46 protein-coding genes (2 of these 46 only partly in view) are annotated in these 57,671 nt (G+C 66.6%); 17 read left to right on the forward strand and 29 right to left on the reverse strand.

Going from position 1 to position 57,671, the window contains the following annotated elements:
• The 6 genes from DES47_RS10395 to argS form a co-directional block, all read right to left on the reverse strand.
• Window positions 1-577, reverse strand: partial view of an RNA polymerase factor sigma-54 gene (locus DES47_RS10395; RefSeq protein ID WP_133700580.1) — the 5' portion only. 944 nt of this gene lie to the left of the window's left edge; only the first 577 of its 1,521 coding nucleotides appear in the window; it begins with the start codon at window positions 575-577; its stop codon lies beyond the left edge, outside the window.
• 16 nt (window positions 578-593) lie between these two features.
• Complete coding sequence (gene lptB / locus DES47_RS10400; RefSeq protein WP_133700581.1) at window positions 594-1,370, reverse strand: LPS export ABC transporter ATP-binding protein; 777 nt, start codon at window positions 1,368-1,370, stop codon at window positions 594-596.
• A gap of 8 nt (window positions 1,371-1,378) precedes the next feature.
• Entirely contained in the window at window positions 1,379-1,963 is a 585-nt protein-coding gene (lptA, locus tag DES47_RS10405; RefSeq protein ID WP_133700582.1) for a lipopolysaccharide transport periplasmic protein LptA, read from the reverse strand.
• A 115-nt stretch (window positions 1,964-2,078) separates the two neighbouring features.
• The gene (locus DES47_RS10410; protein ID WP_133700583.1) at window positions 2,079-2,741 is read right to left on the reverse strand and encodes a thiol:disulfide interchange protein DsbA/DsbL; all 663 of its coding nucleotides are present in this window, start codon (window positions 2,739-2,741) and stop codon (window positions 2,079-2,081) included.
• A 72-nt stretch (window positions 2,742-2,813) separates the two neighbouring features.
• Window positions 2,814-3,488 (reverse strand): SPOR domain-containing protein, encoded by a 675-nt coding sequence (locus DES47_RS10415; RefSeq protein WP_133700584.1) that lies wholly within the window; start codon window positions 3,486-3,488, stop codon window positions 2,814-2,816.
• Window positions 3,485-5,191 carry an arginine--tRNA ligase gene (gene argS, locus DES47_RS10420; RefSeq protein WP_133700585.1) on the reverse strand — a complete coding sequence of 569 codons (1,707 nt, stop codon included), beginning with the start codon at window positions 5,189-5,191 and terminating at the stop codon, window positions 3,485-3,487. The genes DES47_RS10415 and argS overlap by 4 nt, the downstream gene beginning before the upstream one ends.
• 133 nt (window positions 5,192-5,324) lie before the next feature.
• Here argS and DES47_RS10425 point away from each other — a divergent pair, with 133 nt between their 5' ends.
• Window positions 5,325-6,713: a serine/threonine-protein kinase gene (locus tag DES47_RS10425; RefSeq protein ID WP_133700586.1), complete on the forward strand. Its 1,389-nt coding sequence runs from the start codon at window positions 5,325-5,327 to the stop codon at window positions 6,711-6,713.
• Between the two features lie 71 nt (window positions 6,714-6,784).
• Window positions 6,785-7,144 carry a PsiF family protein gene (locus DES47_RS10430; protein ID WP_133700587.1) on the forward strand — a complete coding sequence of 120 codons (360 nt, stop codon included), beginning with the start codon at window positions 6,785-6,787 and terminating at the stop codon, window positions 7,142-7,144.
• Between the two features lie 116 nt (window positions 7,145-7,260).
• Here DES47_RS10430 and DES47_RS10435 read toward each other — a convergent pair whose 3' ends face one another.
• Window positions 7,261-8,163, reverse strand: coding sequence for a LysR family transcriptional regulator (locus tag DES47_RS10435; RefSeq protein WP_133700588.1), 903 nt, complete (start codon window positions 8,161-8,163; stop codon window positions 7,261-7,263).
• A 180-nt stretch (window positions 8,164-8,343) separates the two neighbouring features.
• Here DES47_RS10435 and DES47_RS10440 point away from each other — a divergent pair, with 180 nt between their 5' ends.
• Window positions 8,344-10,548 carry a malate synthase G gene (locus tag DES47_RS10440; protein ID WP_243748247.1) on the forward strand — a complete coding sequence of 735 codons (2,205 nt, stop codon included), beginning with the start codon at window positions 8,344-8,346 and terminating at the stop codon, window positions 10,546-10,548.
• Window positions 10,549-10,629: 81 nt separating this feature from the next.
• Here DES47_RS10440 and DES47_RS10445 read toward each other — a convergent pair whose 3' ends face one another.
• Entirely contained in the window at window positions 10,630-13,485 is a 2,856-nt protein-coding gene (locus DES47_RS10445) for a TonB-dependent receptor domain-containing protein (RefSeq protein ID WP_133700589.1), read from the reverse strand.
• Window positions 13,486-14,010: 525 nt separating this feature from the next.
• Between DES47_RS10445 and DES47_RS10450 the strand changes: the two genes are divergently transcribed.
• The 4 genes from DES47_RS10450 (at window position 14,011) to DES47_RS10465 (ending at window position 20,814) form a co-directional block, all read left to right on the forward strand.
• Window positions 14,011-16,767, forward strand: a complete 2,757-nt coding sequence (locus DES47_RS10450; protein ID WP_133700590.1) for a TonB-dependent receptor domain-containing protein — start codon at window positions 14,011-14,013, stop codon at window positions 16,765-16,767.
• A gap of 121 nt (window positions 16,768-16,888) precedes the next feature.
• Entirely contained in the window at window positions 16,889-18,121 is a 1,233-nt protein-coding gene (locus tag DES47_RS10455; RefSeq protein ID WP_133700591.1) for an NAD(P)/FAD-dependent oxidoreductase, read from the forward strand.
• Between the two features lie 89 nt (window positions 18,122-18,210).
• Window positions 18,211-18,996, forward strand: a complete 786-nt coding sequence (locus tag DES47_RS10460; protein ID WP_133700592.1) for a class II glutamine amidotransferase — start codon at window positions 18,211-18,213, stop codon at window positions 18,994-18,996.
• 105 nt (window positions 18,997-19,101) lie between these two features.
• Complete coding sequence (locus DES47_RS10465; protein ID WP_133700593.1) at window positions 19,102-20,814, forward strand: M14 family metallopeptidase; 1,713 nt, start codon at window positions 19,102-19,104, stop codon at window positions 20,812-20,814.
• A gap of 9 nt (window positions 20,815-20,823) precedes the next feature.
• On the opposite strand, the gene DES47_RS10470 is transcribed toward DES47_RS10465, so the two are convergent.
• The 8 genes from DES47_RS10470 to DES47_RS10505 all read right to left on the reverse strand — a co-directional run bounded on the left by DES47_RS10470 (window position 20,824) and on the right by DES47_RS10505 (window position 31,661).
• Window positions 20,824-21,864: a hypothetical protein gene (locus tag DES47_RS10470; RefSeq protein ID WP_133700594.1), complete on the reverse strand. Its 1,041-nt coding sequence runs from the start codon at window positions 21,862-21,864 to the stop codon at window positions 20,824-20,826.
• 158 nt (window positions 21,865-22,022) lie between these two features.
• The gene (ypfH, locus tag DES47_RS10475) at window positions 22,023-22,748 is read right to left on the reverse strand and encodes an esterase (protein ID WP_133700595.1); all 726 of its coding nucleotides are present in this window, start codon (window positions 22,746-22,748) and stop codon (window positions 22,023-22,025) included.
• A gap of 71 nt (window positions 22,749-22,819) precedes the next feature.
• On the reverse strand, window positions 22,820-26,119 hold the full coding sequence (locus DES47_RS10480) for a PAS domain-containing hybrid sensor histidine kinase/response regulator (RefSeq protein WP_166651950.1): 3,300 nt from the start codon (window positions 26,117-26,119) through the stop codon (window positions 22,820-22,822).
• A gap of 183 nt (window positions 26,120-26,302) precedes the next feature.
• Complete coding sequence (gene pyrF / locus DES47_RS10485; RefSeq protein ID WP_208114953.1) at window positions 26,303-27,145, reverse strand: orotidine-5'-phosphate decarboxylase; 843 nt, start codon at window positions 27,143-27,145, stop codon at window positions 26,303-26,305.
• A gap of 43 nt (window positions 27,146-27,188) precedes the next feature.
• Window positions 27,189-28,559 carry an adenylosuccinate lyase gene (gene purB / locus DES47_RS10490; RefSeq protein WP_133700597.1) on the reverse strand — a complete coding sequence of 457 codons (1,371 nt, stop codon included), beginning with the start codon at window positions 28,557-28,559 and terminating at the stop codon, window positions 27,189-27,191.
• A 55-nt stretch (window positions 28,560-28,614) separates the two neighbouring features.
• Entirely contained in the window at window positions 28,615-29,475 is an 861-nt protein-coding gene (locus DES47_RS10495) for an alpha/beta hydrolase (RefSeq protein ID WP_133700598.1), read from the reverse strand.
• A gap of 63 nt (window positions 29,476-29,538) precedes the next feature.
• Entirely contained in the window at window positions 29,539-31,287 is a 1,749-nt protein-coding gene (locus tag DES47_RS29665; protein WP_133700599.1) for a M56 family metallopeptidase, read from the reverse strand.
• Window positions 31,284-31,661, reverse strand: coding sequence for a BlaI/MecI/CopY family transcriptional regulator (locus DES47_RS10505; protein ID WP_133700600.1), 378 nt, complete (start codon window positions 31,659-31,661; stop codon window positions 31,284-31,286). The genes DES47_RS29665 and DES47_RS10505 overlap by 4 nt, the downstream gene beginning before the upstream one ends.
• A 169-nt stretch (window positions 31,662-31,830) precedes the next feature.
• Here DES47_RS10505 and DES47_RS10510 point away from each other — a divergent pair, with 169 nt between their 5' ends.
• Window positions 31,831-32,457 carry a glutathione S-transferase family protein gene (locus tag DES47_RS10510; protein ID WP_133700601.1) on the forward strand — a complete coding sequence of 209 codons (627 nt, stop codon included), beginning with the start codon at window positions 31,831-31,833 and terminating at the stop codon, window positions 32,455-32,457.
• Here the strand turns inward: DES47_RS10510 and DES47_RS10515 are convergent, their stop codons facing one another.
• A complete protein-coding gene (locus DES47_RS10515) occupies window positions 32,458-33,120 on the reverse strand; it encodes a response regulator (RefSeq protein ID WP_166651951.1) in 663 nt (220 codons plus the stop codon). It abuts the gene before it with no gap.
• Between the two features lie 106 nt (window positions 33,121-33,226).
• Entirely contained in the window at window positions 33,227-34,870 is a 1,644-nt protein-coding gene (locus DES47_RS10520; RefSeq protein WP_133700603.1) for an FMN-binding glutamate synthase family protein, read from the reverse strand.
• A 138-nt stretch (window positions 34,871-35,008) separates the two neighbouring features.
• Here DES47_RS10520 and DES47_RS10525 point away from each other — a divergent pair, with 138 nt between their 5' ends.
• Window positions 35,009-36,562, forward strand: a complete 1,554-nt coding sequence (locus tag DES47_RS10525; RefSeq protein ID WP_133700604.1) for a 3-hydroxyacyl-CoA dehydrogenase — start codon at window positions 35,009-35,011, stop codon at window positions 36,560-36,562.
• Here DES47_RS10525 and DES47_RS10530 read toward each other — a convergent pair.
• Complete coding sequence (locus tag DES47_RS10530; RefSeq protein WP_166651952.1) at window positions 36,559-38,331, reverse strand: DUF885 domain-containing protein; 1,773 nt, start codon at window positions 38,329-38,331, stop codon at window positions 36,559-36,561. The two genes, DES47_RS10525 and DES47_RS10530, sit on opposite strands and share 4 nt — an antisense overlap.
• A 79-nt stretch (window positions 38,332-38,410) precedes the next feature.
• Window positions 38,411-39,022: a hypothetical protein gene (locus tag DES47_RS10535; RefSeq protein WP_133700606.1), complete on the reverse strand. Its 612-nt coding sequence runs from the start codon at window positions 39,020-39,022 to the stop codon at window positions 38,411-38,413.
• 67 nt (window positions 39,023-39,089) lie between these two features.
• On the opposite strand from DES47_RS10535, the gene DES47_RS10540 reads away from it, so the two are divergent.
• Window positions 39,090-41,156 carry an aminotransferase class V-fold PLP-dependent enzyme gene (locus DES47_RS10540; protein ID WP_133700607.1) on the forward strand — a complete coding sequence of 689 codons (2,067 nt, stop codon included), beginning with the start codon at window positions 39,090-39,092 and terminating at the stop codon, window positions 41,154-41,156.
• 49 nt (window positions 41,157-41,205) lie between these two features.
• On the opposite strand, the gene pobA is transcribed toward DES47_RS10540, so the two are convergent.
• From pobA to DES47_RS10565, 5 genes are all read right to left on the reverse strand, one after another.
• Window positions 41,206-42,387 carry a 4-hydroxybenzoate 3-monooxygenase gene (pobA, locus tag DES47_RS10545; protein ID WP_133700608.1) on the reverse strand — a complete coding sequence of 394 codons (1,182 nt, stop codon included), beginning with the start codon at window positions 42,385-42,387 and terminating at the stop codon, window positions 41,206-41,208.
• An 86-nt stretch (window positions 42,388-42,473) separates the two neighbouring features.
• Complete coding sequence (locus tag DES47_RS10550) at window positions 42,474-43,319, reverse strand: IclR family transcriptional regulator domain-containing protein (RefSeq protein ID WP_133700609.1); 846 nt, start codon at window positions 43,317-43,319, stop codon at window positions 42,474-42,476.
• A 253-nt stretch (window positions 43,320-43,572) separates the two neighbouring features.
• Complete coding sequence (gene pcaF, locus DES47_RS10555) at window positions 43,573-44,775, reverse strand: 3-oxoadipyl-CoA thiolase (protein WP_208114954.1); 1,203 nt, start codon at window positions 44,773-44,775, stop codon at window positions 43,573-43,575.
• A 25-nt stretch (window positions 44,776-44,800) separates the two neighbouring features.
• Window positions 44,801-45,448 (reverse strand): 3-oxoacid CoA-transferase subunit B, encoded by a 648-nt coding sequence (locus DES47_RS10560; RefSeq protein ID WP_133700611.1) that lies wholly within the window; start codon window positions 45,446-45,448, stop codon window positions 44,801-44,803.
• Entirely contained in the window at window positions 45,445-46,140 is a 696-nt protein-coding gene (locus tag DES47_RS10565) for a 3-oxoacid CoA-transferase subunit A (protein WP_133700612.1), read from the reverse strand. Before DES47_RS10565 ends, DES47_RS10560 begins: the two co-directional genes overlap by 4 nt.
• A 410-nt stretch (window positions 46,141-46,550) precedes the next feature.
• Between DES47_RS10565 and DES47_RS10570 the strand changes: the two genes are divergently transcribed.
• The 7 genes from DES47_RS10570 (at window position 46,551) to DES47_RS10600 (ending at window position 54,390) form a co-directional block, all read left to right on the forward strand.
• Window positions 46,551-47,867 carry a cyclic di-GMP phosphodiesterase gene (locus DES47_RS10570; RefSeq protein ID WP_133700613.1) on the forward strand — a complete coding sequence of 439 codons (1,317 nt, stop codon included), beginning with the start codon at window positions 46,551-46,553 and terminating at the stop codon, window positions 47,865-47,867.
• A complete protein-coding gene (locus tag DES47_RS10575; RefSeq protein ID WP_243748248.1) occupies window positions 47,864-50,005 on the forward strand; it encodes a putative bifunctional diguanylate cyclase/phosphodiesterase in 2,142 nt (713 codons plus the stop codon). Before DES47_RS10570 ends, DES47_RS10575 begins: the two co-directional genes overlap by 4 nt.
• Before the next feature lie 75 nt (window positions 50,006-50,080).
• The gene (locus DES47_RS10580; RefSeq protein ID WP_133700614.1) at window positions 50,081-50,404 is read left to right on the forward strand and encodes a DUF1840 domain-containing protein; all 324 of its coding nucleotides are present in this window, start codon (window positions 50,081-50,083) and stop codon (window positions 50,402-50,404) included.
• Between the two features lie 3 nt (window positions 50,405-50,407).
• Complete coding sequence (locus tag DES47_RS10585; protein WP_133700615.1) at window positions 50,408-51,079, forward strand: histidine phosphatase family protein; 672 nt, start codon at window positions 50,408-50,410, stop codon at window positions 51,077-51,079.
• Window positions 51,076-52,191, forward strand: coding sequence for a DSD1 family PLP-dependent enzyme (locus tag DES47_RS10590; protein ID WP_133700616.1), 1,116 nt, complete (start codon window positions 51,076-51,078; stop codon window positions 52,189-52,191). The genes DES47_RS10585 and DES47_RS10590 overlap by 4 nt, the downstream gene beginning before the upstream one ends.
• A gap of 33 nt (window positions 52,192-52,224) precedes the next feature.
• A complete protein-coding gene (locus DES47_RS10595) occupies window positions 52,225-53,343 on the forward strand; it encodes a sterol desaturase family protein (RefSeq protein ID WP_133700617.1) in 1,119 nt (372 codons plus the stop codon).
• Between the two features lie 132 nt (window positions 53,344-53,475).
• Window positions 53,476-54,390: a porin gene (locus DES47_RS10600; protein WP_133700618.1), complete on the forward strand. Its 915-nt coding sequence runs from the start codon at window positions 53,476-53,478 to the stop codon at window positions 54,388-54,390.
• 123 nt (window positions 54,391-54,513) lie between these two features.
• Here DES47_RS10600 and ruvB read toward each other — a convergent pair whose 3' ends face one another.
• The 4 genes from ruvB to DES47_RS10620 form a co-directional block, all read right to left on the reverse strand.
• Window positions 54,514-55,566, reverse strand: a complete 1,053-nt coding sequence (gene ruvB, locus DES47_RS10605) for a Holliday junction branch migration DNA helicase RuvB (protein ID WP_133700619.1) — start codon at window positions 55,564-55,566, stop codon at window positions 54,514-54,516.
• 47 nt (window positions 55,567-55,613) lie between these two features.
• Window positions 55,614-56,186, reverse strand: a complete 573-nt coding sequence (ruvA, locus tag DES47_RS10610; protein WP_133700620.1) for a Holliday junction branch migration protein RuvA — start codon at window positions 56,184-56,186, stop codon at window positions 55,614-55,616.
• Between the two features lie 8 nt (window positions 56,187-56,194).
• A complete protein-coding gene (locus DES47_RS10615) occupies window positions 56,195-56,854 on the reverse strand; it encodes a response regulator (protein WP_133700621.1) in 660 nt (219 codons plus the stop codon).
• Window positions 56,855-56,924: 70 nt separating this feature from the next.
• On the reverse strand, window positions 56,925-57,671 hold the end of the coding sequence (locus DES47_RS10620) for a sensor histidine kinase (protein ID WP_133700622.1). Its footprint extends 1,113 nt past the window's final position; only the last 747 of its 1,860 coding nucleotides appear in the window; its start codon lies off the right edge, out of view; the stop codon is at window positions 56,925-56,927.

Genomic DNA, 57,671 nt, shown 5'->3' on the forward strand with positions numbered 1-57,671 from the left:
AGGCCAGGGCCTGGGCCAGCTCCTCCAGCGGGTCGAGCAGATAGCCGTCCTCGGTCAGCGATTCGATCAGGTACATCAGCGCTGCACGGTCGGCTTCGCTGAGGTGCATGCCGGCCATCTGCGCGCGCAAATGCTCCTGCAGGCCGATGCCGGGGCTCTCCTGCTCGCGCTCCATGCCGTCGTCGGATTCGCCGCTGCCACTGCTGCTGCTCGGGGTCTCGCGAATGCCGTCGAAGTCTTCCCGCTCGGTGCCGTTCTCCCAGTCCTCGCGCTCGGTGCCGCCGAAGTCGCCGGCCTGCAGCTCGGCGCTGGGCTCGTCGCCGGCGCCGTCGGCGCTGTCCCGGGCGCTGGGCTCGTCGGCCTGGGCCGTGCTGTTGTGCAGCGGTTCGATGCGCTCGGGCAGGGCGCCGGGCTCGAAGCCGTCGTCCTCGGGCTCCAGCATCGGGTTCTGTTCCAGCATCTGCTCGACTTCCTGGTGCAGCTCCAGGGTCGAGAGCTGCAGCAGACGTATCGATTGCTGCAGCTGAGGCGTCAGCGCCAGATGCTGTGACAGGCGTACCTGCAGGGACTGCTTCATCTATCGTCCCCGGGGCTCACATCCGGAAATGTTCGCCGAGATAGACCTTGCGCACATCGGCGTTCTCGACGATCTCGCCCGGCGTGCCCTCGGCCAGCACCGCGCCCTCGCTGATGATGTAGGCGCGGTCGCAGATGCCCAGGGTCTCGCGCACATTGTGGTCGGTGATCAACACACCGATGCCGCGGCTCTTCAGGAAGCGGATGATGCGCTGGATCTCCAGCACGGCGATCGGATCGACGCCGGCAAAGGGCTCGTCCAGCAGGATGAAGCGCGGCTGGGTGGCGAGCGCCCGGGCGATCTCGACGCGCCGCCGTTCGCCGCCCGACAGTGCCGGTGCCGGGCTGTCGCGCAGCTTCTCTATGCTCAGATCGTGCAGCAGGCCTTCGAGCAACTCGTTGATGCGCTGGGTCGGCAGCGCCTTGCCATCGGGGCCGATCTGCAGCTCCAGCACGGCACGGATGTTCTCCTCGACATTGAGCTTGCGGAAGATCGAGGCCTCCTGCGGCAGATAGCTCAGCCCCAGGCGTGCGCGCTGGTGTATCGGCAGGCGCTGCACGCTCTGGCCGTCGATGGTGATCTCGCCGGCATCGGCCCGCACAAGACCGACGATCATGTAGAAGCTGGTGGTCTTGCCGGCGCCGTTGGGGCCCAGCAGGCCCACCACCTCGCCGCTGTTCACGGCCAGATGCGCGTTGGTCACGACCTTGCGCATGCCGTAGCTCTTCTGCAGCCCCGTCACTTCCAGGCGGCTGCGCGGAGCGCTTGCGGACTCCAGCACCTGGCTGCTCATCGGCGCCTTCAACGAGCGCTGGCCGGCTTGGCGCCGGGAACGGCCGACGCGGCGGCCTCGGCGTTGCGCGGAGCCAAGGTCATCTTGACCCGGCCGTTGGCCGCCGGTGTGGCGCCGCCCGCGGCCGAGAACACCTCGGCCAGATTGTCATAGGTGATCAGCGCGCCGGTCACCTCGTCGGCCACGGCCGTGCCGCGCAGGCGGCGCACCACAGCGCTGCCGATGAAGCGCACCGTCTCCAGCTTGCTGTCGTATTCGATGCGCTCGGCCGAGCCATCGATGAATTCGTCGACGCCATCGCGCTTCTGCCGGAAGCTGACCATCTGGCCCGCCCCTGCGGTCAGCACCGCGGTCTTGTAGCCATCGGGCGTCTCGCGCACCTCGGCCTGGTGGGCGCGCATCGTCAACGTGCCCTGGCTCATCACCACATTGCCGTTGACGACATAGTGGCGGCGTATCAGATCGAGCACGCTGCGCTGATCGGCCTCTATCGTCAGATCTTTCAGGCGGTCGGCTTTTTCCGCCTGCGTGCCCAGGGGCAGCAGGGCGGCAACGGCGATCAGGGCGAGAAGGCGTTTGGAGGGCTTTGGCATGGCGGCACAGTTCTTGCAGACCATTCTAGACCAGGGTTTGCACGCGTTGGGCGCTCAAAAACGACAAGGGACGCTCACGGCGTCCCTTTGTCATGTGGGGCGAGGCGCGCCGCGCTTACACCTTGCCGCTGCGCACGCGCTCGATCAGGAAGCTGGCCGTGACCACGGCCTGCTGCAGTGCCACGTTCTCGCCCGCGCCCTGGCCGGCCATGCTGGGCGAGGTCAGGAAGCGGCCACCGACACCGATGGCCGGCACACCGTCGATGCGATAGGCCTCGGAAAGCTTGACCGCCTGCTGGCATTTCGATTGCACGCTGAAGGAGTTGTAGACCTCCAGGAACTTCGGCGCCTCCAGCCCGTTCTTGCCCAGGAAGGCGGCCATGCTGTCGGCCGTGTCCAGCGGCTGGCGCTGCTGGTGGATGGCGTTGAAGATCTTCGGCCGAAACTCGGCCTCGCGGCCCAGGGCCTCCAGCGCAAAAAAGCTGCGCTGATGGGTCTTGGTGTTCTCGCGGAAGGCGACGTGCGAGCGGCGAAAGCCCACGTCGGCGGGCAACTGCTTGGTCCAGTTCTCGACCACCGGCTCGAAGGCATAGCAGTGCGGGCAGCCGTACCAGAAGAATTCGACCACTTCGATCTTGCCCGGCGCCACCGGCACCGGCGTGCCCAGCTTCTGATAGTGGCGGCCTTCAAGCGGGCCACCCTGGGCCATGGCCAGGCCGGGGATGGCGCCGGCCAGGGTGCTCAGCGCTAGGCGGGTGGAGAAGTCACGACGGTTCATTCGGTGTCCTGTCTGGAGGGAGTGCTTGCAGTGGAGTCGCGCCAGCCGGCTTGGTTCCGGGGCGCCGTCAATTTAGCGTTGTACGCGCACCAGCTGGGCTTCCTGACCGGAGCCCTCGATCTTCTGCTGTTGGGCCTCGGCCTCGTCCTTCTTGTCGAAGGGCCCCAAGCGTACGCGATAGACGGTGCGGCCGGCCTGTTCGCGTTCGAACACCTTGGCGCTGTAGCCCAGCATCGCCAACTTGGCACGCTGCTGTTCGGCATCTTCGGGCTTGCCATAGGCGCCGGCCTGGACGAAGTACATGAAGGGGTCCGCGCCGGCAGCGGCGGAGGCTGCGGCGGCCTTCGACGCTGCGGCCGTGGCCGGGGCAGGCCTGGAGGCTGCTGGCGCGACGGCGGGAGCCACAGGGGGCGCGACGACGGGCGCGACGGCGGGAGGCTGAGCCTCGGCCTCCGCCCTGGGTGCGCTGATCACGCCGCTGGCCGCCTTGGCCGCATTCTTGCCGGCCAGCGGCGCATTCGGATCCCAGTTCTTGTTACGCTCGGTTTCCATTGCGTCCTGCTCGGCGGTGCGCTGCGGCACCTTGTTCAGGAAGGGCACCGGCACCTTGGTGATGTACAGCGCCACGCCCAGGGCGATGGCCAGGCCGATCAGCAGGCCCACGATCATGCCCAGCACGAAGCCGCCCTTCTGGCCGCCCCCGCCACTCTTCTTGGCGGCCGGGGCCTTGTTCGCAGAATTTCTCATTCAGTCTCCATCTCGCGGGACATCACATCGGGTGCGCTGACGCCCAGCAGGGCCAGCGCATTGCGCAAGACCTGGCGCGTGGCCGTCAGCAGGGCCAGGCGCGCGCGGGTCTGGGCCGCATCATCGGTCAGGAAGCGCTCGGCCGCATAGTAGCTGTGGAACAGGCCGGCCACATCGCGCAGATAGAACGCCACATCATGCGGGGCCAGGTCTTGCGCCGCGCCACTGAGCATGCGCGGATAGTCGGCCAGCTTGAGCATCAGGGCGACCTCGGCGGGCGCGGTCAGCAGGCTCAGATCGGCCTCGCCCAGCGCGCTCTCGTCGCCGCCCCACTGTCGTATCACCGAGCAGATGCGTGCATGGGCGTACTGCACATAGAACACCGGGTTCTCGTCGTTCTGCTTCAGCGCCAGGTCCACATCGAAGGTGAACTCGGTGTCGGCCTTGCGGCTGATGAGGAAGAAGCGCACCGCGTCGCGGCTGGTCCAGTCGATCAGGTCGCGCAGGGTGACGTAGCTGCCTGAGCGCTTGGAGATCTTCACCTCCTGGCCGCCCTTCATCACCGTCACCATCTTGTGCAGCACATAGTCGGGGTAGCCCAGCGGTATGCCGACGCCGGCCGCCTGCAGGCCGCCGCGCACGCGGGCGATGGTGCCGTGGTGGTCGGTGCCCTGGACGTTGATGACCTTGCTGTAGCCGCGCTCCCATTTGTTGATGTGATAGGCCACATCGGGCACGAAGTAGGTGTAGCTGCCGTCCTGCTTGCGCATGACACGGTCCTTGTCATCGCCGTAGTCGGTGGTGCGCAGCCACAGCGCGCCGCCCTCTTCGAAGGTCTTTCCCGAAGCAATCAGCTTTGCAACGGTGGCCTCGACCAGGCCCTTGCTGTACAGGCTTGACTCGAGGAAGTAGTTGTCGAAGTGCAGACCGAAGGCCTGCAGGTCCAGGTCTTGCTCGTGGCGCAGATAGGCGACGGCGAACTGGCGGATGCTGTCCAGATCGGCCGGGTCGCCGGAGGCGGTGAACTCGCGGTCATCGGCCTTGACGGTGGCCTTGGCCATGAAGTCGTCGGCAATGTCCTGTATGTAGTCGCCGTTGTAGGCGGCCTCGGGCCAGTCGGCATCGCCGGGCTTCAGGCCCTTCAGGCGGTTCTGCGTGCTCGAGGCCAGCGTGGCGATCTGCACCCCGGCATCGTTGTAATAGAACTCGCGCAGCACCTTCCAGCCCTGGGTCTGGAACAGATGGCACAGCGAGTCGCCCAGCGCCGCCTGGCGGGCATGGCCCACATGCAGCGGGCCGGTCGGGTTGGCCGAGACGAATTCGATCATCAGCTGCTGGCCGTTGGCCGGCTGTTGGCCGAAGGTCTCGCCTGCGCTCAGCACCTCGGTCACGACGGCCTGCCGGGCGGCGTCGGTCAGGCGCAGATTGATGAAGCCGGGGCCGGCGATTTCCATGCTGGCCACCCAACGCTGCACCGCCGGGCGGCGCTGCAGCGCGTCGATCAGCGCCTGGGCCAGCTCGCGCGGGTTCTTTTTCAGCGGCCGCGCCATCTGCATGGCGGCGGTGCAGGCGAAATCGCCGTGGCTGGCCTGCTTGGGCGACTCGAAGGCGATCGGAATGGACAGCGCCGGGCCGTCGGTGGGGCTCAGTTCCCGGATCACTTCACCCAGGGCTTGGAGCAGGTCTTGCTTGGCTTGAATCATGAGCTGATTCTACGTTTGCTGCCCGAACCTCCCTCGGCTTGCTTTGCTGGTAGCAAAAGCCGAGACTGGCAGCACTTTTGCACATCTTCGCTCCCGGGCGAGCCTTCACAAGGTGGGAAGATAGCTCCTTCAGATGTCCAAATCAGACCTGACCCACTCCGAGCCCGACCATTTCGACCTGCCGCTTGACGGTGGCGGCGAGCCGCCCCTGCCTGCCTATGTGGGCAAGTACCGCATCCTTAAGCGCCTGGGCGAGGGGGCGACCAGCGAGGTGTTCCTGGCCCGGGACGAGTTCCGCGACACCGAGGTGGCGATCAAGCGCGTGCGCGGCGGCAGCGGCGAGGACGGCCCGTCGGGCCACTTCCCGAGCCGGCTGTTCGCCAACGAGGCGGCACTGGCCGGGCGGCTGCAGCACCCGAACGTGGTGCAGATACTTGACGCCTTCCCCGACCCGCACGAGCCCTATCTGGTGATGGAGTATGTGCCGGGCGTGACCTTGCGGCGCTTTTGCCGGCCCGACAACCTGTTGCCGCTGGACGTGATGGTGGAGGTGGGTTTCAAGTGCGCGATGGCCCTGTCCTATGTGTTCCGCCAGGGCGTGATACATCGCGACGTCAAGCCGGCCAATCTGCTGGCTGTGCTCGACGCCCAGGGCCAGGTCACCGACATCAAGGTCAGTGACTTCGGCAGCGCGCTGAACCTCAATTCCGACCGCACGCAGATCCACCGCGTCGGCTCGCTGGCCTATATGTCGCCCGAGCAGCTCGATGGCGGCGATCTCGATTGCCGCTCCGACATCTACTCGCTGGGTGCCGTGCTCTACCACCTGGTGGCCGGCCGGCCGCCCTTTGATGCGCCTGCTCAGGCCAGCCTGATGCACCAGATCTACAGCCAGGCGCCGGCCACCCTGCAGGGGCAGCGCGGGGGGGTGACGCCTGAGCTGGATGCGGTGATCCTGAAGGCCCTGGCCAAGCAGCCGCAGGACCGCTACGACGACTGGGAAGGCTTCGGCCGCGCCCTGTCCGACCTGGTGGCCAAGCAGCTGGTGCCGCTGGCGCAGTTCCAGGAGGTGATGGACTCGGAGCGCTTCAATCTGCTGCGCAGCCTGGACTTCTTCGTCGGCTTCGACGATGTGCAGCTGTGGGAGGTGGTGCACCGGGCGCGCTGGCGGCGCTACAGCATCGGCCACTCGCTCTACAAGAAGGGCCAGGAGGGCAATACCTTCCACATCATCGCGCACGGCGATCTGGAGGTGTTCCGCGACGGCCAGCGCGTCGCCCAGCTGGGGGCGGGCACCTCAGTGGGCGAGATGGCCTATCTGGCGCCCAACCCCGATCTGCGCCGCCACAGCACCGACGTGCTGGTAGCCTCGCCCTGCACGACGATCTCGTTCACGCCCGAGTCACTGGGCCAGCTCAGCGAGCAATGCCAGCACCGCTTTGACAGTGCCTTCATCCGCGTGCTGGTGCGCAGGCTGCATGCGGCGCATGAGGCGCTTGCCCACCCAAGACGAATCCTCTAGCGCGGCTCTTGGCCGCTGTGCTTCAATCACCAACGGCAATCATGCCCACCCTCTGGACGGAGAAGTCATTCATGAAAAAGATCTTCATCGCTTTCACGCTCGCCATGGCCGGACTGTCAACGTCTGCGCTGGCCGTCGATGCCAGCTGCGAGGCCAAGGCCACCGAGAAGAAGCTGGCCGGCGCAGCCAAGACCAGCTTCATGAAGAAATGCGAGAGCGATGCGAGTGCCGCCACCGCGTCGGCGGCCTGCGAGGCCCAGGCGGCCGAGAAGAAGCTGGCGGGTGCGGCCAAGAACAGCTTCGTCAAGAAGTGCAGCACCGACACCATGGCCGGCAATGCGCAGAGCGCCTGCGAGGCTCAGGCGGCCGAGAAGAAGCTGGCCGGCGCGGCGAAGAACAGCTTCGTCAAGAAGTGCGCCGCTGGAGGCTGAAGTCCTTGCGGGACAGACCTTGCGACCCACGCGCAGCGTGGCCGCACGCTCTGTCCCCAACTGACTAGGTAGTTCTGTAGCCCGGATGAAATCCGGGACCCCGGATTCCATCCGGGCTACTGCCAATATCCCTCATCCCCATAGCTGGCCTTTAGGAAATCAATCCACAGCCGCACGCGCAAGGCCAGATGCTTGCGCTGCGGAAACACCGCATAGATGCCGTTCGGCGGCGCGGCGAAATCATCTAGCACCGGCTGCAACCGTCCGGCCGCGATATCGGCCTCGACCTCCCAGGTGCTGCGCCAGGCCAGTCCCAGGCCGGCCACGCACCAGTCGTGCAGCACCTGGCCATCGCTGCAATCGAGCCGGCCGCTGGGGCGCAGATGGGTCAGCTGGCCTTCCACCGTGAAGGCCCAGCCGCGCGTCTGGCTGGCGTCCGAGCTCAGCGTCAGGCATTCATGGCGGCTCAGCTCGGACGGATGGGCCGGCACACCGGCGCGCTTCAGATAGCTGGGCGCGGCCACGCACAGGCGGCGGTTGTCGGCCAGGCGCAGGCTGACCAGGCTGGAGTCGGGCAGGTCACCGACGCGCACCGCGCAATCAAAACCCTCGTTGACGATGTCTATCACCCGGTCGCTGAGATTCAGCGACAGATGCACGTCCGGATGCTGGGCCAGGAATTTCGGTATCAGCGGCGCCACATGGCGGCGGCCGAAGCCGGCCGGCGCGGTGATGCGCACATAGCCGCTGGCCTTCAGCCCGCCGGCACTGACGCTGGCCTCGGCATTGGCCAGATCGCCCAGCAGGCGCTGGCAGTCCTCCAGAAAGGCGCTGCCCTCATGGGTCAGGCTGATCTTGCGCGTGGTGCGCACCAGCAGCTTGACGCCCAGGCGCTCCTCCAGGCCATCGATGCGCCGGCCTATCACCGCCGGTGCCACGCCCTCGGCCTGGGCGGCGGCCGTCAGGCTGCCCTTGGTGGCCACCAGGGTGAATGACTCCATCTGTTTGAGGCGATCCATGGGCCGGCATTGTGCGCTTTGATTCGGGTAAATAGTCAATTTTCGACCGGACTGCAATCAAAAAAGTCATGTATCAACTGCCGGGCAGCGTGTGAATGCACCGGGCAAACGGGCTTAAATTTCGGCCAAGGCTGGCAGATTCGCGCCGCCGCCCGGTTCCTATCTTCTTGATTGAGGTTGATGTCCATGACCACTGCCCGCACCACCCGCCACCGGCTCCAGATCGCCACGCCGCTGTACCGCTTCATCGAGGACGAGGTGCTGCCCGGCACCGGCGTGGACCCGGCCGCCTTCTGGGCCGGTTTCGATGCCATCGTGCACGACCTGGCGCCCAAGAATGCGGCCCTGCTGGCCGAGCGCGACCGGCTGCAGACCGAGCTCGACGCCTGGCACCGAGCCCATCCGGGGCCGATCGCCGACATGCCCGCCTACCGGGCCTTTCTGGAGCGCATCGGCTACCTGGTGGCGCAGCCGCAGCAGGTGCAGATCAGCACGGCCAACGTTGACGCCGAGCTGGCGAGCCAAGCCGGCCCGCAGCTGGTGGTGCCGATACTGAACGCACGCTATGCCTTGAACGCGGCCAATTCGCGCTGGGGATCGCTCTATGACGCGCTCTACGGCACCGATGCCATCGCGGAGACCGACGGCGCCGAGAAGGGCTCGGCCTACAACCCGGTGCGTGGTGCTAAGGTCATCGCCTTCGCCCGTGCCGTGCTGGACCAGGCCGCCCCGCTGGAGGGCGCATCACACCGCGATGCGAGCGGCTACCGAGTCGAGGCCGGTCGCCTGGTCGTGAGCCTGCTCGGCGGCGGGCAGACCGGCCTGGCCGACCCCAGCCAGTTCCTCGGCTACCGCGGCGAGGCCGCCACGCCCAGCTCGGTGCTGCTGCGCCACAACGGCCTGCACCTGGACCTGCAGATCGACCGCGGCACCGCCATCGGCCGCAGCGACGCCGCCGGCGTCAGCGACCTGGTGCTGGAGTCGGCCCTGTCCACCATCCTCGACCTGGAAGACTCGGTCGCCGCCGTCGATGCCGAAGACAAGCTGCTGGCCTATCGCAACTGGCTGGGCATCCAGCTGGGCACCTTGACCGAGGAGATCAACAAGGGCGGCCGCATCAGCACCCGCAGCCTCAACCCGGACCGGCACTACACCGCTGCGCAGGGTGGCGAGCTGGCCCTGCATGGCCGTTCGCTGATGTTCGTGCGCAATGTCGGCCACCTGATGACGAATCCGGCCATCCTGTATGCCGACGGCAAGGAGATCCCCGAGGGCATCATGGACGCGGTGATCACCGTCACCATCGCCCTGCATGACCTGCAGCGCCATGGCCGCGACGGGCTGCGCAATTCGCGCCAGGGCTCGGTCTACATCGTCAAGCCCAAGATGCACGGTCCGGCCGAGGTGGCGTTTGCGGCCGAGCTGTTCGGCCGCGTCGAGCAGGTGCTGGGCCTGGCGGATAGCACCGTCAAGCTGGGCATCATGGACGAGGAGCGCCGCACCAGCGTCAACCTCAAGGCCTGCATTGCCGCGGCCAGCAGCCGTGTGGCCTTCATCAACACCGGGTTCCTGGACCGCACCGGCGACGAGATGCACACCGCCATGCTGGCCGGACCGATGCTGCGCAAGGGCGATATGAAGACCAGCGCCTGGATACAGGCCTATGAGCGCAGCAATGTGCTGGTGGGCCTGTCCTGCGGCCTGCGCGGCCGTGCCCAGATCGGCAAGGGCATGTGGGCCATGCCCGACCTGATGGCGGCGATGCTGGAGCAGAAGATTGCCCATCCGAAGGCCGGCGCCAACACCGCCTGGGTGCCCTCGCCGACGGCCGCCACCCTGCACGCGCTGCACTACCACCAGGTCAACGTGGCCTCGGTGCAGCGCGAACTCGAGCAGCAGGATGCCAATGCGCTGCGCGACGAGCTGCTGGACCGCCTGCTGACGGTGCCGGTGGTGGCCGAGGCCCGCTGGAGCGAGGCCGAGCGCCAGCAGGAGCTGGACAACAATGTGCAGGGCATTCTCGGTTATGTGGTGCGCTGGGTCGACCAGGGCGTGGGCTGCTCCAAGGTGCCCGACATCCACAATATCGGTCTGATGGAGGACCGCGCCACCCTGCGCATCTCCAGCCAGCACATCGCCAACTGGCTGCACCATGGCGTGGTCAGCGCCGATCAGGTGCGCTCATCCTTCGAGCGCATGGCCGCGGTTGTCGATGGACAGAACGCTGGGGACGGCGCCTACCGCCCGATGGCCGGCCACTTCGCCACCTCGGCCGCCTACCAGGCCGCACTGGATCTGGTCTTCAAGGGCAAGGAGCAGCCCAGCGGCTACACCGAACCCCTGCTGCATGCCTGGCGGCTGAAGGTCAAGGCGGCGGCAGCCTGAGGCCCGTCAAGCTGCAAGCCCGTCGATCAGGCATAAAAAAACGGCGCCCGAGGGCGCCGTTTCTATTGGCCTGATGCGAGATCAGAACTTGGCGGTGGCGCCCAGGAAGAACGAGCGGCCGAAGACGTCGTAGTAGCCAGGGATGGTGTCCAGGGCCTGCGTACCCGAAGTGCCCGATGCGAAGATCGGCGGCTTCTTGTCGAACAGGTTGGTGATGCCGGCGAACAGCTCGACGCCCTTGCGCAGGTTGTAGCCCACGCGCACGTTGTGGTACGTGTGTGCGCCAATCTTCGGGAAGCCGTCGGCCGTCGTGCCCACGGCCATGTCGGCGCGGCCGATATGACGCATGTTCCAGTTGGCCTTGAACGGACCCTTCTTCCAGCCCACGTTGGCGTTGGCCGTCATCTTGATGAAGCCCTGGTCGGAGGTCGAACCGCCGGCCTGACCCAGGAGGTCAACTTCGGGTTCGCCGGCCAGCGGCAGCTGGGTGGCCTTGTCGTAGAACGTCGCAATCGCCGACAGGTCGAAGTCACCCCAGTTGGCGGTCTTGAAGCCGTAGCGAACGTCCAGGTCCACGCCCTGGATGTCCAGCGAGGCCACGTTCTGCAGCTCTTCGTTCACCGAACGCAGCACGTAGTTGGCGCCGGGCAGCAGCGGGTGGGTGCCACGGGTCTTGGATCCGCACAGCAGACGGTTCGGCGTGTCGTAGCACAGGTTCACAGCGGTCTGACGCGAGACCGTGGTGATCATGTCCTTGACCTTGATGTCGAAGCGGTCGATCGCCAGCGAGAAGCCCTTCAGCGCCTTGGGCGTGAACACCAGACCATAGGTCATGGTCGTGCCGATTTCGGGGTTCAGGTTGGCATTGCCACCCGAGAAGCCCTCGACGCTCTGCTCGATCGACTGTGCCGGCACGTAGTTGGTCGGCACGCCGTCGGCCGCGCAGTTGGCGGCGCGGGTCGGGTTGGCATTGCGACGCGATTCCGTGCAGGGGTCGTTGACGACGCCGAAGGTCTGGCCGATGCCGGACAGCTCGCCGGGCACCGGGGTGCGCACGGCACGGGCCTTCATGGCACGCAGGCGCAGGCCATCGGTGGGCTCCCAGTCGCCGCCGAACTTCCAGGTGTTGTAGCTCTTGCTGTTGCTGCTGGAGTGACGATATGCGCCTTCCAGGTTCAGCGAGTTGATGAAGGGCTTATCGGCCAGCACCGGAACCAGCATTTCAACAAACACTTCGCGCGTCTTGATCTTGACGTAGTCGGTGTCGCCGATCTGGTTGCCGGTCACGTTGCCCAGATTGATCTGGGTATCGTGGTCCAGGCCGCCCTTGAGCGTGCGCGACTCGGCACCGAAGGCGGTGCGCACATCACCGGCGGGCAGCTTGAACGGCGAACCGGACAGGCTGACGATGGTGTCGTTCAGTGTGCTCTTGCCGCGCGAGGAGGTGTCCACCGTCAGGTAGTCGGCCATCGCCTTGGTGTAGGGAGCGAAGGGGTTGATCGGCACGCAGCCATTGCCGCGAGCGGCTGCGTCGATGCAGCGGTAGGTGCCGGGCGCGCCGGGAACCGGTTCAACACGCAGGCCGTGGTACAGCTGGCCCAGGCCGACCGAACCTTCGGTGCCCAGGTTGACCGTGGTGCGGCCGAACACATGAGAAGCTTCCCAGCGCCAGTCCTGGCCCAGGCCCATCAGGCTGTCCAGTTCGCCCTTGACGCCGAACACGGTACGTGCCACGTCACGGTCGCTGCTGGCGCCGCGGTTGCCGCCCAGCGTCTCGTTCGAGAAGCGCTGCCACCAGTTCATTTCGGTCTGGCCGGCGGCGTCCAGTGCGGCCTTCATGGCCGGAGGCACGAAGGGGTTGGTCGCGGGGATCGAGGGCTGCAGGCCGCCAAAGGTGTTGGCATTGGCCTGGAAGGGGTGACCTTCGAACGACGAGTCCACCGAACTGGTCGAGAAGTTCACTTCGCCGAAGGCGGTGACGTTCTTGTTGATCTTGTACTCGGCTTCGCCGGCGGCGACGACGCGCTTGGTCGGGATCGCCAGGTCGCGCTGGGCATTGCGGTTGTAGCCGTCGGTTGCCGTCGAGAAGGGGATCAGGTTGCCGTTGGCATCGGTGAAGCTGTTGCCACGGCGCGTGAAGCTGCCGGTGCCGATGAAGAAGCGACCGTTGGCGCCCACGCCCGAGCGAGCGGCCGGGCCCTTGATCAGCGAGTCGGGCGAGCCCCAGAAGATGTCGTCCTCGCAGATCTCGCGGTCCTTGCAGCTGACGCGGCCGTCCTTGTGGAATTCCAGCGTCAGCAGCGCGCGGCCGCCGTCACCGAACTTGCCGCCCATCATCACATGGGCCTGCGTGCCCTTGTTGTCGCCCTTGGAGGCTTCGCCGTACTGAACGCCGACTTCAACGCCTTCGAAATTCTTCTTGGTGATGATGTTGATCACACCGGCGACCGCGTCGGCGCCATAGACGGCCGATGCGCCGCCGGTCATGACTTCGACGCGCTCGATATTGGCAAACGGGATGGAGTTGAAGTCAACGCCGGTGCCCGTGGTCGTGCCACCGGGGAAGCGACGACCGTTGACCAGCACCAGGGTGCGGCCCGCGCCGAGGTTGCGCAGATTGGCCTGCTGCAGACCGGAGGACTCGACACCGGAGAAGGTGGACTGCGTGCGCGAGGAGCCGAAGGACGGCGTGAACTGCGGCAGCTGGGTGGCCATGTCGGCGAAGTTGGTGACGCCGATATTGGCCATCGTCTCCGTCGTCACTGCCAGCACCGGCGTCGTGCCTTCGAGGTTGGGGCGAACAATGCGCGAACCGGTCACAACGACGGACTCGATCTTCTCGACCTTGTCTGTGGTCTGCGCCATCGCGGGCAGTGCCGGCAACATGCCGGTGACCAGCAGCGCCGCCGCGGCGCTGAGCTTGTTTCTCTTGAACATGGGAATCTCCAGATAAGGATGTGTGGTTGCATTGCCCCTGTCAGGCCGTACCCGCCGGATGGGCGGGCGCAAACACAGCGTGACAACAACTTGACTTAGGGTAGTTGTTCGGAAATTTTAGGAGGGGGTGGCTGCGGTGAAAAAAGGGCTCGTTTCCTGTTGCAGCAGTGCAACGAGAAAGGCCCAGGTTTTCCCGTAGAAAGGGCATTCGAAAGCTGCGCGCGGCGGCCTGAATGCAGCCCCGCGATTCGCCGTCAGCGAGGCCGTTTCCAGGGCGTAGGCTGTCCTGGCCCGGGGCGCACGCAGCGGCCGTGCGGGCTGCAACAAATTGCATCCCCCCGCGTCAAGGAATACCCTAAAAAAGCATCAAGGAATACCCTTAAATTGCCCCTGTTGGTCGCTGTGACAATCTAATTTCTTACGTACTCGCCGGGCATTTTCAATCAGGTTTACAAGACCTGGGCATCGAGGATGAGCCGGCGGTGGATCTATCCCTCAACCATTCAAAATTGTCACTGGGGCAGCATGTTCAGAAGAAATCAGGTCAACTTTGCCGCCATGCTTTGTCTTGGCGCGCTGTCGGCGACGCCCGCCTTGGCGCAGCAGCAACTGGACCGTATTGAGATCACCGGCTCGAGCATCCGTCGTATCGCCAATGAGAGTGCACTGCCTGTGCAGGTGATTACCGCGGAGCAGATCCGCGGCTCGGGCGCGACGAGTGTGGCTGATGTCATCCAGCGCCTGCCTTCGATGCAGGGCTTCGCGATTGCCGACACGGCAATCGGCAGCAACTCCGGCGGTATTGCCACCGCCTCCATCCACGACATCGGGGCGTCTTACACACTGGTGCTGCTGAATGGCCGGCGTGTTGCACCGACAGGGTCTGGCTCCACGATCAACCTGGCCGCCATTCCGATGAGCGCGATCGAGCGCATCGAAGTGCTGACAGATGGCGCTTCTGCTTTGTACGGCTCGGATGCGATTGCCGGCGTCGTCAACTTTGTGCTGAAGCGCAACATCCAGGGCGGTACGGTCACGGTGCAAGCCGATTCGCCTCTTGAGGGCGGCGGCAAGTCGGCCAATGCCAGCGTCACATATGGCTTCGGCAACCTGGACAAAGACCGCTTCAACGTGGTGGCGACCTATCGCCACGACGAGCAAAAGCCGATGAAGTCTGGCGATCGCGAATTCGCGAAGTCCGCCTATCTGCCGTTCGAGTACAACGGCCGCAAGTACATCTACGACCGCACCAGCACGTCGGCGGATCCGGCCAATGCCACAGTGACCTTCAAGCGGCTTGGTACTGAAACGACGACATTGCCCGCCTACGCCTTCAATCCGTACTACAAGACCCACGGCAACACCTGCGCGCCGAACAACGTCTACAGCCTGAGCAACGCGGCAACCGCAACCTCGGTCAGCGAGATGTGCGCGTTTGACTTCGTCAGCACCATCGACGTGTACCCCGAGTCCAAGCGCGACTCCTTCTACATGTCGGGCCAGTTCAAGGCCAGCAATACGGTGACCCTGTTTACCGACATTGCCTACTCGCGCATGGATCTCACGGCGCGTATCGCTCCGAATCCTGTGCCGGTGTCAATTCCCGTGACGTCGAGCCTTTTCACCAAGTATGTGGCGCCCTATCTGACCGCCGATCAGATCGCGCACATCAACACGGTCACCGCCAACTACCGCGCCACCGACTTCGGTACCCGTGATTCACAGACCATCACTGACTCGAAGCACTTCGTGATTGGCGCTGAGGCCGAAGTGGGCAATTGGCTGCTGTCCACCGCTGCCACCTGGTCGCAGAATGCCATCGACGAAAAGTATGTCGGTGGGTATTTCAAGGACAAGGAGTTCCGTGACATCGTCAAGAATGTCTCGGTTGATCCCTTCGTGCCCTCGGGTGGTCAGTCGGCCGCGGCGCAGTCGCTGATTGCCGGCTCCATCTTCAACGGCAGCGTCCGCAGTGGCTCGACCACGCTGACCGGCCTGGATGTGCGCGCCTCGGGTGATCTGTTCAAGCTGCCCGCGGGCACGGTTGGCGTCGGTGTGGGCGCCGACGTCCGCAACAACCGCTTCAAGAACACGCCCTCGGCTTCCGCACTGGCCGGCGAGATCTACAACTACGCACCGGTCACGGCCTTCGACCTGGAGCGCAGCAACGCAGGCGTGTTCGCCGAAGTGCTGGTCCCCGTGGTCAAGAATCTCGAACTGACCGGCGCACTGCGCTACGACACCATCGGCGCCATCAAGGACGCAGTCAACAACAAGGACGTGGGCGAGCGTGTCAGCGCCACCACCTACAAGTTGTCGGCGCGCTACCAGGTCTCGAATGCCGTGCTGCTGCGTGGTTCCTACGGCACCGGATTCAAGGCCGCCTCGATGTTGGATATCGCCCAGCCGCTGATCCCCAACGGCGTGACGGCTGCCAACTATGACTGCCCGTTCCCCGGTACCCCGGCCTGCAAGCCGACCAAGACCCAGTACAGCCAGATGGCTGGCGGCAATGACCAGATGAAGCCCGAGAAGTCCAAGCAGGGCACCGTGGGCATCCGCTTCGAGCCGACGGCCGACTTCGGCATCGGTGCCGACTACTGGAACGTGAAGATGACCGACGCCGTCAGCGGCGTGTCGGCCAACCAGGCGTTTGCCGATCCGCAGAAGTACAAGGACCTGTTCACCCTGTATCGCACGCCGGCCGAGACCCAGGACTACTGGGCCTTCAAGAGCGTGTCGACCAATATCGGCAAGGCCAACTACAGCGGCGTCGACTGGGATGTGGTGGCACGGTTCCAGACCGGTATCGGCCGCCTGACCACGGGCTTGGCGGGCACGTACATGATCGAGTCGTCCTACACCCGTGCCGGCACGGACAATGACTTCACCGATAGCATGGGCAAGTACGGCGAGAACGCTGCGGTGACTTTCCGCAACATCATCCGCGGCACGCTGAAGCTGGAGACGGGCGCTTTCACCAACTTGCTGACGGTCAAGCTGCGTTCGGGCTACAAGGACATCACGACCACCGCGCGTGACGTGGCGACCAACAAGAACGTGGCGGTTTCTGTCGATGTGCCGCGTTACGGCACCCTCGACTGGCAGGGCACGTACAAGCACAGCAAGGCGCTGGAACTCCGCGTGGGCATCAACAACCTGCTGAACGAAGCGCCTCCGTTCACCCTGCGTGACTCCTCCGGTCACCAGGTGGGCTACGACCCGCGTTACGCAGACCCCAAGATGCGTACTTTGTACATGATGGGCACCTACAACTTCTGAGTTGTCGGACGCCATCTCCAGAAAGGGGCCGCTTGCGGCCCCTTTTTCATGGTCCCGCCGTTCGGTATGGGGCGGGACCGCCTTCCCTGCCTAGAATCAGGCTTCATGCCAAGGAGAGTTGATGTCTGAAGCCGCTGCAGGCGCATTGAGCTGCGAAGTCCTGATCATCGGTGCCGGCCCCGCCGGCAGCGCGGCCGCACAGTTGTTGGCCCGTGCCGGCGTCGATGTGCTGCTCGTTGACCAGCAGCTGCTCGGCCGGGACAAGATCTGTGGCGACGGCCTGATCCCGGATGCCCACGCCGCCTTGAGGCGCCTGAACCTGCTGGACAGCGTGATGGCCCGGGCGCAGTTCGTCAGCCATGTCGGCTGCATCGGTCCCAGTGGCGGGCGCATCGACGTGCCTGGCCACCTGGCCGTGCTGCCGCGCCGCGAACTTGACCAGTTGCTGGCTCAGTCCGCCATCGACGCAGGCGCACGTTGGCTGGCCCCCGCCCGCTTCGAACGAACCGTCGAGAATGAACGGGGCGAAGTGGTGGGCGCGGTGCTCAAGCAGGGTGATGCGCTGACCGAGGTGCGTGCGCGCTGGGTGCTGTTGGCCACCGGCGCCGTGCCCAAGGCGCTGACGGCCGCCGGCATGTGCGAGCGTCACACCCCCAGCGGCGTGGCGATGCGGGGTTATATCCGCGCGCCATCCATGGTGGGGCGTATCAGTGCCATGGAGGTGGTCTGGAACAGGGCGGTGCGGCCGGGCTACGGCTGGGTCTTCCCCGCGCCCGGGGGCTGCTTCAATATCGGCGTCGGCGTGACTGACAGCCACAAGGCGGTCGGCGGCAAAGGGGCCAAGCAGGAGCTGAATCTGCGCGCGATCTTCGACGCCTTCTGCGCCTCCTATGAGCCGGCGGCTCAGCTGGTGCGCGAAGGCGAATGGGTGGGCGAACTCAAGGGCGCCCCGCTGCGCTGCACGCTGGAGGGGGCTCGCTGGAGCCGCCCGGGCCTGCTGGTCACCGGCGAGGCCGCCGGCAGCACCTATTCCTTCACCGGCGAGGGCATAGGCAAGGCGATGGAGACCGGCATGCTGGCCGCCGATGCGGTGCTGGCCGGCCGGCGCGAGCACCTGGCCGATGCCGAAGTGCGTGCCCGTTACGAGGCCGGCCTGCTGGCGCTGAAACCCAAGTTCCAGCTTTACGCCCGCGCCAATCGGGTGAATGCCTTCCCCTGGCTGGCCGATCTGCTGATCTGGCGCGCACGCAAGAGCCCGCGCCTGCTGGCGCGCATGAGCGGCGTGCTCAACGAGACCAGCAACCCGGGCAATCTGATCAGCGTCAAGGGCTTCTCTCGGCTCTTTCTTGAGTAAGTCGCCTGCCATGTACCCCCAAGCTCACTTCGTTCACTGCCCCCCGAGGGGGCGCTCAGCGCCCTTCGGGCGGCCGGGCGGGCGCTGACATGTGCCAACTCCTCGGCATGAATGCCAACACCCCGACCGACGTGATGTTCAGCTTCACCGGTCTGGCGACGAGGGCCGAGGAGCACAAGGACGGTTTCGGCATCGCCTTCTTCGAGGGCTGTGGTCTGCGCCTGTTCGTTGACCACCACAGCGCCCGGGTCAGCCCGGTGGCCGAGCTGGTCAAGCACTATCCGATCAAGAGCGACAACGTCATTGCCCATATCCGCAAGGCCACGCAGGGGGTGGTCTCGCTGGAGAACACCCATCCCTTTGTGCGCGAGCTGTGGGGGCGCTACTGGGTGTTCGCGCACAACGGCGATCTGAAGGGCTTTGCGCCGGTGCTGCACGGTGCCTTTCGCCCTGTCGGCCGGACGGACAGCGAGCTGGCCTTCTGCTGGCTGATGCAGGAGCTGGCCAAGGCCCATGCCAGCGTGCCCAGCGTCGAGGAACTGACCGCCACCCTGAGTGAGCTGGTGCCGCGCCTGGCCGCCCATGGCACCTTCAACATGCTGCTGTCCAACGGCCAGGCCCTGTGGGCCCATGGCACGACGAGGCTGCACTATCTTGAGCGCAAGCACCCTTTCGGCCCGGCCCACTTGCAGGATGAGGACGTGCGCGTGGACTTTGCTGCCGAGACGACGGCGCGCGACCGCGTTGCGGTCATTGCCACCGAGCCGCTGACCCGCGACGAGCCCTGGATTGCCTTTGCTCCCGGCGAGCTGAAAGTCTTTGTCGATGGCCAACTGCTGGTCAGGTCCGAGACCGGGCGCCTCACGCACGCCTGAGGGAAGGCCCGCTCGCGCTTGACGCGAAGTCCTGAGACACTGGGCGGATACAGCGCGGCCGGCCATCGCGGCGGCGCCGAGTCACAACCCAACCCCCGCCTACCCATGCCCACACCCCAACACCCGGCGCCGCGCTTCGACCTGTTTCACCGCCATGACGCGCTGACCCAGATCATCTTCGGCTATGCCGAGGCCTATCCCAATCTGGTGTCGGTGCGCAGCATCGGCAAGAGTTTCGAGGGCCGTGACATCTGGCTGCTGGTGCTGACCAACACCGCCACCGGCCTGGACACCGACAAGCCCGCCTTCTGGCTGGACGGCAATATCCACGCTGCCGAGCTGACTGCCAGCACCACCTGCCTGTACTACCTGGAGCATCTGGTCACCCAGCACGGCCAGGATGCCCAGGTCAGCCATCTGCTGGACACCCGCACCATTTATATGGTGCCGCGTCTGAACCCCGACGGTGCCGAGCTGGCCCTGGCAGACCGGCCGCGTCACATCCGCTCCTCGACCAAGCGCTATCCCTTCGAGGACGAGCCTGTCGATGGCCTGACCGTCGAGGACGTCGATGGTGACGGCCGCATCCTCTATATGCGCGTGCCCGACCCGCACGGCGCCTACAAGAAGCATGCCGGCGACCCGCGCCTGATGGTGCCCCGCGAGCCCGGCGAGTTCGGCGGCGAGTACTACCGCCTGCTGCCCGAGGGCTTCATCAAGAACCATGACGGCCTGACCGTTACCGTCAACAAGGACGCCGAGGGGCTGGACCTGAACCGCAACTTCCCCAGCGAGTGGCGGCAGGAGTACAAGCAGGTCGGCGCCGGGGCCTTCCCGACCAGCGAGCCCGAGGTGCGGGCGATGGTGGAGTTCATCGTCGCCCACCCGAATATCGGCGCGGCGATCAGCTATCACACCCACAGCGGCGTGATCCTGCGGCCCTTCGGCTCGCAGAGCGACGACGAGATGATCCCGGAGGACCTGTGGTCCTACCAGCGCTTCTCGGCCATGGGCGAGAAGCTCACCGGTTACCCGGCGGTCAATATCTACAAGGACTTCCGCTACCACCCCAAGGAAGTCATCACCGGCACGCAGGACTGGGTCTACGAGCACCTGGGGGCACTGTTCTGGGTGGTCGAGCTGTGGTCGCCGAACAAGGAGGCCGGCATCACCGACTACAAGTGGATCGACTGGTTCCGCGAGCATCCGGTCGAGGACGACCTGAAGCTGCTGAAGTGGAGCGACGAGCAGTGCGGCGGCCAGGCCCATGTGGAATGGCGCCCCTTCCAGCACCCGCAGCTCGGCGCGGTCGAGATCGGCGGCTGGGACAAGATGAACTACTGGCGCAATCCGCCGCCCGAGCTGCGCGAGCGCGAGGCCGCCCGCTTCCCGGCCTGGATGAACCAGATTGCGCTGAGTCTGCCCAAGCTGGAACTGCTGCGCACCGAGGTGCGGGCTTTGGGCCCGGACACCTGGCGCATCCGCCTGGCCGTGGCCAACAGCGGCTGGCTGCCGGCCTATGTGACCAAGCGGGCGCTGGAGCGCAAGGTGGTGCGTGGCGTGATCTTCGAGATCCACCTGCCGCTCGATGCGAACAGCGGTGTCAGCCTGGTCAGCGGCAAGGAGCGCATGGAGGGCCCGCAGCTCGAGGGCCATGCGCCCAAGGCGACCCTGCATGCCTTCCTGGGCAACCGCGAGGTCACCGCCGACCGCGCCGTCGGCGAGTGGGTGGTGCGCGCACCCAAGGGCACGCGCCTGGCGTTGACCGCACGGGCCGACCGGGCCGGTGTGGTGCGTACCGAGGTCAGCCTCGACTGAGCCGCGCGCTCAAAGCGCGCGGCGGGTCAGTTCGGCGCGCTTTTCGTCCCGCTGCGCCTGCAGGGCCCCTGCATGGGCCAGCGCGGACTGCACACGGTTCGGGTGCTGGTAGCGCACCCGCAGTTCGCCAGCAGCATCACGCAGCAGCTCGATCTGCAGGCCCTCGGCCATCTGCCAGGCAGTGCCGCTGCCCGGTGCCGGCGGCAGCGTGCCGCGGCTGGGTGGGCCGTATTTTTCGCTCAACGAACGGCCCAGCCGGGCCAGCAGCTCGATCGTGGACCGACCCTCGCGCGCAGCGAAGCGGTAGCCCATGGCGGCCGGGTAGTACATGCCGGAGCCGGGATCGCGGTCGTAGCTGACCTCGAAGCTGCTCGCATCGGGCAGCACGGCGGCGGGGTTGTACTCGTCGGTCCAGACCTGGCGCGAGGGGCGTGGCGCCATGCCACTGGTCTTCAGCCAACGATCGAGCTGGGGGCGCAACAGGCAGAACGCGGGCCGATCCAGCAGCCGGAACTGCGAGGCCTCCTGGCAGGCATCCGATTCATCGAGCACGGCCAGCAGCTTGCCTGCCTTGGGCATGCCGGCTGCCTGGGCTTCCTCCAGGTGGCGGCGGGCGGTCTCTGCGTCCATCTGCACCGCGCTTTCGCCGTTCAGGCCGTGATAGGCCCAGAGATACTTGCCCGCTGGGTTGCCGAGCCTGGTGGCAGCCTCGGCGTGAACGGCCGATTTTTTCACCTCGTTGGGCTCCATCAGCATATAGGCCGAGCTTGAGACGGCATGGGCGCGAGCCCCCAGCGAGGGATGGTCCAGGAAGCCCGCGCAACCCTTGATGGCGGTGTCCAGCGCATTGCTGAGCAGTGGGCGTTCGCACTGTGCGACGAGTTCGGTGGTCTGCTCTTCCAACTGGCGGGGATCGGCTGCCGCGCCGGCCTCCAAGGTGGCCGATATCGTGCCGGACAGTGTGGCGCGGGGCGCCGTCGCCTCCGGGTATCGACTGCCGGCCAGTGCGAGCACGGCCACGCCACAGCCGGTCAGCATGAGGGCGGTCATTGCCACGCGCGAACGCCTGCGGGCCGGGCTGTTGGGTTGTTGCGGGTTTGCCTTCATGGCCCTAGTGTCTGCGCCGCAGACGACAGGCGCCGGACGGTTGTCGGCGCTCCGTGGTCCGGCCGGGATGGGCCGTTGGGCTCAGGCTGCGGATGCCTCTGTCACGCCGGCCCGGTCAGGTTTTTGCTCGACGCCACCGTGTTTGCCAACGGCGCCTGCTCATAGGCCTCGCGCCACAGCCGCTTCGGTATGAAGCCGCGCAGTTGGGCGATGGCCTTGTCCAGCAGCGCCGGGGCCAGTTCGTGACCGATGCCGGGCAGCAGGTCGGCGGTGACGTCGGCATCGAGTGCCACCAGGCGCTTGGCCGAATCGAGGGTCGGACCATGCGGCACGACAGCATCGGCCAGGCCATGGAACAGATGCACGCAGACATCCTGCGGCGCATGGTCGGGCGGTGTGCCGTGGCGGCCCGAGAAGGCCAGCACGCGGCCGGCCAGCTGGCTTTCAGCCTGCACCGCCTCCAGCGCCATGATGGCGCCCTGCGAGAAGCCGGCCAGGGCGGTGCGCTCCCAGGGCAGGCCGAAATGCTGCTGCAGCTGGCGCACGATGGCGATGAAGCCCGGCATGGCCGCGGCGATGCGCTCGGGGCGATTGGCCTCGGTGATGGCTTGAACAGAAAACCACTGGAAGCCGGCACCACCTCCGGGCACGCCGTCGAAGGGCTCGGGGGCATCGATGCAGACCACGGCGGCCTGCGGGTACTCGCTCGCCAGGCGCTGCACCAGCGGCGCCATGTCCGAGGCGCTGCCGCCGACGCCGTGGTAGAGCAGGTACAGCAGCTCGACGGGGCCGCTGTCCGGGGTGTGGGCCAGGGCGGAGATTTTCATGGGGCGTTCCTGTGGGCGGGGCGGACAGTATCCACCAGCTGATCAAGCCCCGGATGCAATCCGGGGAGCCCTCAGCCCCAGCGACTGTCCGGATCCCGCTGCCCGATCAGTTGCACCAGCACCTGGCGCAGGCGCGGGGCATCGATGGGCTTGGTCAGGAAGTCGTTCATGCCGGCGGCCAGGGCCTCGTCGCGCTCGGAGACCAGGGCGGCGGCGGTCAGCGCGATGATGGGCAGGTCCTCGGCGTCGTGATGCTTGCGGATGATGCGCGTGGCCTCGTGGCCGCTCATCACCGGCATCTGCACATCCATCAGCACCACATCGAAGGGTTTGCCGGTGCTGTCGGCGGCGGCCACCGCCTCGACGGCCTGGCTGCCGTCGCTGGCCTGGGCCACCTCCATGCCCCATTGCTCCAGCAGAGCCACGGCGATCATCATATTGACCGGGTTGTCCTCGGCCATCAGCACGCGGGTGCCCTGCAACTCGTTGTGGCGGCGGGCCGCGTGGGTGGACAGGGAGCTGACCGGTGGCGCGGTCGCCGGCAGCGGCAGCTCGGCCCAGAACACGCTGCCCTTGCCGGGCTCGCTGTCCGCGCCGACCTTGCCATGCATCAGCTCGGCCAGCTCGGCGCAGATCGACAGGCCCAGGCCGGTGCCGCCGTAGCGGCGCGTGGTCGATTCGTCGGCCTGGGTGAAGGGCTGGAACAGGCGGCCGCGCATCTCGTCACTGATGCCCGGGCCGGTATCGGCCACCTCGAAACGCAACACGCCCTCGGCGGGCATCCTGACGCGCATCGCCACCGAGCCATGGGCGGTGAACTTCAGGGCATTGGTCAGGTAGTTGCTGATGATCTGCCGCGTGCGCACCGGGTCACCGACGACCCAGGCCGAGACCTCCGGGTCGATATCGACCTTGAACTCCAGGCCGCGCGAATGGGCCAGGGTCAGATAAGCCATGCGCATCGTGCCCAGCATGTCGCGCAGGGCGAAGGGCAGGTGCTCCAGGGTCAGGCGGCCGGCCTCGATCTTGGACAGATCGAGGATGTCCGAGATCAGGCCCGACAGGCTTTCGGCGCTGTCCAGCATCTGGTTCAGGTACTGGCGGCGGGTGTCCTCGTCCAGATCGGGCTGCTGGGCCAGACGGGCCAGGCCCAGCAGGCCGTTGAGCGGCGTGCGGATCTCGTGGCTGGTATTGGCCAGGAAGGCGCTCTTGGCGCGATTGGCGGATTGCGCCTCGTCCTTGGCCTGGGCCAGCGCGCCCTCGACGCGGCGGCGCTCGGTGATGTCTTCCAGTATCCAGATCGTGCCGCCGCGGCTGGGATGGGTCGGGTCCACCGCCTTGGCCAGCAGGCGGCACAGAAAGGTGCTGCCATCGCGCCGGCGCACCATGCGCTCGGCCTCGACCTGCTCGCCGCTGGCCAGGCGCGGGCCCAGGTCGCGGCCGATGCGGGCGTAGTCCTCGGCGCTGGGCCAGATCACGCTGCCGGGCTGGCCCACCATGCTGCCACGCGGCCAGCCGAACATGTCTTCCACACAGGGATTGGCCTGCACAAAGGTCTGGTCGCGGGTGAAGGCAATGCCGATCGAGGCGTTCTGCAGAATCGCCTCGTGGGCCAGTCGGGTGCGCTCGTTGTCGGTGACGTCGCGGGCGTTGATGACCAGATAGTCCTGGCCGTCCATCTCGAACGGCGCGGCCGACAGCAGCATCGAGATGTTCTCGCCGTTCTTGCTGTTGAAGGCCATCGGCAGCTCGTTGACACGGCCGTGCTGGCGTATCAGCTGCACCATGCGCTCGCGTTCGCTGTCCTTGGCCCAGATGCCGATCTCGGCGGCGGTGCGGCCTATGATCTCGTCGGCGCTGTAGCCCGACAGGCGCTCGAAGGTCTTGTTGACCATCGCATAGCGGCCGGTGTGCATATCGGTCAGGGTGATGACGTCGGGGCTGGTCGCCACCAGATGGGAGAGCAGGCTCTCCGAGCGGCGCAGCGCATCCTGGGCGCGGGCCTGCTCGGTCTGGTCGACGAAGAAGGACAGGGTGGCGGGGCCGCTGGCGGCGTCCACGCGCACGCTGGTGGCCTGCACCAGCAGGCGCCGGCGCGACAGCGTGCGCAGCCGGAACTCGCTCATCGGCATCATCGTGCCCGAGACCATGGCCTCGATCTTGGCGGCGCGCTGGCGGGCCCGTTCGTCGTCGCCCGGTTCGTAGTGCGAGAACAGGTCCTGGCCGATCATGCTGCTGCGTTGGGTGTAGCCGAACATCGCCATCGCCGCCGGGTTGGCGTCGATCACGCGGCCCCAGCGGTGCAGGACCAGGGGGCTTGGCGAGCGACGGAACAGCTCGCGGTAGCGGCCCTCGGTGGCCTGTATGGCCTGCTCGGCCTGCACCTCGTGGGTGACGTCGCGGCCCACGCCCCAGAAGCCCAGGAAGCTGCCGTGCTCGTCAAAACGCGGCTCGCCGCTGATGCTGACATAGCGGAGGCTGCCATCGGCCTGCTGGCGGCGCGCGACCACGCCGTAGAAGGCGCGGTGGCCTTCCAGATCGGCGCGGTGGGCGTCCAGCTCGTCGTCGGACAGGCCCAGGTCGTCGATCTCCCAGGGTGTCTTGCCCAGGCGCATGTCGGGGTCGACGCCGGAGGCGCCGGGCTTGTCCTCGGTCACATGGGTGAAGCGGAACTCGCTGTCCATCTCCCAGTACCAGTCGGCGGCCATGGCCAGCAGGCGACGGAAGCGGTTGCTGCGGTCGGCCGCCTGGGCCAGCGAGCTGGTGATGATGTGCAGGCTGCCCAGGCCAACCACCAGGCCGGTGCCCAGCAGCAGCAGCTGCGCGCCGAGATGGGCCAGCAGGCTGCGGGTCAGGCCGATACCCGGCACATTCGGTGCGAACACCCCCAGGTACTCCATGGCGGCAACGCCGCCCAGCAGCACCCCGCAGAAGGCGGTCAAGACCAGACCCTTGCGCAGGCCGTTCAGGGCGGTGGCCAGGGCCACCATCAGGCCCAGCAGGCCCAGCGTGTTGGAGCCCAGGCCGATATTGCGCAGCACCGCCACGGTCACGGCCAGCACCACCACCAGGGCCATCAGCAGGGTGACGACATTGCGGCAGCGGGCCGGGGGCACGACCCACAGGCCGATCAGGCTGGTCAGCGCGATGAACAGCGATAGGGCGGCCGGCGCCAGTGTGCTGATATGTGTCAGCCGGCCCTCGCCGCTGAGCAGCAAGAGGCCGGTGACGAGCAGGCACAGGGCAGAGCAGGTGCCCATGAACAGCCGGCAGGAGCGGGCATGCACCGCGCCGTCCAGGCTCGGCGATGTCCAGGGCGCGGTCGTGCCCCCATCCAGAGGCCCCAAGTCTTCGAGTTGTCCTGCGTTCACGGCCCCTATTGCTCCCTTGGCTCCCACGGCTCCCACGGCTCCCATCGCCGGAACCCTATCCCGGCGCGGCCCACAGTCTTAACCAGAACCCGGCCCAACGGAACACGGGCTGGCACCCGAAATGGGGGGCAAACGCGATCTATGTACGCATTCCGGACCCGCGTGAGCGCTGAATTGGGCGATTCAGGCCTGCCTGGCCTGGTTCAGCTCGTCGCGGGTGCGCAGAGCCACGGCGCGGGCGGCGGCGGCAAAGTCCTCGCCGGCCGATGCATAGAGCACCGCGCGCGAGGAGTTGACGATGATGGGACCCGTGGTTCGGCCGGCTTGGCCGCGCCAGCCGGCATGCACGGTGGCGCGGGCATCGCCGCCTTGGGCGCCGACGCCCGGGATCAGCAGCGGCAGGTCAGGCGCCAGCTCTCGCACCCGCTCGATCTCGGCCGGGAAGGTTGCGCCGACCACCAGACCCAGCTGGCCGTTGCGGTTCCAGGCGGTCTGGGCCAGCTGCGCCAGGTGTTCGTAGAGCAGGGGCTGGCCGGGGATGTCGGCCAGGCGCTGGTTCTGCAGATCGCTGCCACCGGCGTTCGAGGTGCGGCACAGCAGGATGGCGCCCTTGTCCGGGTAGCGCAGATAGGGCTCTATCGAGTCGAAACCCATGAAGGGCGACAGGGTCACCGCATCGGCCTGGTAGCGTTCGAAGGCCTCGCGGGCGTACTGCTCGGCGGTGCTGCCGATGTCGCCACGCTTGGCGTCGAGAATCACCGGCACGTTTGGCGCCACGCGCTTGATGTGGGCCATCAGCCGCTCGAGCTGGTCTTCGGCGCGCTGCGCGGCGAAGTAGGCGATCTGCGGCTTGAAGGCGATCACCAGGTCCTTGGTGGCATCGACGATCGCGCTGCAGAAGTCATAGATGCGCGACGCATCGCCGCGCCAGGAGCCGGGAAAGCGCGAGGGCTCAGGGTCCAGGCCCACGCACAGCATCGAGTTGTTCAGCTTCTCTGCCTGTTGCAGCATCTCGATGAAGTTCATGCGTGGGGTCTCCTGGGTAGCTCTGTCGGTTCGTTGCTGGGGATCAGCGCAGGCGCTTGGCCAGCTCGGCGGCCTTGCCGGTGTAGCTGCCGGGGGTCAGGTCACGCAGGCGGGCCTTCTCGGCCTCGGGCAGCTCCAGAGTTTCGATGAACCCGCGAATCGCCTCGCGGGTGATCGCCTTGCCGCGGGTCAGCTCCTTCAGGCGCTCGTAGGGGTTGGGCAGGCTGTAGCGGCGCATCACCGTCTGGATCGGCTCGGCCAGCACTTCCCAGGCATGATCCAGGTCGTCGGCCAGCATCGCCTCATTGACCTCCAGCTTGTCCAGGCCGCGCTGCAGCGAGTCATAGCCCAAGAGCGCGTAGCCCAGGGCCACGCCCATGTTGCGCAGCACCGTCGAGTCGGTCAGGTCGCGCTGCCAGCGGCTGACGGGGAGCTTCTGGCTCAGATGGGTCAGCATCGCGCTGGCCAGGCCGAAATTGCCCTCGGCGTTCTCGAAGTCGATAGGGTTGACCTTGTGCGGCATCGTCGAGCTGCCGATCTCGCCGGCCTTGGTGCGCTGCTTGAAATAGCCCACCGAGATATAGCCCCAGACGTCGCGCGACCAGTCGATCAGTATCGTGTTAGCCCGGGTCAGCGCATCGAACAGCTCGGCCATGTAGTCATGCGGCTCGATCTGAATCGTGTAGGGGTTGAACGTCAGACCCAGCGACTGCTCGACGACCTTCTGCGAGAAGGCCTCCCAGTCGAAATCGGGCCAGGCCGACAGATGGGCGTTGTAGTTGCCGACCGCGCCATTCATCTTGGCCAGCAGCTTCACATCGGCGATGCGGCTGCGTGCAACCTGCAGGCGGGCCACCACATTGGCGACTTCCTTGCCGACGGTGGTCGGGCTGGCGGTCTGGCCGTGGGTGCGGCTGAGCATGGGCACATCGGCCAGCGTGTGGGCCATGTCCAGCATCTTGGCGATGATGCGGTCCAGCGCAGGCAGCAGCACCTCGCTGCGCGCGGCCTTCAGCATCAGGCCGTGGCTGGTGTTGTTGATGTCTTCGCTGGTGCAGGCGAAGTGCACGAACTCGCCGGCGGCCTTCATCTCGGGGTGGTGCTCGAAGCGGGCCTTCAACCAGTACTCGACCGCCTTCACATCGTGGTTGGTGGTCTTCTCGATGTCCTTGATGGCCTGGGCATCGGCCTCGGAGAAGCGCAGCACAAAGCCGCGCAGCAGGCCGCGGGCGGCCTCGGACAGTGGCTTGAACTCCGCAAAGCCGGCGTCCGACAGCGCGATGAACCATTCCACCTCGACCTGCACGCGGCGGTGCATCAGCCCGTACTCCGACAGCAGCGGGCGCAGGCCGGCCACCTTCGAGGCGTAGCGGCCATCCAGGGGCGAAAGGGCGGAGAGGGCGGAGAGGTTCATGGCTTGGGGCGGTGGGGGCCGCTGCGCTAGAGTGACTGGGGCAAACCCGTGGATTTTAAGCGCCCGGCCGCAATGCCCAGAACAGACCCCGGGAGATGGCCGCCGGGAAGACGGTCAGATGCCCCTCGCCGGCCAGTATCCGGCTCTCGACATGCAGCCCGGGCAGTCGCGCCGATCTGAGCATGGCCTCGAAGCGGCGCAGGTCCCCGACCATGTCTTCGTCCTTGCCTCGCTCCAGCCCGCCGACCAATAGCAGCACCCGGGCCTTCAGCCCGCGCTGCTGGCCCACAAAGGCCTGAGCACGCTTGAGCATCAGGCCGTCGTCGTACCACAGCGAGGGGCTGCTGAGGATGTAGTGCTGGAACATGCCCGGCTCGGTCAGCAGCATATGGGCGCCCAGCAGGCCGCCATAGGAATGGCCGGCGAAGATCTTGCGGCCCATGTCGGCGCGCAGGGTCTTCTCGACATAGGGAAACACCTCCTCGGCGATGAATCGGCGATAGGCCTCGGCCTGGCCATAGACGGGTGTGCTGTCCCCGCCCTTGTCGCGCCTCGCGCTGGGCGTGTAGTCGCGATTGCGGCTGGCCTGGGGGCTGTCGCCATCGGCATAGGACAGGCCGACGAGGATGAAGTCCTGCAGATCGCGGCCCTGGTTGCGCGCCATGTGCGAGATGCTGCGCAACAGCGGAAAGGCATAGTTCGTGTCGGTCAGGAACAGCACCGGATAGCGGCGCGCGGGCTGCTTGTCGTAGTCCACCGGCAGGCTGACAAACAGCCGGTAGTCGCGCTGCAGCAGTCGCGAGCGCAGCGGGTGGACCTCGGTGTTGGCCAGGGTGTAGGGCTCCAGGGGGGCCGTGCGGCCGTCAAGGGCGCCGAGGGCGAGCAGGGCGATGAACAGCAGGCGGGCAACAAACATGGTGGTCTCGATCGGGCATGCGGCGGCCGCACCGGGTCCTCAGGTGGGGCTGTAGTCAGGGGTTCAGGCGGGGCGCTTTTCCAGCGAGCGGCGGATCTTGGCGGCGTCGCGCAGGCGGTCGGCCGAGCCGTCGGCATCGAGCAGCACGACGGTGACGTTCTTGCCGCCGCTCATCATGCGCATCGTCAGGCAGCGGCCGGCCTCGTCGGTGTAGCCGGTCTTGGACAGGCGTATGTCCCAGCCCTTGCTGCCGACCAGCCGGTTGGTGTTGCGGTACTCGACCGAGCGGCCATTGATTGGAATCAGCGCCCTGCGGTCGCTGGTGATCTGGCCGATCTCGGGATAGCGCGATGCCGCTGCGGCCAGCTTCGCCACCTCGGTGGCGGTGGAAGTGTTCTTCGGTGACAGGCCGGTCGGTTCGGCGATGGCGGTGTGCGTCAGGCCCAGTGTCCGTATCTTCGCCTGCACCGCCAGCTCGAAGGCTTCGAGGCCACCAGGATAGGTGCGGGCCAGTGCCGCGGCGGCGCGATTGTCGGACGACATCAGGGCCAGCTTCAGCGCCGCCAGCCGGGGCATCCTGGCGCCGACGGGCACGCGCGAGGGGCTGTGCTTGAGGGTGTCCACATCGTCGCGGTCTATGCGTATCTTCTCGGCCGGGTCGAGCTTGGCATCGAGCACCACCATGGCCGTCATCAGCTTGGTCAGCGAGGCGATGGGCACCACCGCATCGGCATCCTTGTGCATCAGCACCTGGCCCGTGCCTTCCTCCAGCACCAGCGCATGGCGGGCGTTCACCGGCAGGGTGAACGGGGCCGGCGCACTGGCGGCGGGCCGGGTTGGCTCGGCGGCCTGCGGTGCGACCGGCTTGGCATTGGCCTGGACCAGCAGGCTGCCCATGGTCAGGGCCAAGGCTGGCAGGAACAGCTTCCAGGCCGAGCTGTGCCGGCGCGGGGCCAGCAGGGTTTGAATGCGCTGCAACAGATCGCCTCCTCGGGCTGACTGGGCCAGGGTTTGCGGATTCGGGTTCATCAAGCTCAGTTCATGCAGCGCCAGCGCCAGGCGCCGGGGCTCGCCCAAGGCCTGGGCGGCGAGTTCATCGGCCACCTGCTCCCGCTCGCGACGCATGCGGCTGGACAACCACCAGACGACCGGATGGAAGAACAGCAGCGCCTCGATGCCGCTTTGCAGCAGGTTGATCAGATAGTCCAGCCGCCGCACATGGGCCAGCTCATGGGCCAGCAGGGCCTCCAGCAGCGGGGCCGGCATGCCGCTGATCAGTGCCGCCGGCACCAGTATCACCGGCCGCCACCAGCCCACCGTCAGCGGGCTGCTCAAACGCTCCACCACCTGCAGCGGCACGCAGCCGTGCAGGCCGATGCGCCGCGCCAGCGCATCGGTGCGCGCCTGCCACTGCGGGTGCTGCGCATGCGGGCCGGCCCTCAGTCGCGCCACCCAGGCCAGACCCAGGCCCATGCGCAATGCCATGAGGGCCACGCCCAGGCACCATGCGAGGACCAGCTCGGGCATCACGGACTGCAGCGTGATCAGCCAGTCCGGTGCCAGCATCGCGACGTCCGGGGCGCTTTGTGGCATTGGCTCCGGGCCGCCACTCAGTTGCAGCGCCGGCAACAAGAGACAGAGCAGCAGTGCCGCGCCGCAGACGGCATAGCGGCTGCGCGGCCCGTAAGCCCGCAGCAGGAACAGCAGCAAAGCCGCAACGGCACCCACCAACAGACCCTGCCAGATGAAGTTGAGCAGCGCCCAGCCCAGCGCCGGCACCCAGTCCTGTAGCAGAGCTTCAATACCGCTCATGCCTCATCCCCATGCAGAAACTTCTCGATCTCGGCCCGTTCCTTCTTGCTGACGTGGCCCTTCAGCGCCGCCAGCACCAGGGCCTTGCCGGAGCCGGCAAAGGCCTTGGCGATCAGGTCCTTGAGCAAGTGGGTCTGCAGCGCATCCTGCGATTGCGCAGGGGCGTAGACGTGCGAGCGCTGGCTCTCGTCGCGCGTCAGCAGGCCCTTGCCGTGCATGATCTGCAACTGGCGCAGCACGGTGGCGTCGCTGGCGTCGGGGCGGTCGGCGAGCAGGGCCTCATGGACCTGCTTGGCGGTGGCCGGGCCGATGCGCCACAGCGTGCGCAGCAGATCCAGCTCGGCGGCGGTGGGTTTGGGTGGCGGGGTTTGCATGGCGTGCAGAATATAAGTTCTAGAACATCTTGTCTAGAACTTTCTGTCTAGATGGCGATGCGAGGCCGCGGCTCTGCACCAGATCAGTTGTTTTGTACAGACTGCCGCGCAACAGATGCTTCGCTAGAATCGTTTGCACAACGAGGACCGCAGTCCCCAAAAACCCCATATGAAGCTCATCGGATCACTCACCAGCCCTTACGTCCGCAAAGTCCGCATCGTGATGGCCGAGAAAAAGCTCGACTATCAGCTGCTGCTGGAGGACGTCTGGGCCAGCGACGACATTCTGAAGGTCAACCCGCTGGGCAAGGTGCCCTGTCTGGTGATGGAAGGCCAGGACTCGATCAGCGGTGCGGTCTTTGATTCCCGCGTGATCGTCGAATATGTGGACACGCTGTCGCCGGTGGGCAAGCTGATACCCGAGCGGGGCCGCGAGCGCACCGAGGTGCGTACCTGGGAGGCGCTGGCCGATGGTCTGCTCGATGCGTCCATCCTGGCACGCCTGGAGCAAACCTGGAGCGGCCGCACCGAGGCCCAGCGCTCGCAGGTCTGGGTGGACCGGCAGATGGGCAAGATCAGCGCCGTGCTGAAGGCCATGAGCCAGGGGCTGGGCGACAGAAACTGGTGCTCCGGCAACCACTTTTCGCTGGCCGATATCGCCGTCGGCTGTGCCCTGGGCTATCTGGACTTCCGCTTTCCGCAGATCGACTGGCGCGCCGACCACCCGAATCTGGCCAGGCTGTACGAGAAGCTGGCGCAGCGCCAGAGCTTCATCGACACCCGTCCGCCCGTCTGATCAGACCGTCATCGGGCAGGGCGCCGCGGCATGCAGCTTGCGGTAGAGGCTGGCGATCTGCCGTGCCACCTGCTCCAGTGCCTGGCCCCAGCAGCGCGCAATTTCACCGGCCAGCAGACCATGGGCGAGCAGGCTCAGGAGGCTGCGTTCGGACTCGGCCAGTTCGCCGCTGCGCACCGGTGCTATGAACGGCCAGCTAGGGGGCTGGCTGGCGCGGTGCAGCGGCGTGCGCGGCTCGCCGAAACAGGCCAGCATCTGGCGCGCGATCATCGGTGACATCGGCGCCTGGCCGGTCAGGAAGTCGATCGCGGCGTGCTGCAACTGCTCCGGGTCGCCGGCATCCAGCGCATAGCCATCGGCCCCGGCGCACAGGGCCTGGAACAGCAGCTGGTCATCGGCCGAGGGTGTCAGCAGCAGCACACGCGGTGGCGCGGCATTGGCCAATGGCGTCTTGTGCAGCGACTTCAGCAAATGCATCGCGTTGCCGCCGACCAGGCGCAGATCGCACAGCAGCAGCTGCGGCTTGTGCAGCCGTATCAACTCGGCCGCCCGGCTGAGACTCTGGGTGCCGCCGGCCCAATGCAGCTCGGGAATCGCGGCCAGCTCGGACTGGGCGCGCTGAACCGATTCCAGGGTTCTTCTGACAACGACGACTTCGGACATGGGGCGGGGAACTGGGGGGGGCGGTATCAACAGCACATTGTTGGTGCGCCGACCCGGCTTGCCATCCCCCCGACCCGGTGCTGTAAGGATATGCACTCCCCCCGATTCAGGGGGCGGCGGTGAGCGCGGCGCTGGCATGGAAGCTGTGCGCGCTGGCCACAGGCCAGTAAAGCTTGAAGGTGTTGTGCGGCAGCTCGCCGTGCAGCAGCGCGCCGCGCGCCACAAAGGGCAGCAGCCCGCTCAGCAGCTTGACCTCGTGCGCGCTGATACGCTGAACGATATGCGCGGCCGAGATCTCACTCGGATGCTGCAGGCCGGCGGCCTGCACCAGCTCCTTCAAGGCCTTCAAGGTGTTGTCATGGAAGTGGAACACGCGCTGCGCCTTGTCGGGCACGACCAGGGCCTGCTGGCGCACCGGATCCTGCGTGCTCACCCCGGTCGGGCAGTGGCCGGTGTGGCAGTTCTGCGCCTGTATGCAGCCCAGGGCGAACATGAAGCCGCGCGCCGAGTTGCACCAGTCGGCGCCCAGCGCCAGCATGCGGGCGATGTCGAAGGCGCTGACCACCTTGCCGGCGCAGCCTAATCTGATCTTGTCGCGCAGGTCCAGACCGACGAGCGTGTTGTGCACCAGCAGCAGGCCTTCCTGCAGCGGCGCGCCGACATGGTCGGTGAACTCCAGCGGCGCCGCGCCGGTGCCGCCCTCGGCGCCATCGACGACGATGAAGTCCGGCGTGATGCCAGTTTCCAGCATGGCCTTGCAGATCGCGAACCACTCCCAGGGATGGCCGATGCAAAGCTTGAAGCCGGTCGGCTTGCCGCCCGACATATCGCGCAGCCGGTCGATGAAACGCATCATCTCGATCGGTGTCGAGAAGGCGCCGTGCGAGGCCGGCGAGATGCAGTCCTCGCCAATGGCCACGCCACGCGCCTGGGCGATCTCGGCCGTCACCTTCGGGCCCGGCAGCACACCGCCATGGCCCGGCTTGGCACCCTGGCTGAGCTTGAGCTCGATCATTTTGACCTGCGGATCGCGCGCATTGGTCATGAACCTCTCGGGATTGAACGAGCCGTCGTCATTGCGGCAGCCGAAGTAGCCCGAACCTATCTCCCAGATCAGGTCGCCGCCATGCTGGCGGTGGTGCACGCTGATCGAGCCCTCTCCGGTGTCGTGCGCAAAGCCGCCCTGCCTGGCGCCGGAGTTCAGCGACAGGATGGCATTGGCCGACAGCGCGCCAAAGCTCATCGCCGAGATATTGAAGATGCTGGCCGAGTAGGGCTGGGCACGACCCGCCCCTATGGTGATGCGAAAGTCGTGCGAGTCCAGCGCGGTGGGCACCATCGAATGGTTGATCCATTCGTAGCCCGAGGCGCGCACATCGCGCTGGGTGCCGAAGGGGCGCTTGTCGGAATCGCCCTTGGCGCGCTGGTAGACCAGTGAGCGCTGCTGGCGCGAGAACGGCGTGGCCTCGTTGTCGCTCTCCAGAAAGTATTGGCGGATCTCGGGGCGTATGAACTCGAGCAGAAAGCGCAGATGGCCGATGACCGGATAGTTGCGCAGCACCGAGCGCTTGACCTGGCGCACGTCGCGCAGCCCCAGGGCCGCGAGGCCCGCGAACACCAGCGTCGCCAGGCCCATCTGGCCGGTGACGACCCAGACAAAGGCGCACAGCAGGCAGCCGACGATGCACAGCAGCCAGGTGCTGTAGCGCAGCGGGAAGTGGCGGTCCAGGGCAAGCAACCAGGCGGGCATGGGCAACTCCGTATCGGGCAATGCCGGATCCTAGACCGGCCTGCGCCTGCCGATGTGGCATGTAAACCCGGGGAACCGACCCTGTTCTCCGCCCCGGGCACAATCGCCGGCATCCGACATTCTTTGCAGCTGGCCACCATGAGCGAATCTCCAAGCACTACTTCCTCGTCCTCCCCCTGGTTGTTGACGGGGGCGCCCCAGCAGGCGCCCATCGCCGTGGTCGGCGCCGGCACCATGGGCGCCGGCATCGCCCAGGTGGCCGCCCAGGCCGGCCACCCGGTGCGCCTGCTCGATGTGCGCGAGGGCGCGGCCCAGGCCGCCTGCGATCAGATCGCCAAGGGCCTGGCCGCCCTGGTGGCCAAGGGCCGCCTGGAAGAGACCGAGCGCGCGGCGGTGCTGGCGCGCATCTCGCCCGCCGCAGGCATCGCCGACCTGGCCGACTCGGCCCTGGTGGTCGAGGTCATCCTCGAGCAGTTGGCACCCAAGCAGGCGCTGCTGCGCGAACTCGACGCGCTGCTGGCGCCGGGCGCCATCATCGCCAGCAACACCTCGTCGATCTCGATCACAGCCCTGGCCAATGGCATGAAGAACCCGCAGCGCCTGGTCGGCATGCACTTCTTCAACCCGGTGCCGCTGATGAAGCTGGTCGAGGTCGTCTGGGGCGCCGAGACCTCGCCCGAGGTGGCCCAGGTGATCTTCGACCTGGCCACCGCCTGGGGCAAGACGGCCGTGCATGCCAAGTCGACGCCGGGCTTCATCGTCAACCGCATCGCCCGGCCCTATTACGCCGAGACGCTGGCCCTGCTGCAGGAGCAGGCCGGCACGCCCGCCCAGCTGGACCAGGCGCTGCGTGGCGCGGGCTTCCGCATGGGCCCGTGCGAGCTGATGGACCTGATCGGCCACGACATCAACTACTCGGTCACCCAGTCGGTGTTCGAGGCCAATTACGGCGACCGCCGCTACATGCCCTCGCTGGTGCAGAAAGCCCTGCTCGATGGCGGCCGCCTGGGCCGCAAGGTCGGCAAGGGCTTCTACGACGGCGTGCCGGTGGCTCCGGCTGCAGAGTCGGCTGTTGCGGCGGAACTGCCGGCCATCACCCTGCATGGCGACGGCGCGCTGGTCGAGGGGCTTGCTGCCTGGTTGACCCACAAGGGCCAGGACTTCGCCCGCGAGACCGAGTCGGGCTGGCAGGGGCTGCAGCTGGGTGAGGCCGAGCTGCACTTCAGCAGCGGTCGCAGCGCCATGCAGCTTGCCGCACAACGCAGCCAGCCCGAGCTGGCCGTGCTGGACCTGCCGCTGGCGCCCGACCGCATCACCGGCTTGGGCCTGGCCTTTGCCGCCACGGCCGACGAGGCCACCCGCGAGTCCGCCCGCGCCCTGATGCGCGCGCTGGGCTGGACGCCGCTGGAACTGCGCGACTTGCCAGGCCTTGCCGTGGCCCGCACCGTCTGCATGCTGGTCAACGAGGGCGCCGACGCGGTCTACCAGGGCGTCTGCGACGAGCAGGGCGCCGACCTGGCGATGAAGCTGGGCACCAACTATCCGGCGGGCCCGTTCGAGTGGCTGGCACTGATCGGCGTCGAAGCCGTCTGCCAGGTGTTGGATGGTCTGTATGAGGCCACGCGCAGCGAGCGCTACCGCGTCAGCCCGCTACTGCAGCAGCGGCGCTGGGCGGTCAGGCTGGTCGCTTAACGCTTGGCCTTGATGCGGGCCTGGGTCCAGCCTCGCATCTGCTGCTCCAGCACGTCGAGCGGCAAGGCCCCCTGGGCCAGCAGCGCGTCATGGAAGGCGCGCACATCAAAACCTGACCCCAGTGCCTGCTCGGCCTGGGCGCGCAGGGCCATGATGCGCAGCTGGCCGATCTTGTAGGCCAGGGCCTGGCCGGGCCAGCCGATATAGCGATCGACCTCGTTGACGATGTCGGTCTCGGTCTTGGCGGCGTTGTCGCGGAAGTAGTCGATCGCTTGCTCGCGCGTCCAGCGCTGGCTGTGGATGCCGGTGTCCACCACCAGGCGCACGGCCCGCCACATATCGTAGGTCAGCTGGCCGAAGCGCGAGTAAGGGTCCTTGTACAGGCCCAGCTCGTAGCCCAGGGCCTCGCCGTACAGGGCCCAGCCTTCGAGGAAGGCCGAGTAGCTGGCGAAGCGGCGGAATTTGGGCAGCTCGGCCTGCTCCTGTGCCAGCGCGATCTGCAGGTGATGGCCGGGCACGGCCTCGTGCGAGGCCAGCACCTCCATCTCGTATTTGGGTCGCATCTCGGGACGGTACAGATTGACGTAGAAGTAGCCGGCCCGCGTGCCGTCCACCGACGGGCCGCTGTAGTAGGCGGCGGTGGTGTTCGGCGCGCTGGTCATCGGTATCGCACGCACGCCGAAGGGCGTGCGTGGCAGCTTGCCGAACAGCTTGGGCAGCTCGGGCTCTATGCTCTTGGCCACCACCACATAGGCATTGAACAGCTCTTCTGGCGTGGCGTAGTAGAACTGCGGGTCGCTGCGCAGCTTCTCGAAGAACTGCTGGCGCGTGCCGGTGAAGCCGACCTGCTCCATCACCTTGCGCATCTCGCCATGGATGCGCGCCACTTCCCTGAGGCCGATCTGGTGGATCTCGTCGGGCGTCAAGGTCGTCGTCGTGTGCTCGGCCACGCGGTTGGCGTAGTAGGCCGCGCCGCCTGGCGTGTCCCAGATGCCCACCGACTCGCGGCAGGCAGGCAGGTACTCGGTGCGGAAGAAGACCTCCATGCGCGCATAGGCCGGCAGCACCTTGTTCTGTATCACCTGCGCCGCCTGGCGGCTGAGGCGCTCGCGCTCGGCCGCGGGGATCCTGTCCGGGAAGCTCTTGAACCGGGCATAGAAGGGGCTGTCCTCGACCCTGGCGACCTGCTGGCCCTGCAGCTGGGGCAGCACGCGGGCCATCAGCATGCGGGGCTGGGTGCGGCCGGTCTTGGCGGCGGCGCGCAGCCTGTCCATGTACTGCTCGAGGTAGGCGGGCAGGGTGTCCAGGCGCTTCAGCCAGGTCTCGTAGTCGGCCACGGTGTCGAAGGGCATGTTCTCGGCCACCTCGTTCAGCGCCTGCGGGCCGTCGCGGGCCGTCATCTCGTAGGCCCAGGGCTGGTGCGGCCACAGCGCCAGCCGCGACTCCAGCGACTTCTTGAACAGTTCGTGGTTGAGGCGCTCGGCGGCCGGCAATTGCCGGCTGTCGATGCGTGCCAGCTGGGCCAGCAGATCCCGGTCCTGCTGATGGCTGCGGGCCATGGCGGCAGGGCTGATGTCGGGCCAGCGGTCGTTGAAGCCCTTCTCGCCGTAGTAGGTGGCGGACAGCGGCGAATCGGCCATGTCCTGGGCCCAACTCTTTTCTATCAGCTGATGCAGGCGCTCGGTGGCGGTGCCTGGGCCCGCGGCTGCGGCGGGGAGGACGGAGAGCACCGCGCAGGTGGTGATCAGGGTCAGCAGGGGACGCAGCATGGACGCACTCTCAAGCTTGATCGAAGCCCGCATTGTGCGGGGGCCGGCTGCAGGTCGGGGGCGTTGATCGCCCGTTGCCTCAGTCGGCTGGTGCCAGCTCGATTTCGCGTTCGAACAGCGCCACCGCCGTCTTCGCCACCTGACGGGTGTCGTAATAGGCATAGGCGCCGACGCCCATCGCCCCGACCACCGGCAGCCAGCGCGACACGCCCTTGCTCAGCACCCGCTCGCTGATGCGCAACCCGATCACGCCGGCCAGCGCGCGCGTCGCCTGCGTGGTCAGCTGGCGCACGATGAAGCGCTCGCCCAGGCGCACCGTCAGGTCGCGCACCGCCTGCGAGGCCATGTGCTTGAACAGGCAGTAGATCATCTGCTCGCGCGTCATCGTCGCCTGCCTGCCGTACAGCGCGGCGATGTCGGACACCAGCTGCGCCTGCACCCGCCACACCGCCATCAGCTCGGGCACCAGGGTCAGCCAGCCCAGTGGGCCCGGCGGCAGGGCCAGGCCGCCAGCGGTCAAGGCGGCCGCACGGGCGGCGGCCTGGGTCAGCGCCTCGGCGCGGGCGGCCGGGGTGCTGCTGATCGGCTCCTTGCTCGACGGAATGCGGCTGACAAAGCCCAGCACCGCGTCACCCATCTGCTGGGCCAGGCCGGTCTTTTCTGGCAGGGTGGTGAGGGCGCGGCTGCTCATGGTGGCCTGAATATAGCGTTGCAGCCGTACCATTGGCGACTTTCCCGCTCAAACAGCAGCCGAACCGATGGAAATCTACCTAGACGCAAACGCGACCACGCCGGTGCTGGCCCAGGCCCGGGTGGCCGCGATGCAGGCCATGGCCGAGGAATTCGGCAATCCCAGCAGCATCCACAGCACCGGCCTGAAGGCGCGGGCGATGATGGATGCGGTGCGCCAGCGCGCCCGCCAACTGCTGGATGCCGGCGCCGGCCAGCTGCTCTTCGTCAGCGGTGCCACCGAGGGCATACAGACGGCCGTGCTGTCGGCCCTGAGCGCGTTGCGCGAGCGTCGCGAGAACGGCGAGGCCATCGGCAGCCTGCTGCTTTACGGCGCCACCGAACACAAGGCCGTGCCCGAGACCTTGAAGCACTGGAACCAGCTGCTCGGTCTGCGGCTGCAGGTGCAGGCGATCCCGGTGGACCGCGATGGCCGTCACGACCTGGCCTGGCTGCGCCAGCACGCGGCCGACGCCGGCATGGTCTGCGTGATGGCGGCCAATAACGAGACCGGGGTGATCAGCGACCTGGCCGGCATCGCAGCCGTACTGGACGAGGCCGGCAGCCGGGCCCTGTGGATGGTCGATGGCGTGCAGGCGCTGGGCAAGCTGCCCTTGCATCTGAGCCAGACCCGCATCGACTACGCGCCGTTCTCCGGCCACAAGCTCTACGCGCCCAAGGGCATAGGCCTGCTCTATGTGCGCGAAGGCGCGCCGTTCACACCGCTGCTGGCCGGCGGCGGTCAGGAGAGCAGCCTGCGCTCGGGCACCGAGAATATGTCGGGCATCGCCGCTTTAGGCGCCGTGCTGGCCGCGCTTGACGATGGTCGGAGTTTTCGCAGTCATGCCGAACTGGAGGGCTTCCGCTTCCGCCTGGCCGAGGCGCTGCAGGCGGCGTTTCCGGGCGTGGTGTTCAATGCCTCGCTCGCCCTGTCGCTGCCGACGACCTTGAATTTCTCCGTGCCCGGCCTGAGCAGCAAGCTGTTGCTGGACATGTTCGACGCCGCCGATGTGCGTGTCAGCGGCGGTTCGGCCTGCAGCGCCGCCAAGGCCCAGCCCAGCTTCGTGCTGCAGGCGATGGGGTTGCCCGAGTGGCAGACGGCATCGGCGGTGCGCATGTCCTTCGGCCCGGCGGTCGAAGAAGCCTTCATCGCCGAGGCGGTGGCGCGCATCCATGCCTGCGGCCAGGCGATGCGGCGCACTTGCCTCAGCGGGGCCGACGACGAACCGCTGGCCGGCGATGGTGTCGTGCAGCTGAACTACGGCGGCGCCTGCACCTGGTTGCTGGCGGACCAGGCCGACCAGAGCTGCGTGGTGATCGATCCGCAGCCGGAGCTGGCCGGGCGAATCGAGCAATACCTGCGCTGCCAGGGCTATCGCGTGCTGGCGGTGCTCGAGACCTCTCCTGCGTCGGACTGGCCGCAGCCATCGACATCGCTGACACTCGCTGACGGCCAGGTGGTGCAGGCGCTGCAGCTTGGCGGGCAATGGTTGGCGCGCTTGCCCATGGGACAGGCCCAGGCCTATCTGCTGGGCAAGGCCCGCGAGGGGCGCCTGGTCGCTGCCGACGTGACGTTGGCTTTCTGCGGCGATGCCTTGATGCCCGACCTGATAGGCAGCGCTGATCCCATGCGCGAGCAGCAGCTGCAGCGCCTCGCCGCCGTGATCGGCCCGCAGACCTTGATCTGCCCCGCCCACGACTTCGACAACCGCCTGGCCACGACCTTGGCGGCCGAACGGCTCCCTCCAGGCCGGGCGGCGGGTGTCGAGCTGAATGCGGCGCAACTGGCCGACTTCCTGCTTCGCCACCCCGAGACCCTGGTCGTCGACGTGCGCGAACCCTATGAGCAACTGCTCAGCCAGACGCCCAGGCTGTCGGACTGGGCCCTGCAGGCCATGCCGCTGTCACGGCTGGTCAACGGCCTGCAGTCCTGGTTGACCGAACCGCAGCGGCCACTGGTGTTCTTCTGCCGCAGCGGCAATCGCAGCGGCCAGGCCGTGCAATGCCTGCGCCGTCTCGGCCATGCGAACAGCTACTCGCTGGCCGGCGGGCTGGCGCTGTGGGAGCGGCATGAGGCTTTCGCCCATAGCATCTGACCGCCCGGATGCAATCCGGGGCTGACCGGAACCCCGGATTCCATCCGGGCTACTCCAAAGGCAAACCGACGTAGTTCTCTGCCATCACCGTCATCGCCGCCGTCGAGCCGACCAGGTAGTTCAGCTCCGCCTGCTGCAGCCTGGCCTCGAAGCCGCCCTCGTCGGGGAACTGGTGCAGCAGCCGCGTCATGGACCAGGAGAAGCGCTCGGCCTTCCAGATCCGGCGCAGTGCCTTGGCCGAATAGGCGTCCAGGCCCGCCGCGCTTTGCTCCTGGTAGTGCTCGATCAGGCCCTGTGACAGATAGCGCACATCGGCCGCCGCCAGGTTCAGGCCCTTGGCGCCGGTGGGCGGCACGATGTGGGCGGCATCGCCGGCCAGGAACAGGCGGCCGAAGCGCAGCGGCTCGGCGACGAAGCTGCGCAGCGGGGCGATGCTCTTCTCGATCGAGGACGCGGCCCGCACGCGATCAGCGGCCTCGGGGTCCAGGCGCAGGCGCAATTCGTCCCAGAAGCGTGCATCCGACCATTGATCGACCGTGTCGCTGGCGCTGCATTGCACATAGCAGCGGCTGCGCGTCTTGCTGCGCATGCTGCACAGCGCGAAGCCGCGTTCATGCTGGGCGTAGATCAGCTCCTCCGAGACCGGTGGCGTGTCGGCGAGCACGCCCAGCCAGCCGAAGGGATAGACCCGCTCGAAGGTCTGTATCGCCGTGGCCGGCACGCTGGCGCGGCTGATACCGTGAAAACCATCGCAGCCGGCGATGAAGTCGCAGGCGATCTCATGCAGGGCACCGTCCTTGCGGTAGCTGAGCCGTGGCGCGGTGCTGTCGAAGTCATGCAGCGCGACCTCGGCGGCCTCGTAGACGGTGGGCAGCAGGGCGGCACTGCGGGCGGCCATCAGATCCCGGGTCAGCTCGGTCTGGCCATAGACCATCACCGACTTGCCACCGGTCAGCCCCTGCAGATCGATGCGGTGACGCTGGCCATTGAACGAGATCTCGAAGCCGTGGTGCTCCAGCCCATGGGCCAGCATATTGCCGCCGACGCCGGCCTGCGTGACCAGGTCCACCGTGGTCTGCTCCAGCAGACCGGCGCGGATGCGGCTCAGCACATAGTCGGCGCTGCGCTGCTCGATGATGATGTTGTCAATGCCCGCACGGTGCAGCAGGGCGCCCATCAGCAGGCCGGACGGGCCCGCGCCGACGATGGCGACTTGGGTTCTGGTCGTCATGGACTACCCCTTGATAGGCAAGGGCTGCAAGGCTAAATCAGGCTCGCCGCTGAGTTGCGGCGGCCGAAGCTCAACGGATGCGGCCGTTAGAGAAGCATGCGCAAATGCGCCTGCGCCTGCAACAGCGGCGGCAGGCATTGCTCGACCAGCTGATCCATGCTGATGCGCGAGGCGTGGACGCTGATATTCATCGCCGCCACGGCATCGCCGCGGTAGTTCTTCAGCGGCACCGACACGGTGCGCAGACCCAGCTCGTACTCCTGATCAACGCAGGCATGACCCTGGGCGCGGGCCCGCGCCACTTCGATGCGCAGGCGGTCCGGGTGGGTGATGGTGTAGGGCGTCAGCGGTGTCAATTCCTGGCGTGCAATCCAGGCATCGACCTCGCCCTGCGGCAGCGCAGCCAGCAGCATGCGGCCGTTGGCAGTGCAGTAGGCCGGCACGCGGGTGCCCGGCTGCAACGTGGATGAGACGACTCGGCCGGCGCTGGTGGCCGCAATGCAGATCACGTCGGCGCCGTCCAGCACGCCAGCCGAGCTGGCTTCCTTCAGCGCGTAAGCCAGCTTGTGCAACTCGGGCTCGACGATGCGCGGCAGGCGGGCCGAGTGCATATAGCTCTGACCCAGGCGCAGCACCTTGGGCGTCAGCGCGAACATCTTGCGGTCCTGCGACACGAAGCCCAGGTGCAGCAGGGTCAGCAGATAGCGGCGGGCGGCGGCGCGGGTCAGGCCGGTGCGGGTGGCCACCTCGCTGATCGTCAGGCGGGGGCGTTCCTGATCAAAAGCCTCGATCACGGCCAGTCCTTTTTCAAGGCCGGCCACCAGATCGCGCTTCAACGGCGCACTGCTGACCACGGCAGCGCTCGGAGACTCCCAGGCCGTTGCCGGGAAGGGGCTGGGCGAAAAATCGTCTTGCTCGTCGTTGGATGACATCGGGCGTCGCTATGTTGTGCGCATATCGCCCGAAACGGGGTGCGCGAACCAAGAATTCGCTGACTATAGGCCTGTGGCCTGGGTTTGTCCCCGTCGGATCGCCGTATATGGGCGCTATACGCACGGAAGCTGCGAGTCTGGCCTGAATGCACCGGCATGGGGCGCACGGGTTTGCGTGCCATCAAAGCGAAACGCCGCCGGGCTGTTAGGCAGCCCGGCGGCGTTGATGAGGGGTTCAGCGTCTAACGCCTGTTCAAACGCGCTCAACAATCAGCGCAATGCCCTGGCCGACACCTATACACATCGTGCACAGGGCGTAGCGGCCGCCGGTGCGGTGCAGTTGGTTGACGGCCGTCATGACCAGCCGTGCGCCGCTGGCCCCCAGCGGATGGCCCAGGGCGATCGCGCCGCCGTTCGGGTTGACGCGGGCATCGTCGTCCGCCAGGCCCAGGTCGCGCAGCACGGCCAGGCCCTGGGCGGCAAAGGCTTCGTTCAGCTCGATCACGTCCATTTGCGCCAGACTCAGGCCGGTCAAGGCCAGCACCTTGCGCGTGGCCGGTGCCGGGCCGAAGCCCATGATGCGGGGCGCCACGCCGGCCGCCGCCATGCCGACGACGCGGGCGCGCGGCGTCAGCCCCTGCTGGGAGGCGCCGGCTTCGCTGGCCAGCAGCAGGGCCACGGCGCCGTCATTGACGCCCGAGGCATTGCCGGCGGTCACCGTGCCATCGGGGCGCACCACGCCCTTGAGCTTGGCCAGCGCCTCCAGGCTGGTTTCACGCGGATGCTCGTCCTTGGCGACGATGATGGCGTCACCCTTTTTCTGCGCGATGCTGACCGGCAGGATCTCGGCGTCGAACACACCGGCCTTCTGCGCCGCCACCGCCTTGAGCTGGCTGGCCAGCGCCATGCGGTCCTGGGCCTCGCGCTCAATGCCGAAGTCGCTGGCCACGTTCTCGGCCGTCTCGGGCATTGAATCGACACCGTACTGCGCCTTCATCAGCTTGTTGACGAAGCGCCAGCCTATCGTCGTGTCATAGACGGCGTTGCTGCGCGAGAAGGCCGATTCGGCCTTGGGCATCACGAACGGCGCGCGGCTCATGCTTTCCACACCGCCGGCCAGCATCAGCTGCGCCTCACCCGAGCGGATGGCCCGCGCCGCCTGGCCCACGGCGTCCATGCCCGAGCCGCACAGCCGGTTGATGGTGGCGCCGGGGAGTTCGATCGGCAGTCCGGCCAGCAGCGCGGCCATGCGGGCGACGTTGCGGTTGTCCTCGCCGGCCTGGTTGGCGCAGCCGTAGAGCACGTCGGTCACCGCCGCCCAGTCCACCTTGGGGTTGCGCTCCATCAGCGCGCGCAGCGGCAGGGCGCCCAGATCATCGGTACGGATCGAGGACAGGGCGCCGCCGTAGCGTCCGAACGGGGTGCGGATGGCGTCGCAGATAAAGGCTTGGTTCATGGTCATGGGGGAGGGAGGTTGGAATTCAGGATTGGAGCAGGGGTTGGCCGACCAGGCGCTGTAGCTCGGCCGCTTCGAGGCCGGGGCAGCGCTGCAGCACACGCAGGCCTTCGGGCACCACCTCGAACACGGCCAGATCGGTATAGATGCGGCTGACGCAGGCGGGGGCGGTGAGCGGATAGCTGCACTCGGGGACGATTTTGCTCTCACCCTTCTTGCTCAGCAGTTCCATCATTACAAACGTGCGCTTGGCGCCCAGGGCCAGGTCCATGGCGCCGCCAACGGCCGGTATTGCATCGGCAGCGCCGGTATGCCAGTTGGCCAGATCGCCGCGCACCGAGACCTGGAAGGCGCCGAGCACACAGATGTCCAGATGGCCGCCACGCATCATCGCGAAGCTGTCGGCATGGTGAAAGAAGCAGCCACCCGGCCGCAGGGTCACCGGCTGCTTGCCGGCATTGATCAGATCGTAGTCCTCGGCGCCCGCGTCAGGCGCCGGGCCCACGCCCAGCACGCCGTTCTCGCTGTGCAGGATGACCTCGCGGTCGGCCGGGATCTGATTCGCCACCAGGGTCGGCAGGCCTATGCCCAGGTTGACGACCGAGCCATCGGCGATGTCCTGCGCGACGCGTTGTGCCATCTGCGCATGGGTCCAGGCCTGGTATGCGCTCATGACTTGACCCCTCCGGCAAGCGTCGAGGCGCGTGGAATCTGCACCACCCGCTGTATATAGATGCCTGGCGTGACGATCGCCTCCGGGTCCATCTCGCCCAGCTCGACCACCTCGTGCACGCTGGCAATCGCCGTGGTGGCGGCCGCGGCCATGATGGGCCCGAAGTTGCGCGCCGTCATGCGGTAGCTCAGATTGCCCCAGCGGTCGCCCCGCTCGGCCTTGATCAGGGCGAAGTCGGCCGCCAGCGGGTACTCCAGCACGTAGTGCCGGCCATTGATGACCCGGGTCTCCCTGCCCTTGGCCAGATCGGTGCCGTGGCCGGTGGGGGTGAAGAAGGCACCGATGCCGGCACCTGCGGCGCGTATGCGCTCGGCCAGATTGCCCTGTGGCACCAGTTCCAGCTCGATCTGACCGGCGCGATAGAGCCGGTCGAAGTGATGCGAGTCGGCCTGGCGCGGGAACGAGCAGATGATTTTGCGCACGCGACCGGCGGCCAGAAGGGCGGCCAGGCCGGTGTCGCCATTGCCTGCATTGTTATTGACCACGGTCAGCTCGCGTGCGCCCTGGCGCAGCAGAGCCTCGACCAGCTCGTTGGGCAGACCGGCGGTACCGAAGCCCCCAATCATCACGGTGGCGCCATCGCGCACATCGGCCAGCGCCTGGTCCGGCGTGGCCACGAATTTGTTGATCATGAGGTGAGAGCGACGGGCCCCCGGCTGGGATGGAACTTTGATGCTATGCCGCCCCCGTAGAGGGGTCAAGGCGTGCCGCTGGTGGGCGTCAGGTCGTGTCTTGTTGCCTCTTATGACGAAAAAGTGACGAGAAATTGCTAAAAACGCCGCCGATTTGGTCGATATGCGGGAAAGCACTGAGTCGTGGCGCCCGTCGCCGTCGCGGGCCGAATCGGCCCTCAGATGCGGGTTGGCAGTCGATCAGCCGGGTGAATGCGTGTCTTTTCCACGCTTTGCGGTACTCAAGAAACTGCACTCGGGAACGAGCCCCAAATCTTGACGTTTTTTGGCGCTCAAGCACACTCAAGTTGTCTCAAGGCGTTGCCGAAGACAGCTCAGGACGTGCTCATCAGCGGAGCCGCCTAATCTGAATGAAGGACAGATCTTCCGAACCGTTGATTGATGTCGGCCAGCTCAAGGTGGGGATGTTCATCCACCTGGATCTGGGCTGGATGTCGCATCCCTTTCCGCTGAGCAGCTTCAAGCTGACCACCGAGGAGCAGCTCGCCACGGTGCGCAGCCTCAAGCTCAAACAGGTGCGCTGGAGCCCGAGCAAGAGTGATTTGCAAGCGGACGCTGAACCGATTGCGCTTCCTGTTGCTTCGGCCGAAGGTGCCGCCTCGCCCGAGCCTGTGGCGGCCGCTCCTGCCGCGCCCAGCGCCGAGGAGTTGGCCAGGCAGGTCCACAAGGACGCCCTGAAGGCCCAGCGCGACGCTTTGAACCTGTGCGAGAAACAGTACGCCGAGGCCTCGACCGCCTTCCGGCAGCTGATCGAGATGGTGCCGCGCCAGCCCACCGGCTCGCGCGAGCAGGCTGAGGCGCTGACCAAGGCGCTGCTGGCCAAGATGCTCGGCGATTCCGACCTGAACATCCGTCTGTTGAGCGAGGGCGCAGGCGACCGCAACACCGCCCATGCGCTGAATGTGTCCATCATCTCGCTGCTGCTGGCCCGCGTCTTCAATATGTCGGCCGACGAGATGACCGATCTGGGCGTCGGGGCCCTGCTGCACGATATGGGCAAGCTGGAGCTGCCGGCACGGGTCCGTAGCCGCGACGACGGTTTCTCCAGCGCCGAGCTGCAGGCCTACCAGACCCATGTGGCCAAGGGCGTGGCCCTGGCGCAGAAGATGGGCCTCAGCGCCGGTCCGCTGCTGGTCATTGCCCAGCACCATGAGAATGCAGACGGCACAGGCTTCCCGCAGCGCCTGAACGCTGACCGCATGAGTGCCGCGGCCCGCATCGTGGCCCTGGTGAACCGGTTTGATGGGCTTTGCAATCCGGCCATACCGGCCAAATCGATGACGCCGCACGAGGCGCTGTCGCTGATGTTTGCCCAGGGCCGCAGCCGGTTCGACGCAACGATGCTGAATGCCTTCATCCGCATGATGGGGGTCTATCCCCCGGGCTCGGCGGTGCAGCTGACCGATGACCGCTTTGCCCTGGTCGTGGCCGTCAACTCGTCGCGGCCGCTGAAGCCTCGGGTGATGGTTCACGATCCCAAGGTGCCGCGCGAAGAGGCGCTGATACTGAATCTGGAGACCCAGCCCGACCTGGGCATACGCCGCAGCCTCAAGCCGGCGATGCTGCCCCAGTCGGCGCTGGACTATCTGTCGCCGCGCCAGCGGGTGGCCTACTTCTTCGAGCCGGTGGTGACTCGGCCAGAGACCTACCAGGAGCTGGCTGCGTGACATTCGGCGCGGTGTCTCAGGTCGCCCTGGGCGACCGCCCCGGCGTCTTGAGCCGCTGGGCGCCCCTGATCGGCGCCCTGCTCGAGGCCGTCTGGCTGGTGGACGCCGCGTCGCTGAAGATCATTGCGCTGAATGCCCCCGGCGCCCGCATGCTGGGCATGGACAGCTCCGAGCTGCTGGGCGTGTCGGTCGAGTCGCTGGTCTGCACACCCGAGGACATGATGTTCTGGTCGCAGGTCAGCGCCGGTGCGACCGAAGCGCTGTTCTCCGATACCCTGCTGCGCCACAAGGACGGCCACACCGTCTGGGTGACGCGTCGCATCAGCCATCTGCCGCCGGCCGCCGACGAACCGGGCGCCGGTCACTGGCTGGTGGCTCTGCACGACCAGACCCGCCAGCGCCAGAGCGAGGATGAGCGCGAGACCCTGCTGGCCGAGCTTCGCGCAACGCTTGAATCGACGGCCGACGGCATCCTGGTGACCGACCTGGCCGGCCGCATGCGCTCGTTCAACCAGCGCTTTGCTTCGCTTTGGAGCATTCCGGACGACCTGCTGGTCGAGAAGAACGATGAGGCGGTGCAGGCCTGGATGCGGCGCAGCGTGACAGAGAGCAGCGCCTATAACATCCGCCTGGCGGCCATCCAGGATGCGCCGCTGATGCAGGCCAGCGACGTCATCAAGCTGCACTGCGGCCGGGTACTGGAGCGCGTGTCGCTGCCCCAATGGAGCAAGGGCCGGCCAATCGGACGTGTCTATTCCTTCCGCGATCTGAGCGAGAAGCTGGCGGCCTCGCAGCGCATCGAGGAGCTGTCGCATACCGATGCGCTGACCGGTCTGCCGAACCGCCGGGCCCTCTCCGAACGCATCGACTATGCGGTGGCGATGGCGCGCCGCGAGGGCTCGGGCTTCGGCCTGCTGAGCATCAATCTGGACCGTTTCAAGCAGATCAACGACACCCTGGGCCACTCGTTCGGCGACCGCGTGCTGGTCGAGGTCACCGAGCGCATCAAGCGCAGCCTGCGCGAGGTCGACACGGTGGCGCGACTCGGGGGCGACGAATTCGCGCTGCTGGTGCATCAGGCCGACCCCCGTGGTGCCGAGGCCACTGCACGGCGCGTGCTCGATTCGATGGTCAAGCCCTTCACGCTGGACAAGCTCAGCTTCACGGTCACCGCCAGCATCGGCATCGCCCTGTATCCCAGCGATGGCACCAACACCGACGAGATGCTGGCCAGCGCCGACCGCGCCATGCACCGCGCCAAGGAGAGCGGCCGCGCGGGGTTCCGCTTCCACCAGCCGCGCAAGGACGTCGATCTGCTGTCACGGATGCGCCTGGACCACAGCATGCGTCAGGCACTGAAGGAGGGGCAGTTCCGGCTGCACTACCAGCCCCAGGTCGATCTCGATTATGGCCGGGTGATAGGCGCCGAGGCGCTGATACGTTGGCGCGATCCGGTGCGCGGCGAGATCTCGCCGGCCGAATTCATTCCGGTGGCCGAAGACAGCGGTTTCATCATCGCCATCGGCGACTGGGTGCTGCACGAGGCTGTCCGCCAGGCGGCGCTGTGGCAGCGGCGCGGTGCCTTCATGCCGGTATCCGTGAACGTGTCGGCGCTGCAGTTCCAGCAGCCGCGCTTTGTCGAGCACGTGGCCGATGTGCTGCTGGCTGCCGGCCTGCCGGCTGCGTTGTTGGAGCTGGAGCTGACCGAATCCATCCTGGTCCATGACGCCCACGAGGCCTTGCAACGTTTGCAGGGCCTGGCCGATCTGGGCGTGCGACTGGCCATCGACGACTTCGGCACCGGCTACTCCAGCCTGGGCTATCTGAAGCGCTTCCCGATCCAGCGGCTGAAGATAGACCGCAGCTTCGTCAAGGGCCTGCCCGACGACGCCAGCGATGTCGGCATTGCCAACGCCATCATCCAGATGGGCCGGGCCTTGAAGCTGCAGGTAATTGCCGAGGGCGTGGAGACCGTCGCCCAGCGCGAATTCCTGGCCCAGGCCGGTTGCCATGAGTTCCAGGGCTTTCTGTATGCCCCGGCGCTGGATGTGGCCAGCTTCGAGCAGCGCGTATTTGCGCCGCCGCGCATCAAGCCGCCGGCCTCGCTGCGGATGATGCGGCACGCCAACGGCGTTTAATGCGCTAACCCCAGCAGCGCGCCTTGAGGGCGTTGCACAATGGCGGCCAACACGCCACTGCAGCAAAGGCCCGCCATGCTCTACAAGTTCAAGTCCAAGGACTCCGCCGACGTGATCATGATGGGGCCGGCCGGCGATCATTTGCTCAAATTGCTAGGTCGCCCGGTCACGGCCAAAGGCATCTTCGAGCCCGCCGATCTGCCAGCGCTGATGGCTGCCATCGAGCAGGCGGTGGCCGCCGATGAGGCGGCCTATGCACAGGCGCAGGCCGAGGCCAGGGCGGAGGGCGTGCAACTGCCGCCACGCGAGGGCGTGAGCCTGCGCCAGCGCGTCTGGCCGCTGCTGGAGATGATGCGCCGCGCGCTGGCCAAGCACCATGACGTGGTCTGGGGTGTCTGAGCGATGACCCATCCCGCCGTGACCCGCATCCTGGCCATACGCCATGGCGAAACCGCCTGGAACGTCGATTCGCGCATCCAGGGGCATCTGGACATTCCGCTGAATGCCGTGGGGCGCGAGCAGGCGAGGAGGCTGGCCTTGTCGGTGGCCGGCGAGGACCTGACCGCGATCTACTGCAGCGATCTGTCGCGCGCCCATGCCACCGCCAGCGCCGTGGCCGAGTCGGTCGGCCTGCCCCTGAGCGTGGACAAGGGCCTGCGCGAGCGTTCCTTCGGCGCCTTCGAGGGGCTCAGCTTCAAGGAGATCGAGCAGCGCTGGCCCGATCAGGCCCTGCGCTGGCGTCAGCGTGACCCCCTGTTCGCGGCCGAGGGCGGTGAAAACCTGCAGACCTTCTATGCCCGCTGCGTCGGGGCCGTCAGGGCGCTGGCCGAGCGCCATGCGGGCGAGCACATTGCCGTGGTGGCCCATGGCGGGGTGATGGACTGCCTGTACCGGGCCGCCTCGCGGCTGGAACTGCATGCACCGCGCAGCTGGGAGCTGGGCAATGCCAGCATTAATCGGCTGCTCTATATGCCAGAGGGTTTCACCCTGGTGGGCTGGAACGACAAGTCGCACCTGGAAGGCCCGGCCCTGGATGAATTCAGCGATGGTGAGCGCCAAGGAATGACGACATGACTGCCGAAGCCATTCAAGTAGGTGACCCGGTCTCGGCCGTGGCCACGCCGGCCCTGGTGCTGGACCTGGACGCACTGGAACGCAATATCCAGAAGATGGCGGACTTTGCCGGCAACCACGGCATGCGGCTGCGGCCCCATGCCAAGACGCACAAGAGCGGCCACGTCGCGGCGCTGCAGAGGGCGGCTGGCGCTGTCGGCGTCTGCGTGCAAAAGCTCAGCGAGGCCGAGGCGCTGGCCGCCGCCGGCGTGGACGACATCTATATCAGCAACGAGATCGTGGATCCGCGCAAGCTGACCCGCATGGCGGCGCTGGCCCAGCGCGTGACCCTGGCCATCGCGGTGGACTCGCGGCTGGGCATAGACCGCCTGGCTGCTGCTGTGCGCGAGGCCGGCGCCCAGCTGGACGTGTTCGTCGAGATCGACGTCGGCCAGGGCCGCTGCGGCGTGGCGGCGACTGAGGCCGGTGCGCTGGCCCATCTGGTGGCCTCCCATCCCGGCCTGCGCTTTGCCGGGCTGCAGGCCTATCACGGCAAGGCCCAGCATCTGCGCAGCGTGGCCGAGCGCGAGGTCGCCATCCACCATGCGGTGACGGTGGCGCGCACGGCCCAGGCAGCGGTCACGGCCAGCGGTCTGAACTGTCCGTTGGTTACAGGCGCCGGCACCGGCAGCTTTGCGCTGGAAACCGCCAGCGGCCTCTACGGCGAGTTGCAGGCCGGCTCCTATGTGTTCATGGATCGCGACTATGCCGACAACGAGCCGCAGCGTGGCGTGCCGGTGTTCGAGCATGCGTTGTTCGTGAAGAGTCAGGTCATCAGCCGGGGCCTGTCCCACGCCGTTGTCGATGCCGGCCACAAGGCCCATGCGATCGACAGCGGCCTGCCCCGGGTCTGGGGGCGGGATCTGGAGTTCGCCAATGGCGGTGACGAGCACGGGATCCTGCGCGCCCGGGGCGACACCCTGCCCGAGCTGGGTGACACCGTCTGGCTGGTGCCCGGGCACTGCGACCCGACTGTCAATCTGCACGACCGCTATGTGGTGGTGCGCGGCGGGTTGGAGCAGGGGGTGGTGGCGCATCTCTGGCCTGTCCATGCCCGGGGTTGCCTGATCTGAATCGGGCGCCTATCAAAGATCAAGGGTTGACCCATGCAAGGTTCGCAAATCATTGTCCTGGCCACCCCGGTGTTCCTGGCCCTGATACTGCTTGAGTGGTGGGTCGGTGTGCGGCGCGGCCGCAATACCTATCGTGTGAACGATGCTGTCAACAGCATAGGCCTGGGCATGCTCAGTCAGGTCGCCGAGGTCTTTGCCACGGCGATGAAGCTGGGTATCTACACCCTGGCTTTCGAGCACCTGGCCATCTGGCAGCTGCCGGTCCAGTCGCTGTGGGTCTGGGGCCTGGGCTTGCTGCTCTACGACTTCTTCTATTACTGGCACCACCGCTTCGGCCATACCAGCGCCGTGTTCTGGGCCGCCCATGTGGTGCACCACCAGAGCGAGGACTACAACCTGTCCACCGCCCTGCGGCAAACCAGCAGCGGCTGGCTGCTCGGCTGGATCTTCTATCTGCCGATGGCCGTGCTGGGCTTTCCGCCGCTGGTGTTTGCCGTCGTTGCGCTGATCGACCTGCTCTATCAATACTGGGTCCACACCCAGCAGATCGGCCGCCTGGGCTGGTTCGACCGCTGGTTCTGTGCGCCGTCCAACCACCGCGTCCACCATGCGGTGAACGATGTCTATCTGGACCGCAACTATGGCGGCATCCTGATCGTCTGGGACCGCATGTTCGGCAGCTTCCAGCCGGAGTTGGACGAGCAGCCCTGCGTATACGGCACACGTAAGCCGCTGCGCAGCTGGAATCCGCTGTGGGCCAATCTGGAGGTCTATGCCGCCCTGGCCAAGGACAGCTGGCATGCCCGCAACTGGCTCGACAAGGTGCGAATTTGGTTCAAGCCACCGGGCTGGCGGCCGGAAGAGCTGGAGGCGCGCTTCCCCCGCGAACCGTTCGACTGCGCGCGGGTGCAGCGCTTCGATCCGCCGATGAGTCTGCTTCGGCAGGGCCTTGTGCTGGCCCTGTTCGTCGTCGTGTTGACACTGACGGCGGTATTTCTGTGGACGGTGCATGGCCTGCCCCTGCTGCAGCAGATCGTGTTTGCGCTGGTGCTGGCCCTGGGCCTGTGGCTGCTGGGCCGGCTCTGTGGTGGGCGGACTTCGGCGTCCGTAGTCTCGCGCCACGCTCCCGCGGGGCTTGGAAAGCAGGCTTGACCGGCGGTTGTTGTTTTTACGCTGCGTCAAGGGTACCGAGTAAACCCTGCAACTTCTATACTGCGTCCACTTTCCGAACACAAGATCAGGCTGAAAAAAGCCCGGCAAACCCTCAACTCTCAAAGGCAAACGATGAAAAAGATCGCTCTTGTTGCTGCCATTGCAGCTATTTCCGCCCCGGCTTTCGCTCAAAGCTCGGTGACCCTGTACGGCCGCATCAACACCACCGTTGAGAGCCAGAAGATCAACAACCAAGGCCGCAAGATTGTTGTCGCCAACAACTCGTCGCGTTTTGGCTTCAAGGGCGTTGAAGACCTGGGCGGCGGCCTGAAGGCTTCGTTCGTGCTGGAAAGCGGTTTTGACTCCAGCGACGGCAAGGCTGCCGCTTCGTTCTGGGGCCGTGAGTCGCACGTCGACCTGACCGGCAGCTTCGGCACCATCCGTCTGGGCAACTGGACTCCCGGTTCGTACTACGCCACGTCCGACTATGTCGGCATGCACAACCACGAAACCGGTTCGTCGTCCGACGCGCTGTACGGCGGCCCGTTCCCCACGACCAACAAGGTGGGCTGGTTCTCGCCCAACTTCGGTGGTTTCACTGCTGAAGTCGCCGTCCACGCCGGCGAAGGCGTCGACAAGAAGGCATTCGACCTGTCCGCCAACTACGACCAGGGCCCTCTGCACCTGGGTGCTGGCTACACCAAGCAAGGTAATGTGAAGCAATTCGCTGGCCGTGCACTGTATGAGATGGGCGCATTCACCATCGGTGGCTACGTTCAGCGCGAAGACGTCAACGGCTCGTCGCGTACCATTTCGCGTCTGGCTGGCATGTACGCCCTGGGTGCTTCGGAGTTCCACGTGAACTTCGGTGCCACGGGCAAGAACGTGTCGACCAACAAGGCCAACCAGTTCACGCTGGGCTACAACTACAACCTGAGCAAGCGCACCAAGGTGTATGGCTACTACACGGCCATCGACACCAAGAACACGCTGAACAAGGCAGGCGACTTCACGTCGCTGGCCGCTGGTATCCGCCACAACTTCTGATGCCGCGCGGACAAGTCCGGAAGGGCTTGTCCGGCTGCAGCAGGCCCTGGCGCGATACACGCGACAGGGCTGATCTTCGGATCACAGTTGAAAGAAGCGACCTTCGGGTCGCTTTTTTTATGTCTATTCGTCGAACAGATCCGCGGCGGACTTCGGTGGCGTCACGCCCAGGTGTCGGAAGGCGGCCAAGGTGGCGATGCGCCCGCGCGGCGTGCGTTGCAAGAAGCCCTGCTGGATCAGATAGGGCTCGATCACGTCCTCTATCGTGCCGGGCTCTTCGCCGATCGCAGCAGCCACATTGTCCAGACCGACCGGGCCGCCATCGAAGCGGTGGATGACGGCCTCCAGCAGCTTGCGGTCCATCACGTCGAAGCCGCGCGGATCGACGTCCAGCATGGCCAGGGCCAGATCGGCGATGCGCTTGCCAATGCGGCCGTCGCCCTTGACTTCCGCATAGTCGCGTACGCGGCGCAGCAGGCGGTTGGCGATGCGCGGCGTGCCGCGCGAGCGGCGGGCGATCTCGAAGGCGCCCTCTTCATCGGTGGGCACATTCAGGAGCCCTGCCGAGCGGGTGACGATGCGTGCCAGTTCCTCCGCCGAATAGAACTCCAGCCGGGCGACGATGCCGAAGCGGTCGCGCAGCGGATTGGTCAGCATGCCCGCGCGCGTTGTGGCGCCGACCAGGGTGAAGGGCTGCAGATCAAGCTTGATCGAGCGGGCGGCCGGGCCCTCGCCGATCATGATGTCGATCTGGTAGTCCTCCAGCGCCGGGTAGAGGATTTCTTCGACGACCGGGCTCAGCCGGTGTATCTCGTCGATGAAGAGCACATCGTTGCGCTCCAGATTGGTCAGGATGGCGGCCAGGTCCTTGGGCTTTTCCAGCACCGGGCCCGAGGTCTGACGCAGATTGACGCCCAGCTCGTTGGCGATGATGTGGCTCAGCGTCGTCTTGCCCAGGCCGGGTGGGCCGAACAGCAGCACATGGTCCATCGCCTCTTCGCGCTTCTTGGCCGCGCCGATGAATATCTCCAACTGCTCGCGTGCCTTGGCCTGGCCGACGTATTCGCGCAGGCCCTTGGGTCGCAGCGCGCGCTCTATTGCTTCTTCGTTGGGCGAAGTGGGGGCTGGGCTGACCACGCGCCGTGTAGGCTCGAACTCATCGGTTTGAATGCTCATATGCGCATTATGTGCGCGAGCTGTTCAGATATACAGGTTTTGAGCGCTCAGCGCGCCAAGGCTTTGAGGGCCTGCTTGATGCCTTCGCTGACGCCGATGTCGGCCGGCAGCGCCTTCAGCGCGCTCGCCGCTTCCTTGTCGCTATAACCCAGCGCGACCAGGGCCTGCAGGATGTCGCCCTGCGCGTCATTGGCGATGCTCGCCGGCAGGGCCAGATCCGGGCCCAGCTTGCCCTTGAGTTCCAGAAGCAGGCGCTCGGCCGTCTTCTTGCCAATGCCCGGCACCTTGACCAGGCGGCCGGCCTCCTGGCGGGTGATGGCCTGGGCCAGCTCCTGCACGCTCAGGCCGGACAGGATGGACAGGGCCATGCGCGGGCCGACGCCGCTGATCTTGATCAGCTGGCGGAAAGTGGCACGCTCTTCGATCGTCAGAAAGCCGAACAGCAGATGGGCGTCTTCGCGCACCACCTGGTGGGTCAGCAGGGTGACGCGCTCGCCCAGGCCGCCGAGGTTGTAGAAGGTGCTCATGGGTACGTCGACCTCATAGCCGACGCCATTCACGTCCACAAGCACCAGCGGGGGCGATTTCTCCGCGATTACGCCAGTCAGTCGTCCGATCATCGACCGGATTATCCGCGACCGAACAAGCCCAGGCGTTGTGCTTCCAGGGCGGCCTCGGCGCGCGAGGACACATTGAGCTTGCGGTAGATCTGCTTCACATAGTCGGCGATGGTGTGTCGGCTCAGGCCCAGTTGCACGCCGATCTCGGGCAGGGTATAGCCCTTGGCCACGCGCAGCAGCACCTCGGTTTCGCGGTCGGTCAGCGAGACCTCGTGCACCAGCGTGTTCGAGGCCTGCGGACGGCGCTGCTGGCCGGTGAAATAGGCAATCACCTTGCGCGCGATCGAAGGCGACAGCGGCGGCTCACCCTGGCTCATCCGTTGCAGTTGCTCGACCAGCAGCTCACGCGACTGCTCCTTCAGCAGATAGCCGAAGGCACCGGCCTGCAGGGCGGGGAACAGGTGCTCGTCGTCGTCGTGGATGGTGACGATCACCGACTGCACGTCGGGCTGGGCATCGCGCAGGGCGGCGACCACATCGACGCCGGAGCCGTCTGGCAGACCGAGGTCGAGCAGGGCGAGGCTGAACTTCTGTGCCGCCACCAGCTGCAGCGCGTCATGGATGCGCGCGCACTCGATGATCTCCGAGGCCGGGAACACTTGTTTGATCAGGGCCTTCAGCCAGGCGCGAATCTCGGGCAGATCTTCCAGCAGCAGAATATTGTTCATTGCTCTCGCCTTGTAGGGATACGGGGTTATCGACGCCGTGGCGGGTGAATCAAGCGATGGGGGCACACGCTCAGAGCGGAATCGTGAGACGAATCACGGTTCCCCAGCCCGGTCCCGACTCGACCAGGCACTGGCCATGCATCTGCTTGGCGCGCGACTTCATGCTGGCCATGCCGTGGCCCCGGTCCAGCCTGCCGTCCAGTTCCATCGAGATGCCATGGCCGTTGTCCTGGATCATGACCTGGAAGTCGGTGCCAAGCACCGCGCAACTGATGGTGCAGTGGGTCGCACCGCTGTGCTTGATGATGTTGCTGACCGACTCGCGGAAGATGCGGGTCGTCTGCACATAGGCCCGCGCCGGCAGGGTGTGCACGATGTCCTCGGGCGGCGACTTCCATTCGGCGACGATATTCGCCTGGCTGAGCCGCGACACCACCTCGGCCCGCCAGTCGCCCAGGGCGTCGAGCAGCTGAACCGGCTTGCCGGTCAGGCCGCGAACCGACAGGCGCATCTCCTCCAGCGCTTCGCGCGCCAGAGTGGAGATGCGATCCGACTCGCTGGTGTGAACGATGGTCAACAGCTTGGCACCCAGGTCATCATGCAGGTCGGCGGCGATGCGCTTGCGCTCGCGCTCGGTGACTTGTTCCACCTTGGTCTCGGCCAACTGGGCATAGTTGCGCTCGATCTCGGTCACGGTGTCGCGCAGGCGCTGTTCCATCACACTGCGGTCCAGCTCGGCCTGGTTGCGGCCGTGGGCCTGCAGGACGACCAGGCGCAGACCTATCATCAACATGCACAGCGGCATGGCCACGGCCGC

It is taken from the genome of Roseateles toxinivorans (assembly GCF_004362525.1).
Taxonomy (GTDB): domain Bacteria; phylum Pseudomonadota; class Gammaproteobacteria; order Burkholderiales; family Burkholderiaceae_C; genus Paucibacter; species Paucibacter toxinivorans.

Bases quoted from the DNA above. Each gene is read 5' to 3' on its own strand.
- DES47_RS10415 (WP_133700584.1), bottom strand. From the start codon at position 3,488: ATGAGAAATTCTGCGAACAAGGCCCCGGCCGCCAAGAAGAGTGGCGGG.
- pyrF (WP_208114953.1), bottom strand. From the start codon at position 27,145: ATGAACTTCATCGAGATGCTGCAACAGGCAGAGAAGCTGAACAACTCG.
- DES47_RS10465 (WP_133700593.1), top strand. From the start codon at position 19,102: ATGCCCACACCCCAACACCCGGCGCCGCGCTTCGACCTGTTTCACCGC.
- DES47_RS10505 (WP_133700600.1), bottom strand. From the start codon at position 31,661: ATGCAAACCCCGCCACCCAAACCCACCGCCGCCGAGCTGGATCTGCTG.
- DES47_RS10540 (WP_133700607.1), top strand. From the start codon at position 39,090: ATGGAAATCTACCTAGACGCAAACGCGACCACGCCGGTGCTGGCCCAG.
- lptB (WP_133700581.1), bottom strand. From the start codon at position 1,370: ATGAGCAGCCAGGTGCTGGAGTCCGCAAGCGCTCCGCGCAGCCGCCTG.
- ruvA (WP_133700620.1), bottom strand. From the start codon at position 56,186: ATGATCGGACGACTGACTGGCGTAATCGCGGAGAAATCGCCCCCGCTG.
- pcaF (WP_208114954.1), bottom strand. From the start codon at position 44,775: ATGAACCAAGCCTTTATCTGCGACGCCATCCGCACCCCGTTCGGACGC.
- DES47_RS10560 (WP_133700611.1), bottom strand. From the start codon at position 45,448: ATGAGCGCATACCAGGCCTGGACCCATGCGCAGATGGCACAACGCGTC.
- DES47_RS10460 (WP_133700592.1), top strand. From the start codon at position 18,211: ATGTGCCAACTCCTCGGCATGAATGCCAACACCCCGACCGACGTGATG.
- DES47_RS10525 (WP_133700604.1), top strand. From the start codon at position 35,009: ATGAGCGAATCTCCAAGCACTACTTCCTCGTCCTCCCCCTGGTTGTTG.
- DES47_RS10550 (WP_133700609.1), bottom strand. From the start codon at position 43,319: ATGTCATCCAACGACGAGCAAGACGATTTTTCGCCCAGCCCCTTCCCG.
- DES47_RS10515 (WP_166651951.1), bottom strand. From the start codon at position 33,120: ATGTCCGAAGTCGTCGTTGTCAGAAGAACCCTGGAATCGGTTCAGCGC.
- ypfH (WP_133700595.1), bottom strand. From the start codon at position 22,748: ATGAAAATCTCCGCCCTGGCCCACACCCCGGACAGCGGCCCCGTCGAG.
- DES47_RS10590 (WP_133700616.1), top strand. From the start codon at position 51,076: ATGACTGCCGAAGCCATTCAAGTAGGTGACCCGGTCTCGGCCGTGGCC.
- DES47_RS10425 (WP_133700586.1), top strand. From the start codon at position 5,325: ATGTCCAAATCAGACCTGACCCACTCCGAGCCCGACCATTTCGACCTG.
- lptA (WP_133700582.1), bottom strand. From the start codon at position 1,963: ATGCCAAAGCCCTCCAAACGCCTTCTCGCCCTGATCGCCGTTGCCGCC.
- ruvB (WP_133700619.1), bottom strand. From the start codon at position 55,566: ATGAGCATTCAAACCGATGAGTTCGAGCCTACACGGCGCGTGGTCAGC.
- DES47_RS10600 (WP_133700618.1), top strand. From the start codon at position 53,476: ATGAAAAAGATCGCTCTTGTTGCTGCCATTGCAGCTATTTCCGCCCCG.
- DES47_RS10455 (WP_133700591.1), top strand. From the start codon at position 16,889: ATGTCTGAAGCCGCTGCAGGCGCATTGAGCTGCGAAGTCCTGATCATC.
- DES47_RS10595 (WP_133700617.1), top strand. From the start codon at position 52,225: ATGCAAGGTTCGCAAATCATTGTCCTGGCCACCCCGGTGTTCCTGGCC.
- DES47_RS10565 (WP_133700612.1), bottom strand. From the start codon at position 46,140: ATGATCAACAAATTCGTGGCCACGCCGGACCAGGCGCTGGCCGATGTG.
- argS (WP_133700585.1), bottom strand. From the start codon at position 5,191: ATGATTCAAGCCAAGCAAGACCTGCTCCAAGCCCTGGGTGAAGTGATC.
- DES47_RS10510 (WP_133700601.1), top strand. From the start codon at position 31,831: ATGAAGCTCATCGGATCACTCACCAGCCCTTACGTCCGCAAAGTCCGC.
- DES47_RS10585 (WP_133700615.1), top strand. From the start codon at position 50,408: ATGACCCATCCCGCCGTGACCCGCATCCTGGCCATACGCCATGGCGAA.
- DES47_RS10570 (WP_133700613.1), top strand. From the start codon at position 46,551: ATGAAGGACAGATCTTCCGAACCGTTGATTGATGTCGGCCAGCTCAAG.
- DES47_RS10520 (WP_133700603.1), bottom strand. From the start codon at position 34,870: ATGCCCGCCTGGTTGCTTGCCCTGGACCGCCACTTCCCGCTGCGCTAC.
- DES47_RS29665 (WP_133700599.1), bottom strand. From the start codon at position 31,287: ATGAGCGGTATTGAAGCTCTGCTACAGGACTGGGTGCCGGCGCTGGGC.
- DES47_RS10435 (WP_133700588.1), bottom strand. From the start codon at position 8,163: ATGGATCGCCTCAAACAGATGGAGTCATTCACCCTGGTGGCCACCAAG.
- DES47_RS10450 (WP_133700590.1), top strand. From the start codon at position 14,011: ATGTTCAGAAGAAATCAGGTCAACTTTGCCGCCATGCTTTGTCTTGGC.
- DES47_RS10535 (WP_133700606.1), bottom strand. From the start codon at position 39,022: ATGAGCAGCCGCGCCCTCACCACCCTGCCAGAAAAGACCGGCCTGGCC.
- DES47_RS10470 (WP_133700594.1), bottom strand. From the start codon at position 21,864: ATGACCGCCCTCATGCTGACCGGCTGTGGCGTGGCCGTGCTCGCACTG.
- DES47_RS10615 (WP_133700621.1), bottom strand. From the start codon at position 56,854: ATGAACAATATTCTGCTGCTGGAAGATCTGCCCGAGATTCGCGCCTGG.
- pobA (WP_133700608.1), bottom strand. From the start codon at position 42,387: ATGACGACCAGAACCCAAGTCGCCATCGTCGGCGCGGGCCCGTCCGGC.
- DES47_RS10410 (WP_133700583.1), bottom strand. From the start codon at position 2,741: ATGAACCGTCGTGACTTCTCCACCCGCCTAGCGCTGAGCACCCTGGCC.
- DES47_RS10580 (WP_133700614.1), top strand. From the start codon at position 50,081: ATGCTCTACAAGTTCAAGTCCAAGGACTCCGCCGACGTGATCATGATG.
- DES47_RS10440 (WP_243748247.1), top strand. From the start codon at position 8,344: ATGTCCATGACCACTGCCCGCACCACCCGCCACCGGCTCCAGATCGCC.
- DES47_RS10445 (WP_133700589.1), bottom strand. From the start codon at position 13,485: ATGTTCAAGAGAAACAAGCTCAGCGCCGCGGCGGCGCTGCTGGTCACC.
- purB (WP_133700597.1), bottom strand. From the start codon at position 28,559: ATGAACCTCTCCGCCCTCTCCGCCCTTTCGCCCCTGGATGGCCGCTAC.
- DES47_RS10430 (WP_133700587.1), top strand. From the start codon at position 6,785: ATGAAAAAGATCTTCATCGCTTTCACGCTCGCCATGGCCGGACTGTCA.
- DES47_RS10495 (WP_133700598.1), bottom strand. From the start codon at position 29,475: ATGTTTGTTGCCCGCCTGCTGTTCATCGCCCTGCTCGCCCTCGGCGCC.
- DES47_RS10530 (WP_166651952.1), bottom strand. From the start codon at position 38,331: ATGCTGCGTCCCCTGCTGACCCTGATCACCACCTGCGCGGTGCTCTCC.